Genomic DNA, 57,671 nt, shown 5'->3' on the forward strand with positions numbered 1-57,671 from the left:
GAACATGTCCTCGCCGATGGCGTTGGCGACGACGTCGTTGACCTCGGCCTCGGAGGGCCAGATGTCGGCCAGGTAGACCGGCTTGCCGTCCTGGTCGACGCCGAGGGCGTCCTTGGTGATGTCCACCTTCATGGAGCCCGCGAGGGCGTACGCGACGACCAGCGGCGGGGAGGCCAGGTAGTTCATCTTGACGTCGGGGTTGATCCGGCCCTCGAAGTTCCGGTTGCCGGAGAGGACCGAGGTGACCGCGAGGTCGTGGTCGTTGACGGCCTTGGAGACCTCCTCCGGCAGCGGGCCGGAGTTGCCGATGCAGGTGGTGCAGCCGTAACCGACCAGGTTGAAGCCGACCTTGTCGAGGTAGGGGGTGAGCCCCGCCTTGTCGAAGTAGTCGGTGACGACCTTGGAGCCCGGGGCGAGGGTGGTCTTGACCCACGGCTTGCGGGTCAGGCCCTTCTCCACGGCCTTCTTCGCGACGAGCGCGGCGGCGACCATGACGTACGGGTTCGAGGTGTTGGTGCAGGAGGTGATGGCCGCGACCGTCACCGCACCGTGGTCGATCTCGTACGTCGAACCGTCGGGGGCGGTCACGGTGACCGGGTTGGACGGGGCGCCGTTCGGGGCGACGGCCGGGGCGTCGGAGGCCGGGAAGGACTCCTGGCCCGCCTCGTCCACGCTGTCGACGTAGTTGCGCACGTCGACCTTGAACTGCTCGGCGGCGTTCGCGAGGACGATGCGGTCCTGCGGGCGCTTCGGGCCGGCGATGGACGGGACGACCGTGGAGAGGTCCAGCTCCAGCTTCTCGGAGAAGTCGGGCTCGGCGGCCGGGTCCAGCCAGAGGCCCTGCTCCTTGGCGTACGCCTCGACGAGCGCGACCTGCTCCGCGGAGCGGCCGGTGAGCTTGAGGTAGTTCAGGGTCTCGTCGTCGATCGGGAAGATCGCGGCGGTGGAACCGAACTCCGGCGACATGTTGCCGATCGTGGCGCGGTTGGCGAGCGAGGTGGCGGCGACGCCCTCGCCGTAGAACTCGACGAACTTGCCGACGACGCCGTGCTTGCGCAGCATCTCGGTGATGGTGAGGACGAGGTCCGTGGCGGTGGTGCCCGGGGTCAGCTCACCGGTCAGCTTGAAGCCGACGACGCGCGGGATGAGCATCGAGACGGGCTGGCCGAGCATCGCGGCCTCGGCCTCGATGCCGCCGACGCCCCAGCCGAGCACACCGAGGCCGTTGACCATGGTGGTGTGCGAGTCGGTGCCGACGAGGGTGTCGGGGTACGCCTGGCCGTTGCGGGTCATGACGGTGCGGGCCAGGTGCTCGATGTTGACCTGGTGGACGATGCCGGTGCCCGGGGGGACGACCTTGAAGTCGTCGAAGGCGGTCTGGCCCCAGCGCAGGAACTGGTAGCGCTCCTTGTTGCGGCCGTACTCCAGGTCGACGTTCTGCTTGAAGGCGTCGTTGGTGCCGAACTTGTCGGCGATGACGGAGTGGTCGATGACCATCTCGGCCGGGGAGAGCGGGTTGACCTTGGCCGGGTCGCCGCCGAGGGCCTTGACGGCCTCGCGCATGGTGGCGAGGTCGACGACACAGGGCACGCCGGTGAAGTCCTGCATGATCACGCGGGCGGGCGTGAACTGGATCTCCTGGGACGGCTGGGCCTGGGAGTCCCAGTTGCCGAGGGCACGGATGTGGTCGGCGGTGATGTTCGCGCCGTCCTCGGTGCGCAGGAGGTTCTCCAGCAGCACCTTCAGGCTGTACGGAAGGCGAGCCGAGCCTTCCACCTTGTCCAGCCGGAAGATCTCGTACGACGCGTCGCCCACGTTCAGCGTGGCACGGGCGTCGAAGCTGTTCGCCGACACGACAGTCTCCTTCATTGATGTGCGCGTACTCACCACGATCCTGCCGCCACGGCATCTTGGCCGATCCGCTAAGGTAAGGCTAAGTTAGGTAACCCTTACCGCCGGAGTGACGATGCGGGCGGCTGCGGTGCGCCTGGGCAGATATCTCGATGTCGAGATAACTCTAGTACACGGGGGCTGGATGGTCATGCCCGGCCTCCGTTTGTGACGTCCCACACGGCGGCATCACCCGGCGATTATCCGGCCGGACCCGCCCATCGGCACGGCACGAACCGGGCCGACCCGGACGAGACGCCCCCAAGAGCCCGTCGCGTTCGGCCATCAGTGCGCCAAGTCGGGGTAACCGACAGGTACGTTCCGCGACTCAGGCAGGAGGCACAGATGCCGCTCACGTTCCGCAAGAGTTTCCGGATCCTTCCGGGCGTGCGGTTGAACATCAACCGGCGCTCCTGGTCCATCACCACCGGTGGCGGCAGCCACGGGCCGAAGCACACCCACAGCAGCACCGGACGTCGTACGACATCGGTGGATTTGCCTGGACCTTTCGGATGGCGCCGTACCCGTAACGCCAGGCGGCATTGACGCACCATCAGGACCATCACCTGAACGGCCCCCTCGGAAGGCGCCATCTCATATCTGAGATAGCCTCAACCCCATGGCAGACGATTACCTCGTACGCATCGGCAAGCTCATCCGTGACGCCCGGCAACACCGTGGCTGGACACAGTCGCAACTCGCAGAGGCTCTCGGCACCAGCCAGAGCGCTGTGAACCGCATCGAGCGCGGCAACCAGAACATCAGCCTTGAGATGATCGCTCGAATCGGTGAAGCCCTGGAGAGCGAGATCGTCTCTCTGGGCTATGCGGGCCCGATGCATCTGCGAGTCGTCGGCGGGCGCCGGCTCTCCGGCGCCATCGACGTCAAGACCAGCAAGAACGCGTGCGTGGCACTGCTGTGCGCCTCACTGCTCAACAAGGGGCGCACGGTGCTGCGCCGGGTCGCCCGCATCGAGGAGGTCTACCGCCTACTGGAGGTGCTCAACTCCATCGGCGTACGCACCCGCTGGATCAACGAGGGCGTCGACCTGGAGATCGTGCCGCCGGCCGCGCTGGACATGGACGCCATCGACGCGGACGCGGCCCGCCGCACCCGCTCGATCATCATGTTCCTCGGCCCGCTGCTGCACCGCATGGACGCCTTCAAGCTGCCGTACGCCGGCGGCTGCGACCTCGGCACCCGCACCATCGAGCCGCACATGATCGCGCTACGGCGGTTCGGGCTCGACATCGCGGCGACCGAGGGGCTCTACCACGCACAGGTGGACCGCGCGATCTCCCCCGGCCGCCCGATCGTGCTGACCGAGCGCGGCGACACGGTGACCGAGAACGCGCTCCTGGCAGCCGCCCGGCACGACGGTGTGACCGTCATCCGCAACGCGTCCTCCAACTACATGGTCCAGGACCTCTGCTTCTTCCTGGAGGCGCTCGGCGTCGAGGTGGAGGGCATCGGCACCACGACCCTCACCGTGCACGGCGTGCCGACCATCGACGTCGACGTCGACTACTCCCCCTCCGAGGACCCGGTCGAGGCGATGAGCCTGCTGGCCGCCGCGGTGGTCACGGAGTCGGAGCTGACGGTCCGCCGGGTGCCCATCGAGTTCCTGGAGATCGAGCTCGCGGTCCTGGAGGAGATGGGCCTCGACCACGACCGTACGCCGGAGTACTTCGCCGACAACGGCCGCACCCGTCTGGTGGACCTCACCGTCCGCCCGAGCAAGCTCGAAGCCCCGATCGACAAGATCCACCCGATGCCGTTCCCGGGCCTCAACATCGACAACGTCCCGTTCTTCGCGGCCATCGCCGCCTCCGCGCAGGGCCAGACGCTGATCCACGACTGGGTCTACGACAACCGCGCGATCTACCTCACGGACCTCAACCGCCTCGGCGGCCGCCTCCAACTCCTGGACCCCCACCGCGTGTTGGTCGAGGGCCCGACCCGCTGGCGCGCCGCCGAGATGATGTGCCCGCCGGCCCTGCGCCCCGCGGTGGTCGTCCTGCTGGCGATGATGGCGGCGGAGGGCACGTCCGTGCTGCGCAACGTCTACGTCATCAACCGGGGTTACGAGGATCTGGCGGAGCGGCTGAACTCGGTGGGGGCGCAGATCGAGATCTTCCGGGACATCTGATCACCCCTCGAAGGAAAGCCGTGCACCCCTCCTGGCCTGCTCCGACGCAAGGCTGGAAGGGGTGCGGCGGCATCTCTGGGACTCTGAACCGGGAGCAAACCTCCGCCTGCACGGAAGTGCAGCGGATGACGTGTTGAGCTCATCCCGCTCTAGTCGGCACAGGGAGTGCGCCCTCAGGATTCGCCATCGAGACGATCCGGCAACCACCTTGACGCTTGTTCGCGGCTGACGCGGTTCGCGTCCACGTACCACTGGCGGCGTTGGTTGTCCCACCGCGCACCGAGCAACCTCTTGGCCTCGTCCTTTTCGGCAAAGGGAACGTTCAGGTAGAGCCGATTCCCATCCTGCATCGAAGCCTGGCCGTCCGACGGACGAGAGGCCCTTGGGTTCCACGCGGCACGCTCCTTGCGAGCGCGCTCAATCACCCGCCCGACACGTTCGCATGCGCCGGGGTCCGTGAGACGCATCATCAGATCCGTCGGGCCCGAGTTGGCCAGCAGGTTGAGCGAGCCGTGCCACAGCACAGTGCCATCCAGAACGAGCACCTTCTCGTGCATGCGGTCACGGAACTCCACCTGACATCCGGCTGCTCGCAGTTCCTGGACGAGTCCGCGGACGCGTTCCACGGCCGCGTCCGAGGACTGCTCCTCGGGCGGCCGGGTGCGGACGGTGACAGTGACATCGTCCGCCACTCGCTTGGCCAGTTGTGTGGACCACGCCCGCACAGGTCGTGGATCGAGGAAGGGACAGTAGACCTCGATGCTGCGCGTGGCCCGATCGATGTCCCAGCTCACTGCGCGAGGTACTTCGTCGGCCGGGAAGAACGCGGGCCGGGAGAGTTCCTCCTCGGAGAGCGAGGCGAGTTGTGCGGCCTCACGGACGGGGATGAGCTGGTCGACGGAGATGCACTGGGCGTGCGCTTCGAGATGGTCGAGCATGCGTCGCGCTTCACTGGTCGCGGAGAGGTGCTGCCGCAGATGTTCGACGTCGGCGATGACGATGAGGTGGTCCTGGGCGCGGCTGAGCGCGACGTTGAGCAGACGACAGGTGTTCGAGGACAGGCCGGTGCCCTGGAAGAAGTAGCCGGGCTGGGTTCCGGCCCCTGCCGTCGTGTCGAGGATGACGATGGGTCGCTGGCTGCCCTGGAAGCGGTGCACGGTGTCGACCAGGCCCTCGAACTGTTCCCCGAATCGGTGGCCGAGGCTGCCCTTGAGAGCCTGGACCTGCTTTCTGTACGGGGCGATCACGGCAAGGCGGTCGGTCGCCCGCTCCCCGACGGGTACGTCGTCCCACTTGCGGCCGGGCAGCACACCCTCGTACTGGAGTCCGCGGACGAGTTCGTGGACGGCGGCCTCGTGAACGGTATTGGTCTGGTGGTCGCGACCACGGATGCGTTGGCGCGAGGTGTCGACAAGGATCAGTGGCGCGTCGGCCAAGGCGTTGAAGGGGATCCGTGAATCGTTGTCGCGCCCTGTCTTCAGCGGTGCGTCCGGGTACGCGACGGTGTTGACGAGATCGCAGATCGCGCTGCGCATGCGGTACTGGGTCTCGAGTGCGACGAGCCGCGCATCCGGCATCACCGAACCGCCCGCACTCACCAGCCCGGCGCTGGAGAACACGTCCCGGGCAGTCCATTGCCGGGCGTGCTCCCGCTCGACCTCCGACGCTTTACGGTCGCTGTCGGCCTTCGTCACCGCCGGAAGCTGACGGAAGTCACCGGCGAATACGATCCGCTTCCCTGCCAGTCCGGCGGCGTACCAGGCGGCCGGCAGGTTGACCATCCCGGCCTCGTCGACGACGACCACGTCCACTCGGTCGAGGAGTTTACGCACCTGGACTCCCATGGTCACGGTCGCTCCGAGGACACGGCACTTCGAGCGTACGGTCTCCTTGATCTTCCGGCGCTGCGCTTCCAGTTCGCCGATCTGCTGCTGGATGTGCTCGGCCTGGGACAGCAAGGTCGCACGGGCGGGCAGCCCGAGGAGCTTCGACTGTTCGGCCGCGATCGCCTTGCCCAGTCCGTCGGCCGTGGCTACGGCCCGGCGGAGGTCGCGTTCCGCCGCCGCCAGCCCTGCCGACGCCTGCTGGACGTCGATGCGCGCTTGGTGGAGAGCGGCCTGCGCCTTGTCGAGCTGGGCCTGCTTGCGGCCGGCGAAGATGCCGCTCGGGGCGCCTGTCTTCCTGATCAGTTCCTCTTGGGCGGCGATCACGGATCGTGCGGTGTTCTGGGCCTGAAGGTGGTTCGTCCGCCTGGTGCCCGCATCGTTCTGACGCCGCCGAGCATCCGCGAGGTCCGTACGGAGACCGTCCACTCTGTCATGGGCGGCGATGCCCTCCTGGGCGTGCCGCAAGGCCGCACCCAGCTCTACGAGGGACTGGTCCAGGTGTGCGCTCAGCCGGGCGCCGATCCGTTCGGCATCGACCTGGTCGCCGTACCGGTCCCGCAGCGAGGCGCCTGCGATGGCCCCGGCACGCTGCACGAGCCCGCTGTCGAACCCGTCCTCGTTCGAGAGCAGCTCGCATATGCGTTCCAGAGCCTGGTCCACAGCGACGTTCGTGGGGGCCAGGAAAAGCACTGAGTGCCCTTGGCGATAGCTCCCTTCGACAATGTGCCCGACCACATCGGTCTTGCCCGTCCCGGGCGGGCCCCACAGGAACAGCACGTCACCGTCGAGGGCTTGTGCCACCGCCTGACGCTGACGAGGGTTGAGCTTGAGTGACGCCCAGTTCGCGACCCATTGGGCGGTGGTTCCGGCACCTTTCCCCGGCCGCGGGTCGCCCTGCCCGAGAGCCCAGGCCGCGTGATCCGTCCGGACGGGGTGATTCGGCTGCCCCACCGTCTCCAGCCGTTCCACGAGAACGCGCCAGGTGGCCGCGTCGTCCTCCCGGATCTGCACATGGGAGGGAGTCACTCCGAGGTCCGCACCGGTCACGACACGCACCTTGCCCTCGGGCATGCGCGACACCTCGGCAGGTGTCCACTCGCCCGTCGACCTCGACATGCGCACCAGCGCCGCCTTGCCGTCCAGAGCGTCCAGCCACCGCTTGCAGTCGAAGAGGTACTCATGGCTGCCGTCGGCAGTGGCCACCCTGCGCCCGGCCGACAGCGAGACCTTGCCGCCGTCCTTGCCGTGGCTGCGCAGCTCCGCTGCGATCTCCAATCGCGCGGCCGTGAGCAGTTCCTTGACCGGATACGGCAATCCCGCGACCTCGTTCAACCCCGCCCCCGTAGCCCCACAGTCCTGGCCCTCTCATGAGACCTGCGCCGAAAAGGATGACTGTAAGCACGGGGAACAGAGGAGCGAGCCTTTCCGGCCATGACATAACGAGAGATGCCCGTTGACAACGTCAACAGGTGAATGTGATGCTCGTCAACAGGGTGAAGGTATACGCTCCCTACGGAATGTACCCACCTTGTATGCGACGGGTGAGAACGGGGAGGGCCAGTGGGCCAGGAGACGGTCGCCGGACGGTTCCGGATCACGGGGATCCTGGGCCGCGGGAACATGGGCGAGGTACACCGTGCCGAAGACCTTCAGGCCGCCCCGGACTCCCCGCACCGTCAGGTCGCCGTGAAGACCGTGCTGCGGAGCCGGACCGGGATCGCCGTCGACGCGTCGGGGTCCGGTAAGGAGATCGACCGCTTCCGCCGTGAAGTGCGGATCATGCGCATGCTCTCCCAGGGGCACCCGAACCTCACCCTGCTGATCGACGGCGGTGTGGACGAGGCGCCGGGCGGCAGCGGACTGCCGTATCTGGCCATGGAGTTGCTGGACGGCCATCCGCTCGGCGACCTCATCGACGAAGAACCCCAGCTGCCGGTCTCCTGGGTCGCCGCCCTCGGGGCACAGCTCGCCGCCGGTCTGGCCGCCGCGCACACCGCAGGGGTCGTCCACCGCGATCTGAAGCCGGCCAATGCGATGCTGACCCGCGACGGCACCGTCAAGATCCTCGACTTCGGCATGGGTTCGGTCGTCGACGATCCCGACCAGACGCGGCTGACCAGTACGGGAGTCAGCGTCGGCACCGCTCGCTACATGGCGCCCGAGCAGTTCCGTGCCGAGCGGGTCTCCGCGTCGGCCGATCTCTATGCGCTCGGCTGCATCCTGTACGAACTGCTGATAGGACGGCCGCCGTTCTCCGCGAGAACCCCCTACGAGCTCTCCGAACAGCATCAGCACGAGCGGCCGCCGCGGCTGACCCTGGTGCGCCCGGATCTGCCCGCCGAGCTGGTCCGGCTGGTGGAGCGCCTCTTGGAGAAGGACGCCGAACTCCGGCCCGACAACGCCGCCTTGGTCCGTGAGACGCTGGTCCCACTCGCCTTCGCACCGGACGACACGGCCGCCCTGCTGGCTCCGCACTGGCAGGTCATGGACCCGGTGGCGCGACTGCGCGCTCTCCTTCCCCGGCCCACCCCGGCCGCGCCCCCGCCCGTGCCGCGCAGAGAGCCTCGTCTGCCCGAGGCGATGGACGTCTTCGGTATCCACTCCGATCTGATCAGCGAGTACGAGAGCTTCACCAGGAGCGCGACGGTGATCCGGGACGCCCGTATCGCCGGCTTCGTCGAGGACGATCTGGCGGCGAAGTCCCAGTGGCCCGACCCCTGGTTGTCGCTGAACCCGTTCTTCGCAGACGGCGGTCAGGTCACCGATCTCGTGCGGGACGGCGTGCTTCACCCGAGATGCGCGGAGATCTTCCAGGCCGACAAGAAGGAGAACTCGCTGCGCCCCGACGGGCGTCCGCTGACCTTCCACCTCCATCAGCGGCAGGCGATCGAGGCCGCACAGGCCGGCGACTCCTACGTGCTCACCACCGGCACCGGTTCCGGCAAGTCGCTGTCGTACATCGTCCCGATCGTGGACCGGGTGCTGAAGGAACGTCAGGCGGCCGGCCCCGATGCGGCTCGCCGGGTGCGTGCGATCGTCGTCTACCCGATGAACGCGCTGGCCAACTCGCAGTTGGGCGAGTTGAAGAAGTACCTGCGCCACGGCTTCGGAAAGGGCCGGGAGCCGGTCACCTTCGCTCGCTACACCGGTCAGGAGTCCAAGGAGGACCGTCGGGAACTGCGCAAGAACCCTCCGGACATCCTGCTGACCAACTACGTGATGCTGGAGCTGATGCTGACGCGGCCGGACGACCGCTCCAGCCTGATCCGCATGGCCGAGGGGCTGCAGTTCCTCGTCTTCGACGAGCTGCACACCTACCGCGGCCGGCAGGGCGCGGACGTGGCGTTCCTGATCCGCCGGGTGCGTGAGGCCTGCCGTGCGTCCGCGACCCTGCAGTGCATCGGCACCTCGGCGACCATGTCCACCGAGGGCTCCTGGGAGGACCAGCAGCGTGAGGTGGCGAGGGTCGCCGGCCGATTGTTCGGCACGACGGTGCTGCCGAAGCGGGTCATCGGCGAGACCCTGGTCCGGGCGACCGAGGAGGCCTCCGAGAGCGTGCCCGCCGAGCGGCTTCGGGTGCCGGCTGCGCCCCGCTCGTACGACGCTCTGACGAAGGACCCGCTGGCCCGCTGGGTGGAGTCCCGGTTCGGTCTGGAGCGCGAGGAAGGGACGGAACGGCTGCGGCGCTGTGCCCCGGGCACCGTCGAGGAGGCCGCGGCCGAGCTGGCCGCGGATTCCGGGGTGCCCGAGGAGACCGCCCGGGAGGCGATCCGGACGACCCTGGAGGCGGGCGCGCAGGCCAAGCATCCGGTGACCGAGCGGCCGCTGTTCGCGTTCCGGCTCCACCAGTTCCTCTCCAAGGGCGACACCGTCTTCACCACGCTCGAGGATCCGCTGACCAGGCCGCTGACCCGCACCTACCAGCTGGAACAGCCGGACAGCGACGGCAAGCCGTTGTTCCCGTTGGCGTTCTGCCGTGAGTGCGGCCAGGAGTACCTGACCGTCTGGCGGACGGAGAAGGACGGCGCGTTCCGGTACGAGCCGCGCCGCGACACCTCCGCTTCGGGCGGCCGCGAGGGCGAGGGCTACCTGTATCTGGGCATGCCCGGCGAGGACTACGAATGGCCGGCCGATCCGCAGAAGGCCGTGGACGACCGGCGGTTGCCGGAGTCCTGGCTGGAGTCGGACGCGCAGGGTGTGACAGTCGTCAAGAAGTCCTACCGGCCCCGGGTGCCCAAGCGGGTCGTCGTGGACGCCCACGGCCAGGAGTCGGGTGAGGGACTGGTGGCGGCGTTCGTCCCGGCGCCGTTCCTGTTCTGTGTGCACTGCCAGGTCTCCTACGAGCAGACCCGCGGCCGGGACTTCGCCAAACTGGCCACCCTGGACCAGGAGGGGCGTTCCTCGGCGACCTCGCTGATCTCCGCGTCGATCGTGAAGTCGCTGCGGGCGGTGCCGGAGGAGAGCCTGGGCAAGAAGGCGCGCAAGCTCCTGACCTTCGTGGACAACCGGCAGGACGCCTCATTGCAGGCCGGGCACTTCAACGACTTCGCCCAGGTGACCCAGTTGCGGGGCGCCCTGTACCAGGCCGCGGTGCGGGCCGGTGAGGAGGGACTCAGCCACGACGACCTCGCCGAGGCCGTCACCGAGGTGATGGGTCTGACGCCCGCCGAGTTCACGGACGTCGCGAACCTGACCCCGGCCATGGAGCGCCGGGCCGTCAAGGCCTTCCGGGACGTCGTCGGGTACCGCCTCTACCGCGACCTGGAACGCGGCTGGCGTATCACGATGCCGAACCTGGAGCAGACGGGGCTGCTCAGGATCGACTACGAGGATCTGGGCTGGCTCGCCGCCAACGACGAGCGCTGGCAGTCCGCGCACGCCGTGTTGCGGGACGCCGATCCGGCGCTGCGCGAGGAGATCGCCCGTACTCTGCTCGACTTCATGCGTCGGGCGCTCGCCATCGACGTCCAGTACTTCCGCGACGACTTCGACGTCCTTCAGCGGGCGAGCGAGGAGCGGCTGACCGGGGCATGGGTGCTGAGCGAGAGCGACCGCCCGACGGTCGGAACCGCCTACCCGTACGGCTCGCGGCCGGGGATGGAACGCTCCGCACTGTTCCTGTCGGCCCGCGGCAAGTTCGGGAAGTACCTGCGGCGGAACATGCCCGAGCTGCGCGAGGCCTCCGTCACCCTGGACGACGTCCAGGGCGTCATCGAGGACCTGTTGAAGGTACTGGTCGACGCCGACCTGGTGCGCGAGGTGGACGCGACCCCCGAGCTCTCCGGCCCGGCCTACCGGCGCCGCGCGGCGCAGAAGCGCACCGGTTACCGGGTGTCGGCCGCGGCGCTGATCTGGCGGGCCGGGAACGGTGAACGCGGCGCGGTCGACCCGCTCGCGCGCACCTACAGCAGCGGCGAAGGCCCGCGCGTCAACCCGTTCTTCCGCGACCTGTACCGCACCGCGGCCGCTGAACTGGCCGGTCTTTACGCACGCGAGCACACCGCCCAGGTTCTCCCGGAGGACCGGCTGGAGCGCGAGGAGCAGTTCAGAAAGGCTGAACTGCCGCTCCTGTACTGCTCGCCGACGATGGAGCTGGGCGTGGACATCTCCTCGCTCAACGCCGTGCTGATGCGCAATGTGCCGCCGACCCCGGCGAACTACGCGCAGCGCTCGGGCCGCGCGGGCCGTTCCGGTCAGCCCGCGCTGGTGACCACGTACTGCGCGACGGGCAACAGCCACGACCAGTACTACTTCCGCGACTCCCAGAAGATGGTGGCGGGCCAGGTGGCCCCGCCCCGCCTCGACCTGGCCAACGAGGATCTGGTCCGCTCGCATCTGCAGGGCATCTGGCTGGCGGAGACGGAGATGCAGCTCGGCATCGCCATTCCGGAGGTCGTCGATGTCGCCTACGACCCGGACGGGGACGACCGGCCCGATCCGCAGATGCAGCTCCCGCTCCGCTCCGACATCCTCAACCGGTCCCTGGACGAAGACGCCCGCAGACGCGCGGCCGCCACCGCCCGTACCGTCCTCGCCCCGCTGATCGCGGACTTCGAGTCGACCACCTGGTGGTACGACGAGTGGATCGAGGACCGGATCGAGCGCGCCCCGCAGGAGTTCGACGCCGCCTTCGACCGGTGGCGCCAGCTGTTCCGGGCCGCCGTCATCGACCAGTACGAGCAGAACAAGCGGGTCGTCGACCACACCCTCACACAGGGCGAGCAGAGCCGGGCGCGCAGCCGCCGCCGGGAGGCCGAGACCCAGACGAACCTGCTGCTGAACCGCTCCACCGACAGCAAGTCGGTGATGAGCGACTTCAACCCGTACCGCTATCTGGCCTCCGAGGGCTTCCTGCCGGGCTACAGCTTCCCGCGGCTTCCGCTGGCCGCGTACATCCCGCGCTCCGGCAACCGCCGCAACGCCGACGGCGACTATCTGCAGCGCCCCCGGTTCCTCGCGATCCGCGAGTTCGGCCCCGGTGCGCTCATCTACCACGAGGGTGCCCGCTACCAGGTCACGCGGGTGCAGCTGCCGCCGGACGCCTCGGGCGAGCTGGCGACGGCGGAGGCCCGGCGCTGCGACGGCTGCGGCTACCACTACGTCGTCAAACCCGGCCTCGACCAGTGCGACATGTGCAAGGAGGAGCTGCGCGGCAAGCGCACCGGTCTGCTCCACCTGCACACCGTGTACACCACGCCGCGCGAGCGGATCTCCTCCGACGAGGAGGAGCGTCGCCGGGCCGGTTTCCGGTTGGAGACCTCGTACGCCTTCCAGGACCACGGCGCCCGCAAGGGACGCCTCACCTCGCATGCCGCCGACGGCGACGGGGCGCCCGTTCTCGATCTGGACTACGGCGACTCCGCGACCGTGCGCATCACCAACCTCGGCCGCGTCCGCGACAAGGAGGGTGAGCCGGACGGCTACTGGCTGGACCTCGGCGACGGCCGCTGGCTCAACGACCGGGCCGCCGCCGACGCCATCGAGGGCACCGGTATGCCGGTGGTCGACGAGGACGGCAACGAGAAGCGCCGCAAGAAGCGGGTCCTGCCCTTCGTGGAGGACCGCCGCAACATTCTCGTCGTCACCCTGGAGGAGCCGCTGCCCGAGCCGGTGGCGTGGTCGTTCCTGTACGCGCTGGAGCGGGGCATCGAGGCCGCGTTCGAGCTGGAGGACTCCGAGCTGACCGCGGAGCTGCTCCCGCCGGACGAGGGTCCGCGCCGCCGCATGCTGTTCACGGAGGCCGCCGAGGGCGGCGCCGGTGTGCTGCGCCGGATCCAGCAGGAGCGGGGTGCCCTCGCCGAGGCCGCGAAGACCGCGCTGGAGATCTGCCACTTCGACCGGGACACCGGCGAGGACGAAGGCGGGCCGGCGGACGGCGAGAGGTGCGCCCGCGGCTGCTACGCCTGTCTGCTGACCTACGGCAACCAGACGCACCACCGCCAGCTGAGCCGGCACGCTGCCCAACCGCTGCTGCTGCGCCTGTCCGAGGCCCGCACCGAGCGGGAGGACCGCGGTGAGTCCCGCAGCGAACGGTTCCGCAGGCTGGCCTCCGCGAGCACCTCGCCGACCCCGGTGGAGGCGGATCTGGCGGCCCTGGTCGCGCAGGGCGATCTGCTCGGCTGGCTGAGGGCGAAGGGCTACCGGCTGCCGGACGAGGTGGAAGTCCTCGTCCCGGAGGCCGGGGCCTGCCCGGACCTCGTCTTCCGGCTGGACGGCGCCAACCTCGCCGTGTTCGTCGACCTCCCGGGCCGCGCCCCCGACTCCACCCGCGACATCGAGGCCGGGTATCGCCTGGAGGACGCCGGCTGGGACGTCGTGCGCTTCCCGACGGACGCCGACTGGGACACCATCGCGGACACCAACGCCCTCTACTTCCTCCTCCGTTGACCGCCACAACAGCGCTCACCCATACGACATTCAGGAACCGAGAGATCTCATGAGCCTCACGTACACAGCCGGCTCCCTGGTCGCCGCCCGGGGCCGGGAATGGGTGGTGCTGCCCGAGAGCGCCTCCGACATGCTGGTGCTGCGCCCGCTGGGCGGAAGCGAGGACGACATCGCGGCCGTCTTCCCGGCATTCGAGGACGTCCGCCATGCGGAGTTCGCGGAGCCGAGCCCGACCGACCTGGGCGACCAGCGAGCCGCAGGCCTGCTGCGCACGGCGCTGCGCATCGGGTTCCGTTCCGGTGCGGGCCCCTTCCGCTCGCTGGCGTCGATCGCGGTGGAGCCCAGGGCCTACCAGCTGGTTCCGCTGCTGATGGCGCTACGGCAGCGCACAGTGCGGCTACTGATCTCGGACGACGTCGGCATCGGCAAGACGGTCGAGGCCGGCCTGATCGCCAAGGAGCTGCTCGCGCAGGGCGAGGCGACCCGGCTGGCGGTGCTGTGCTCCCCCGCGCTGGCCGAGCAGTGGCAGGGCGAGCTGCGGGAGAAGTTCGGCATCGACGCCGAGCTGGTCCTGGCCTCCACGGTGACGCGACTCGAACGCGGTCTGGAGCTGGGCCAGTCCCTGTTCGACAAGCACCCGTACACGATCATCTCAACGGACTTCATCAAGTCGACCCGGCACCGCGAGGACTTCGTACGGAACTGCCCCGACCTGGTGATCGTCGACGAGGCCCACAGCTGCGTGGCCGCCGACGACGCCGGGCAGGGCACCGCCTCGTCCTCCTCCAACCAGCTGCGCTACGAGCTGCTGCGCCGGGTCTCCGCCGACGCCGACCGCCACCTGCTGCTGCTGACCGCGACCCCGCACTCCGGCAAGGAGTCCGCGTTCCGCAACCTGCTCGGCCTGGTGCGGCCGGAGCTCGCGACCGTGAATCTGGAGACCCCGGCGGGGCGGGCGAAGCTCGCCGAGTACTTCGTGGCCCGCAAGCGCGCCGACGTCCGCACTTACCTCACCAAGGAGGACGGCCTCAGCGACGACTCCCTGGCCGAGCGCACCGCGTTCCCGTCCGACCGCTGGACGAAGGACGAGCCGTACAAACTCAGCCCCGCCTACCGGGCGCTGCTCGACGACGCCATCGCCTACGCCAGGGACCGCGTCCAGGCCGCCGGCGAGCAGGGCAGGCGGGAGGCCCGTGTCGCCTGGTGGTCGGTGATCGCGCTGCTGCGCTCAATGGTCTCCTCGCCGGCCGCCGCCGCGCAGACCCTGAAGACCCGCTCGGAGTCCGCCGCCGCCCGCACCGCGCAGGAGGCGGACGTGCTGGGCGCGCCGGTCGCCGCCGACTCCGCCGAGAACGACCGCTTGGAGGGCATGGACGTCGCGCCGGGCGCCGCCGAGTCGGAAGAGGCGGGTGCAAGGCTGCTCGAACTCTCGCAGCGCGCTGCCGATTTGGTCGGCCCGGCGGAGGACGCGAAGCTCAAGGCGCTGACCAAGCACCTGAAGAGCCTGATCGCCGAGGGCTACCACCCCATCGTCTTCTGCCGCTACATCCCGACCGCCGAGTACCTCGCCACCCAACTCGAAGGCAAGCTCGGCAAGAAGACGAAGATCGCCGCGGTGACCGGCACCCTCTCCCCGCAGCAGCGGCTGGAGCGCATCGAGCAGCTCGCCGCCGAATCCGCCGAGGAAGAGGGCGATCCCGCTGTCCGCCGCGTGCTGATCGCCACCGACTGCCTCTCCGAGGGCGTCAACCTCCAGCACCACTTCGACGCCGTCGTCCACTACGACCTGGCCTGGAACCCGACCCGCCACGACCAGCGCGAGGGTCGCGTGGACCGGTACGGCCAGAAGCGCGACCAGGTCCGGGTCATCACCATGTTCGGCGAGGACAACGGCATCGACGGCAAGGTCCTGGAGGTGCTGTTCGCCAAGCACCGGCAGATCAAGAAGGACTTGGGCATCTCGGTCTCCGTCCCCGACGAGACGGCTTCCGGGGTGACGGACGCCGTGGTCGAGTGGCTGCTGCTGCACGGCCGTCAGGGCAGCCAGGAGAGCCTGTTCGAGCTCGACAGCCACCAGGAGTCCTTCGAGCGTATCGAGCGCGAGTGGTCCTCGGCCGCCGAGCGGGAGAAGACCTCCCAGTCCAAGTACGCCCAGCGCAGCATCCACCCGGAGGAGGTGGCCCGCGAGGTCGCCGCCGTCCGGGCCGCGCTCGGCGGCGCCGACGAGGTGCGCGACTTCGCCCTGGAGGCGCTGCGCGACCTGGACGCCGTGGTCCGCGACCCGCGTGACGGGAGCGGCGACTTCACCGCCCAGGCCGGTGGCGCCCCGGCCGGCTTGCGTGACGCGCTCGCCGCCACCCTCGGCGGGCGGCTGATCGAGGAGGACCGGGAGATCCCGTTCCGCACGACACCGGCCGTCGGCCGGGGCGAGGCCGCGCTGGTCCGCACCGACCCGGCGATCGGCGCGATCGCCTCGTACGTCCTCGATTCGGCGCTGGACGCGAACACCCCCGGCCCGCGCCCGGCGCGCCGCTGCGGTGTGGTGACGACGGACGCGGTGACGATCCGGACGACGCTCCTGCTCGTCCGCTACCGCTTCCACCTCACGCTGCCATCCCGCACCGGCGAACGGCAACTGGTCGCGGAGGACGCGCGGTTGCTCGCGTATGAGGGAATGCCGTCGCGTGCCCGCTGGCTGGACGACGAGGCGGCCGCCGCGCTGCTGGCCGCGCGGGCCAGTGCCAACACCCACGAGCAGCTCGCCCGCAACCAGATCGGCCGCGCGCTGGACGGTCTGCCGGATCTCGCCGGGCATCTCACGGAGTACGGCACGAGCCTCGCCGCCGAACTCGACGCCTCGCACCGCCGCGTACGCAAGGCCAACGAGGAGATCGTCCGCGGCCTGAAGGTCGTCCCGCAGGAGCCGGCCGACGTCCTCGGTGTGTACGTCTACCTGCCGCAGCAGCCCGCTTCTACTGTGTCCGGAGCCGAAGCCTGATGCCCGTCACCGCCACCCGCACCGCCCTGGTCTTCACCGCCGTCACCACGGTCGGCGGGCTGCTCCCCGCCGACATGCTGCTGCGCATCGCCGAGGCGCGGAACCTACCGGGCACCAAGTCCGCCGACTACGGCCTGCCCGCCTCGGTCCCGGTACGCGACGAGGCCGAGCGCGCCTGGGAGTACCTGAAGCCGCTCTGGCGTGACCTGCGCAAGGCCCTGCCCTCGGACCCGAACACCGGGGCCCCCGCTGCCGACCCGACGGGCCGGGCCGGTACCGACTGGCTCGCGCAGCTCTTCCGGAAGCTGGACTTCGGTGCGCTGACGGAGGTCGGGGAGGGGGGTATCCCTGCCGACTCGGATGCGGAGAAGCGGTTCCCGGTGTCGCACCGGCACGGTCCGGCGCTCGTCCATCTGATCCCCTGGAACCAGGAGTTGGACAAGCGCCCGGCGGCGGGGCAGGTTCCGGCGCAGTCGATGCTTCAGGACTGCCTGAACCGTACGGAGGCCCACCTGTGGGCGGTCCTCACCAATGGCCGGCGCCTGCGTCTGCTGCGCGACTCGTCGTCCTTCTCTACGGCCGCCTATGTCGAGTTCGACCTGGAGGCGCTGTTCGACGGTGAGCTGTTCAGCGAGTTCGTGCTGCTGTACAGCCTGCTGCACGCGTCGCGGTTCGCGGTGCCGGAGGGGGCGGCGGCTTCGGGGTGCTGGCTGGAGAAGTGGCGGACAGTCGCCATAGAGTCCGGCAGCCGAGCCCTCGACCACTTCCGCGACGGCGTGCAGGCGGCCCTCACCGTGCTCGGCACCGGGTTCCTGAGCCACCCGCACAACAACAAGCTCCGCGAGCAGCTGGACGTCCACGCCTTCCAGACCGCGCTGCTGCGGCTCGTCTACCGCATGATCTTCCTCTTCGTCGCCGAGGACCGAGGCGCCCTGCTGGACCCCGAGGCGGACGAATTGTCCCGCGAGCGTTTCACCCGCTACTTCTCGACCGCTCGCCTCCGCCGCCATGCCCTGCGTCGCCTGGGCACCGCCCACGACGACCAGTACCGCGCCCTAGAACTGCTGATCGAGGCTTTGGGCTCCGAGGAGGGCCGCCCCGAGCTGAGCCTGAAGGGACTCGGCGGCCTCTTCAACGACACCCCCGCCGACGAGCCCCTGCGCGGTGCGCGACTGGCCAACCGCCACCTGTTCGAGGCCGTCAAACACCTGGCCCGCGTGCGCGACGCGGGCTCCGCCCGCTGGCGTCCCGTCGACTACCAGCACATGGGTGCCGAGGAACTCGGTTCGGTGTACGAGGCTCTGCTGGAGCTGGTGCCCAAGCACAGCGCCGCGGACCGCACCTTCGAACTCGTCGACCGCATCGGCAACGACCGTAAGAAGACGGGAAGTTACTACACCCCGACCGCGCTCACCGAGGCCCTCCTCGACTCGACGCTCAACCCGGTGATAGACGACGCCGTGAAGCGCGGAGGGCATAACGCGAGCGCCAACGGTCACCCGGACCCGGCCGACACAATCGTCGAGGAACTGCTCTCCCTCACGGTCTGCGACCCCGCCTGTGGGTCGGGGCACTTCCTGGTGGCGGCGGCCCGCCGCATCGCCAAGCGTGTTGCCGCCGTCCGCGAGCGCAACCCGGAGCCCACGGCCGAGGCTGTGCGCCACGCCCTCCACGAGGTCGTCGCGCGCTGTGTATACGGCGTGGACCTCAATCCCATGGCGGTCGAGCTGGCCAAGGTGTCGCTGTGGCTGGAGGCGATGGAGCCGGGCAAACCGCTCAGCTTCCTGGACGCGCACATCAAGCACGGCAACGGTCTGATCGGCGCGACCCCGGCGCTGATGCGGGACGGCATCCCGGACAGGGCATTCAAGAAGACCGAGGGCGACGACGAGGCGTGGGCCCGGTCGCTGCTCAACCGCAACGCCCTCGAACGCGAGGGCCAGGGCGGCCTGTTCGAGATCGAGACGGAGACGAAGGTCGCCAACTCCTCCTTCGCGCGCGGCCTCCGCCGGATCACCGCGGCCCCGGACGACAACCTCGCGGACGTCCGTCGCAAGGAGACCGCCTACCGGGACTGGGCGACGTCGGCCGAGTATCTGCGGGCCCTGCACCTGGCGGACGCGTGGTGCGCAGCGTTCGTCTGGGTCAAGGATGAGGACGCGCCACCAGCCATCACGCACAAGGTATTTCGGGGACTGGAAGACTCCGAGGGTGACGCGGCGCCGCAGTCGACGCACGACGAGATCGTGCGTTTGCGGGACCAGTACACCTTCTTCCACTGGCACTTGGAGTTCCCTGAGATCTTCACGGTCCCGGAGGACGGTGACGCGTCTGCGGACGTCGGCACACTCGCCCCGGCGACAGGGTGGGCTGGCGGGTTCTCGTGTGTGGTGGGGAATCCACCGTGGGATCGTTCCGAATTCGAGGACAAGAAGTACTTCAGTGTCGTGGAACCATCGATCGCTGAGCTGGCAGGTGCCGCCATGCGCAAGCGGATCACCGAATGGCTCCAGGAAAATCCAGAGGAAGCAGAGCGATACCGAATTGCGCGCCGGACACTAAAATCCACATTTACGTTCGCGGCGAACTCTGACGTGTTCCCGCTCTGCGCACAAGGGCTCACTGCTGGGGGCGTCACCAAACTCCAGACAGACCAGCTGTTCACGGAGCTCTTTTCAACCGTGTGCAGCCCATCCGGTCGCTTCGGATCCATCATCCCGACCGCCATCGCAACGCATGCCGGCGGACAGTTTCTGTTCGGTGACTTCGTGCGTAGCGGGGCACTGGCATCGTTGTACGATTTCGAGAACCGTCGCCCCAAGTCGCCCGCCCTACCCAAGGGCGGCAAGTGGTTCGAGAGCGTGGACTCCCGCTACAAGTTCTGTCTGCTCTCACTCACCGGTCGGGACGTGCAGGGGGAGGCAACCCGGGTCGGCTTCTTCCTGTCTGACACCACGGACGTCAACGACCCGAACCGAGTTCTCGCGTTGGCCCCGGACGACCTGGCTCGCATGAGCCCGAACACAGGCACCCTCCCCGTTTTTCGCACCCAGCGGGAAGCGGATATCACATCAGCGATCTACCAGCGCTTCCCTGTACTGCAGAACGAGAAAGCACGAAGCGGAAACCCGTGGAACATCGATTTCAAGTACATCTTCCGCAGCGCCAATGACAGGGACATCATCCGAACGCGCGCCGAGCTCGAAGAGGAGGATTGGCAGCTTCGCGGAAATACTTTCGTACGCGGGGAGGACCGAATGCTGCCCCTCTACGAAGCCAAGATGGTCGACTTCTTCAACCATCGAGCCGCCGACGTCACCAAAAGCCTGACAGCAGTGAATCGGCAAAACCAACCCAGTTACCTGTCCGGCGACGAGCTACAGGACCCCACGCGACAGGCCCTGCCTCTCAATTGGGTTCAGGATGCTGGGAAGATCCCAACAGAGCGTAATGGTAAGAGGGTGGACGTTCCCGGAGTAGACATCCGTCTCCGAGAAGCACGTTGGAACCGAGACTGGCTTTGCGGCTGGTGCGATGTAACCGCCTCAACCAACGAACGCACCTCCATTCCAGCCTTCATCCCTCGCGTGGCCACACTGCACACGTACCCCCTCATGCTGCCCCATGTCGCGCCCCCACTGGTCGCCGCCCTGATCGCGACCCAGTCATCCCTGGTCTTCGACTTCGTGAGCCGTCAGAAGATCAGCGACGCCCACATGAAGCTGTTCATCTGGAAGCAGCTCCCCGTCCCCACGCCCACCAGCCTCGATCCCCACCTCCCCTTCCTCCTCCCCCGCGTCCAGGAACTCGTCTACACGGCCTACGACATGACCCCGCTCGCCCGCGACCTGGGCGACGAGGGCGAGCCCTTCCAGTGGGACGACGACCGCCGCGCTCAACTGCGCGCCGAGTTGGACGCCTACTTCTTCCACCTCTACGGAATCTCCCGTGAGGACACCGACTACATCCTGGAGTCCTTCCAGTCCGAGTCGGGCGGCCTCAAGAACAACGAGATCTCCGCGTTCGGCGAGTACCGGACCAAACGCCTCGTCCTCACCGAGTACGACCGCATGGCCACCGCCGGCCTGACCCTGGAATCCCCGCTCACCGAGGGCGAGTCCGGCACCTACCGCTCACTCCTCACCCCTCCCCCGGGCCACGGCCCCCGGCACCCCGCCTGACACTTCGAAAACGGAGTCACACGAACCCGCACCACGCCACCCGGCAACCACCGTCGAAACGGAGAACCTCAGTGAGCTCTGACGCCGACCACCTCCTCGATGGCATACCCGCGATGAGCAAGTACGACGAGCAGGTATGGGCCACGCTCAACGACCACTGGCAGCGCCGCAACAACCGCCGCGGCCTGCCGAACTGGGCGAGCACGGCGCTGAGTCGCACCGGCGAGGCCGCCGGAAAGGCCACCAGACGGGTCGCGGACGCGGTCCCGGACGCTGTCTCGGAACCCATGCGGCGCGCGGGCGACGCGGTCGCCGACAAGGCCCTGCGACCGGCGCTCGCGGGCGCTGCGGCGTTGCTTGACCTCGTCAACGAGTCGGCCAGGGAGCTCAACGACCCGAAAAACGTCGAGAAGCTCGCCCGCAAACAGGGTCTCGAACTCGAAAGCTTCACCGAACTGCGGAAGCAGGAACTCAAGTTCTGCGACCGGCTACTGACCCGCAACACCCTCAAGTGGCGCACCGCAGGCGCCTTCGAGGGCGGCGCCATGGGCGTGCTGGCGTTGGTCCCCGTCGCCGGGATCCCCGCCGCGATGACGGCGGACATCCTCGTCGTCCAGGTACTGAGCACGTCGATCGCCTCGCGGATCGCGTACTCCTACGGCTACGACGCCAAGGACCCCGACGAGCAGCTCTTCATCCAACGCCTGGTACGCCGGTCCTTCATGGCCCAGGCGGCCAAGGCCGAGCCCTTGCGCGACACAGCACGGGCAGCGCACGCCCTCAAGGGACGCGTCAACTGGTCGCAGAAGCTCCGCCAAGACCATCGCCTCGTGGCCGCCCTGGAGAAGCTGATGCAGCAGCTCGGCCCGGCCGGCTCCAGGGTGCCGGTGCAGAACGTCGCCAAGGTCGTGCCGTTCGTGGGGATTCTCGTCGGCGCGGGCATGAATGCCGCGGTCCTCGGCAGGGTGGCCGCCGACGCCCAGCGGTACTGCCAGACCCGTTTCCTGTGCGAGAAGTACGGCCTGCCGCTACCGGCCGCGCTGGCGACCGACGACGAGGACGACGACAGCCAGGCCGACGCCCCGTAAGTGCTGGGGTGGCGCCTGATCAAAGCGCCACCAACGCGTGCACCACTCCGCTCAGGCGTGGTCCACGAACCGCACGAACGACCGCCAGCCTTCACGGCCGACCACGAAAGCCGGGCGGCTCACATCCTTGGAGTCCCTTACGTGGACGGCCTGTTCGGCGATCGCGACCTCCACACAGTCGTCGCCCGAGCTACCGCTATAGCTTGACTTGAACCAGGCGAGTTCCGTCGTGCTCATACCTCTCCTCGCAGTCGCTCCAGCAAGGCCCGGGAATCTTTGGGGTGCAGGGCCTGCGACCGCAGTGTGTCATAGCGCTGCTGGAGAACTCTCACCTCTTTCGAGTCGCCAATCAGCCGCCCGCTCTCTTGGCCCTCCGAGTATGCGAGTCGACGCCCTTCGGGGGTCTCCAACAGACGCAAAGGCCCATCCATGCACGAGTGGTACTCGGCTTCCAGCGGCATGATCTGCAACGTCACGTTGCGAGGCAACGTGTGCTCCAGAACGTGGTTCAGTTGCTCGCGCCACACCTCGGCGCCGCCCAGCCTCCGCCGCAGGACCGCTTCCTCAACGATGAAGTGGAACGGAACTGTCGGACGCTCGTGCAGCATTCGCTGCCGCTCCATCCTGGCCCCGACTTGTGCCTCCAACTGCTCATCCGTCAGCAGCGGGATCCGATTCTCGAAGAGTGCCCGCGCATAGCGCTCCGACTGCAACAGCCCCGGCACCAGCCTGCACTCGTACGTACACAGACTCACCGCCTCCCGCTCCAACCGCGCCCACCGCCGGAACCAGGCAGCCAGTCCCGCCTCGCCCCGGGTGAGGAACCGGGCGGCCCTCCGCAGCGCGCCGGTGTTGCCGAGGGCCTCCTCCGCCCGCTCCACGAACCCCTCGTCCGGCATCCGGCGCCCCAACTCCACCGACTCAACGGTGTGTTTGGAGTACTGGACGATCGCGGCAAGCCCCTCCCGGCTCAGCCCCGCGTGTTCCCGCAACGCCTGGACGACCGCCCCGAACGTACGCAGACTGTCGGAGGGATGAGGTTCCCGCTCCCACTCCCCCGCCGGACTCGTCCGGGCGGCCCCAACCCCCGCAGCCGCCTCCGTCTCCACCTCGACGATGTCCATCCGCCGCCCCTCTCTCCAGCCCCTCGGGCCCGCACACGATCACCACTCAGCGTGATGTCTGAAGAGACGTACTGTCCACCCTGCGTGCCCGTACGCTGACTCCGCGTACGGGGTGCCACGCTCGCAACAGCCCCCGCACTCCCGCCACGCTGGCTCCATGAACCAACCCCCACACCAACTCACCACGCCCTCGCTCACCTTCACGCAGCTGCTCTCGTCGACCCCGCGCGGCGCTCGCCTCGCCCGGCTGCTCAGCGTGAGCCAGCTGCGGTCCTGGGACGCCCCGCACGACCTCACGGAGCGTGCCGAGATCGTCGTCGCGGAGCTCGCCGCGAACGCCGTACTCCACGGGCGCCTGCCCGGTCGTAGCTTCCGGCTGACTCTCGTGTTCGACGCCCTGGCCAGCCGCCTCCGCATCGACGTCACCGATGCACGCGGCGACAAAGGTCCGCAGCCCCGTCCCGCGACCGCCGCCGCCTTCTCCGACGCGGCACTCCACACCAACGGACGCGGCCTCGCCCTCGTCGCCGCGATCGCCGACCACTGGGAGACGCTGCCTCACCCACCCAGCGGCAAGACCGTGCGAGCCGAACTGGCCAGCCCGGCCTGAGAAGCACCCAACGCGAATCAGCCATCCCTCCCGATCACGCGTTGACGTTGCCAACATGCCTCCTTACGGTGGTCCCTTGTAGGACGGGGGATCATGGGGGACGACAGACCGTGCAGGTGAATGACACCGGCGAGCCCGACCGGACCGTCACGGCGCGCGGCCTCCTGCTCGATGCCGAACACGCGTTTCTGCGTGCGGAGTTCCGCCTCGTGCGGCCCCTTCTCCAGCGGTTCCAGAACGAGTTCGGCACGTCCGACACCGACGACGCCTCGATGCGTCACGCCATCCTCCGCGCCGCCCTGGCCGCTCGTGCGGGGAACTGGCCGGAGGCGGCCCGATGGTGCCCTGACCGAGACGACCTCGGCTGGGCCGACACCGACATCGTCCACTCCCTTGCGGTGAGTGCCCTGCGCAGGCTGAGCGAAGAGGGACGGCGCACCGAAGCCAGTACCGCCGCGCTCGCGATCGTCCTGTGGGCGCACCTCCTGGACGAGGAAGATCTGAGCGACTTCCACGGGCTCCTCAGCGAACGGCGCGACACCCCCGTACCCGAGGAGCTCTGGGAGGAGGCCCGCCGCCATCTGCACGAACGCATCACCGACCTGCTGCACGCCCTGGACGTCCGAGCAAGCCGCGACGCCCTCGCCGCTTGGCGGACGGCGTGGGAGGCCGAGTGCGACGGCATCGACCCTGTCGTCGTCCCCTCGGCCGCCGCCCCCGACGGTCTCATCCCCCTCGGGCTCGCCGCTGATCATCTCGTACGGCACGGCCGCCGTGTCGACCTCCTCGACGCCTACACCGCGCGCCATCCCGACACGACCGCGTGGACCGTGGACGCGCCCGACCACCTGGCTTGCTCCGACGCGCTGGCCCAGGCTCTGGCAGGCCGGGGTCGGGACCGGGTGCGGGCCGGTGAGTGGACCTCGGCACTCTCGGACTTCAGCACGGCGGCGCGGCTCGGACGCGCCCTCGGGGCCGAGGAGCAGCAGGCCGTACGGCTCGCGGCGGCGAACGTCGGGCGGACCAACACCGGTCGCGGCAACTCGCCCGTCACGCGGATCCAGGGCCTCGACCTGGCCCATGCCCTCCTGCCGCAGGACACCTCCCTAGCCGCCGAGTTGACCGCCGAGCTGGTGCGTCAGGGCCAGCGGGTCTTCAAGAGCGACCCGGCGCAGAGCCGTAGGCGTTTCGCGCGCGCCCTGGAGGTGACGCCCGAGGACCCGGACGCCCGGTCCGGCCTCGACGACCACCTGAGAGCGGACCTCGATCGGGGGGACAAGCTCTGTGTCGACGACGTGCGGGGTCTGCTCGAACGCGACCCGGAGTGCGTAGCGGCCCGGAAATGGCTCGGGGACCACTACGCGGAACTGGCGATGACCGCCACCGCCACCGCGCCCGACACCGACACCGACGACACCCGCACCACCCTGGAGCGCCGCGTCGAGTTGCTGAGCCTGGCCGTGGACATCGCGGACCCTCTCTGGGACAGCCGGGTCAGGGAAGAACTGCACACCGCCGTTCTCCTGCTCGCGGAGCACCTGGAAGCCACCGCGTCCCCGTCGGACGTCATCGACCTGTTCCTCCGGGATCTGATCCGGACCGGTGTGAGTGCCCGTTTCGATCAGACCGTGGAATCCGCCTACTTGAACCGCGCCCGGGAACGCGAGCGGGCCGGCGATCCGGGCGGGGCGCGGCGCGACCGCGCGTGCGCGGAGCGGATCGGGGCCGGACTGCCCGCCCAAGGCCTGCTCTTCGGCCCCAGCCCCGGACCCCATGCCCGCAGACACGGTCGTGACGACACCGGACAGGAAGCTCTCTTTTGACCACCGACGCATCCGCCGCCCCGGATCGCGGGGGCAGCGAACTCCCCCCGATCCCCTGGTTCGGCCCCACGCTTCACGAACTCGTGCCGGGCATCGCGCCGGGCACCCGCCCCCTGCCTCTGCGCAGGCAGGCGGCACAAGCGCTGGCCAAGGCCCGACAGGATCCCGTCAGGCACGGGCTCATCGAGCGCGCCGACCAAGCCTCTCGCAGTCCCGTCGCCGCGCTCGTCGCCGAAATGCTCACCCCGCCCTTGCCCCCGCAAGCCTCCGAGGAGCGTCCGTGACCGATCCCGCCCCGGTGGTGGCCACCGGCCCGCCGTCCGAACTCGACAAGCTGCGGCGCCGGGTCGAGGCGTTGTCCCGCAAGCGCGACGAGGCCGAGGCCCGATTGCGCGACCTGCTGACCGCGCTGCTGCCGCTGGACGACGTCCTCGCGGACACGAGTCGCCGGGCCGGTGCCCTGCACGAGGCACGGTCCCCGCGTGAGGCGGTCTCGGCCGCGATCGCGCTGAGCGAGCAGGTCGACGCGGCGCACCGGATGCTGCGCGGCGAGTTGGCCCGGCACGACGTCGTCCCGGTGGACGTGGTGGGCCGTGGCGTCGATCCGGCGGAGATGCGCGTCGTCGGTACGGAACCGCATCCGACCTGGCCGGAAGGCACGGTACTCAGGGAGAAGCTCACCGGCTTCCGCCTGGGCGGCGCCGTCCTGCGGGCCCCGCGGGTGGTCATCGCCGTGCCTGGACCGGCACCGGAGCCCGAACCCGAACCCTCGGTCACGATCGCCACTTCAGGTGGCAAGCGAACGCAGCCGCAGCGCACCACCCGTTCCCAACGGCTCCGCCTGCCACGCAAGCCCTCGGCCAGGCGCGGACGCCGCTCGCGCCGTACCTGACCCGAACCGCCAGTACCGCACCGCCCCGTTCGCCTCCGACGCTCCATGACGATCAGGAAGCACCCTGCCATGCACCGGACTCTCGGTATCGACCTCGGCACCACCAACTCCGTCACGGCCTGGCTGCACGACGGCGTCCCCACCGTCCTGCCCAACCGGCACGGCGATCCGGCCACCCCCTCCGCCATCGGAATCGACTCCCGAGGCGACTTGCTGGTGGGACAGGAGGCTCTCAACTGGCGTTCGGGGGATCCGAGTTCCGTCATCACCGAGGTCAAGCGGCTGATCGGGCGGCGCTGGGACGACGACCTCGTACAGCAGGCGCTCGCCACACGTCCGGACGACGCGCCGCCGGTGCGGGCCGGAGCCGACGGCTCGGTGGAGATCCGGCTCGGCGAGCACTACCTCTCCCCCGTGCAGGTCTCCGCCGTCCTGCTGCGACGGCTGAAGAAGGATGCCGAGGACACTGCGGGAGTGCCGTTCCGGCGTGCGGTGATCACGGTGCCGGCGTACTTCGCCGAGCCGCAGACCCATGCGGTGCGCGAAGCCGGACGGCTGGCCGGGTTCCATGTGGCGCGGATCGTGGAGGAACCGACCGCCGCCGCGCACGCCTTCGGTGTCAGGTCGGGTGAGAACGGCATCCCGGACTACGCCACCGTGCTCGTCTTCGACCTGGGCGGCGGCACCTTCGACGTGTCCCTGCTGACGATCGGACCCGGCTACTTCTCGGTGGACAAGCTGGGCGGGGACAACCTCCTCGGCGGTGCGGACTTCGACGCGCTGCTGGACCGCCATCTGCGCGAGCGGCTCGACGGACGTGATCACGGCGGCGAAGGGGACGCCTCCCGCATCCGGGCCGCCGCCGAGCGCGCGAAGATCGAGCTGTCCGCGCGGGACGCCTTCGACGTGACGCTCGCTCCACTCGGTCTCCAGGGCGGATCCTGGTCGGGGACGGTACGGCGTGCCGACTTCGAGAAGCTCCTCACCGAGCACCTCGGCCGGATGCGGGACACGGTCTCGTCGGTGCTGACGGAGAGCGGCTCGCTGCCCGAGGACATCCAGCGGGTTCTCCTGGTCGGCGGCTCCACTCGCATCCCCTCCGTCCGGCGTGATCTTCAGGGGCTCTTCGGCGAGGACACGGTGTCGGACGCGGTGGACCCCATGATGGCCGTCGCCCACGGTGCCGCCGTCGAAGCCGGTCTCCTCGACACTCTCGACTGCCCTGCCGAGAGCTGCACCATCGAGGGCATCCCCGTCACCGAGGACGCCTGCCCGTCCTGTGACACCCCGCTCCTCGGCGCCGCCACCGTGGACTGCCCGGGCTGCCACGTCCCTGCCCCCGAACTCACCGCCGTCTGCCCCGTGTGCACCACGGATCTGTCCGGACTGCGGGCTGCCGCCCCGGCGACGATCCGCACGGAGTGCCCCGAGTGCGGCCGTGACGACAACCCCGCCTCCGCGACCGCGTGCCTTGACTGCGACGCGCCGCTGGACCTGGGCGGGCTGAAGTGCCCCCGCTGTGGAATGATCAACGCCCCCGGTCTCAGCAACTGCTCACTCTGCGGCGGCGACTTCGGCACCGCGCTTCCGCAGCAGGTCACGGCACAGCACATCGGCCTTGAGCTGGACGACGGCACCCTCAAGGTCCTCTTCCCCGGCGGCACCCGCTACCCGACCGAATGGCACCGGGTCGACGACCTCACGGTACGCAGCGACAACGGCGCATCGGTGCGCTTCCAGCTCTGGGAAGGACCGCACCTGCGCTCGGCGCAGCGCAACGAGTTCTGCGGGAGCTTCGTCGACGAACGCACCGAGGGACTCCGCGGAGAGGTGCCGCTCACCGTTCAGGCGAAGCTCGACGGGGACCGGACCATCGCCTTGCAGTACCGCCTCGGCTCAGGCGACTGGCGAGGCGCGGAGCTCCGACGCAGCTTGGTCTCCACCGGTACGGGCAGGAAGGCGGCCGAACTCCACGACCGGTACGCCCGCTTCCTGGCCGACTTCCAGCACGGCCTGACCGCCGCCGAGCTCGACGCCCTCACCGAGGCCCAGGCCGACTTGGCGGCGCTCGCCAAGGGAGAGACCGTGGGCCGTTCCCTGGACGGGCTCCTGGAATCCGCCCGCACCACCCTGGACCTGTGCACGCGGGCCCGACGTGCCCACGCACAGGCGAGCATCGCCTCCCGGAGCGGGCGCGGACTGCTGCCGCCGCAGCTCCTGGAAGAACTGCGGGACGCCGCCGAGGCGGTCATGGACGCACGCAAGGCCATGGACCCGGGTGCCATGCGCGCGAACACCGAACGCGTCGAGGATCTCTGGACCGGAATCGATCCGGCGGTCCGGACCTCCCTCATGACCATCCAACTGGCCGAACAGGACGCCTATCCGGCGATCCTGCGGAAGGAGATCGTGGCCGCCCGCGACGAGCTGCGCAGCGCGGTGGAACGCGGCGATCAGGCGGCTCAGGACGCACAGCTCGTACGGCTCGTGGGCCTCGCCAAGGCGGGTCGCAGCCAGTTCGCGGACGTGACCAGCCCGCCGTCCGTGGGAAGCGTGCTGCCGACGGAGCGGTGACGGTTCTCCGGAACCGTTGTTCACCAACTCAGAGTCCATTGACAGTGTCAACAGGTAGTGTGGAGTCATGTCGCAGCCCGAGCTCCTCCCCGGCACTCCCGAGTTCCGCATCAAACTCCCCAAGGGCGGTGAGGCGCGCGGGCATCTGCTGGCCGAGTTCGGCGGCAACGGCACGCACAAGTTCCTGCTGCGGGAGGGTTCCCTGGTGGCCGCCGAGGCCTGGCCCGGGCTCGGCGACCATGCCCGCCGCAACCGCGCGGATCTGCGCGCGAGCGGCGGCCTCGTCGACGTGCCGGCCGACCCCGGCCTGCCGAAGGACCAGCAACGGTGGCGGGCGGCCCGGGACATCGAGTGCAACTCCTCCTCGGCCGCCGCCGCGCTCGTGTACGGCTACGACGCTTCCGGCCCCGAGTCGTGGCGCACCGCGGAGGGCCACCCGCTCGCCGACTATCTCTCCACCGGTTGGCGTGCCCCGCGCAAGGCATGGCTGGTGCGCGGCTCCAATGTCTCCGGGCACAACCTGGTGCGGCGGTTGTGGCTGGCGGAGGGCTTCGTCTCACTCGCGGGCGCGCACCTGCCGCCCATGGAGGAAACCGACCCGACCAAGAGCGCGCTGCGCCGCTTCGTCGAGGACGGATACGAGGGGGCGGCCTCGTACAACCAGAAGCGGGGACTGGTCGACGAGTTGCACGCCTTTCTGACGCAGATGCGCGTCGGCGACGTCGTGGCCACCATCAGCGACGGTCTCCTGCACACCGGGCACCTCACCGGCGAGGCCGTACAGACCGCGTCACCGGACGGGCTGTCCAATCTGCGACGGACGGTCGCCTGGCGGTCGGACAGCCACCCGTACGAGGAACTGCCGGAGGAGCTGCAACAGAAGCTGTCCGTCCAGCATGACGTGGTCGATCTGACCGCCGTTCTGGACGCGTTGGACGAGCTCATGGGGCTGACGGACCACACGGCCCCCGTGGCGAGCGGGGAACTGGCCTTGCCGGACATCACTGACGCCCTCGCCGCCGAACTCCTCGTCCATGACCGCGAGTGGCTGGACGAGATGCGGGAACTGCTCATCGACGAACGGCAGTTGGTGCTCTACGGCCCCCCAGGCACCGGCAAGACGTACCTGGCGATGAAGCTGGCCGAGTACCTCGGCGGCGGCCCGGAGCAGGTCAAGATCGTGCAGTTCCATCCCTCGTACGCCTATGAGGACTTCTTCGAGGGGTTCCGGCCCGTGGAGGACCCCGAGACGCGGGAGGTGGCCTTCCGGCTGACAGCCGGCCCGCTCCGGGAGCTCGCCGATGTCGCCTCCCGCGAGGGCAACCGGCACATCCCGCACTTCCTGATCATCGACGAGATCAACCGCGCCAATCTGGCGAAGGTCTTCGGCGAGCTGTACTTCCTCCTGGAGTACCGGACGAAGTCGGTCCGACTCACCTACTCGGGGGACGACTTCGCGCTGCCGCCCAACCTCTTCGTGATCGGCACGATGAACACCGCCGACCGGTCGATCGCCCTCGTGGACGCGGCGATGCGGCGCCGCTTCGCGTTCGTGGAGCTGTCCCCGCGCACCGAACCGACCGCTGGGCTGCTCGCCCGCTGGCTGAAGCGCGAGGGCAAGGACCTGGAGCCCGCCCGCCTGCTCGACGCGCTCAACGCCCGTATCGACGAGGCCGACTTCGCCATCGGACCGTCGTACCTGATGAAGCCGGGCGTGTACCGCGACGGCGGCCTGGAACGGACGTGGCGCACGAAGATCCTGCCGCTGCTGAAGGAGCACCACTACGGCGAGGGCCTCGACGTCGCCGCCCGCTACGGCCTCGACGCCCTGCGCGAGCAGCGCCCGTGACACTGCCCCTGCCCGAGGTGTCGCTGCGCGAGTACGGGCCCGCCGTCTCCGTCGCGCTGGACACCGAGGCCGGGCGCGCCCTGGCCGCCTCCGGGATCCTCCAGAGCGCGACTCCCGATCCCGGCCGTGCCGGGTACTGGCTGCTGCGGGCGGGCAGCCGCGTCGGCGCCGTGCGCACCGTCGGCGGTCAGGTCGTACGGATCATGCCCAAGACCCCGGTGAGCCGGTTGTTCTTCCTCCTCGGGTTCAGCCTCGACCCGGCCCGCGCCTGGCGGGACAGCGGGGAGGGCCAGGTCGACACCGGCGCGTACGACGACGTCGTCCCCGCCCTCGCGCACGCCGTGGAGCGGCAGATCGACGGAGCGCTGCGGCAGGGAGTCCTCCAGGGCTACCGGGAGGTGGAGGAGTCCGCGCTGGTCGTGCGCGGAAGGCTGCGGGAAGCCGAGCAGATGCGGCGGCACTTCGGCCGTACGCCGCCTGTGGAGATCGTCTACGACACGTACACCGCCGACACCGCCGAGAACCGTATCCTGCGCGCCGCGACCGAGCGGTTGCTGCGGCTGCCGGGTGTTCCCGGTGCCGTCCGGCGGCGCCTCGCTCATCAGCGGGTGCGGCTGGCCGACGCGCTGCCGCTGATACGGGGTCAAGAGCTGCCGCGTTGGCAGCCGTCCCGCCTCAACTCCCGTTACCAGCCCGCACTGCGGCTCGCCGAAGCCGTCCTGCGCGGCACCTCGCCGGAGCACCGACCGGCCGGGGCCGATCCGCTCGCCGTTGACGGATTCCTGCTGGACATGAACAAGCTGTTCGAGGACTTCGTCACCGTGGGCCTGCGTGAGGCTCTTCGGGAGCACGGTCTGACCGCGCGTCTCCAGGATCCGCATCACCTCGACGTCGCGGGCCGCGTGGGGATGCGCCCCGACCTGGTCGTCCGAAGCGGCGACGGTCGTGTTCCGGTCGCCGTCGTCGACGCCAAGTACAAGGTCGAGAAGGCCGACGGGCTCCTCAACGCAGACCTGTACCAGGCGCTCGCGTACGCCACGGTGCTCGGTCTGCGCGAGGCGCACCTGGTGTACGCGGCCGGCCGGCAGCCCTTGCGCTGCCACGAGGTGCGCGGAGCAGCCGTGCGGCTTTATCAGCACAGCCTCGATCTCTCCCGCGAGCCGGAACAACTCCTCAGAGCTTTCCGGGAGATCGCCGCACACCTGGCGTCCGGAAGAAGGGAAGTGACCTGATGCCTCGGCTCGCCTTCGCCCAGAGTTTCTGGGACGGCTACGACGCCCTGGAGAAGCCGGTCCGGGCCGGAGTACGCAAGGCCATGGCGAAGTTCCAGGCCATGAGCGCGGCCGAACTCAACGCGGACAAGGGGCTGCATCTGGAGTCCGTCCAGAACGCCCGCGACCCGCGGATGCGGACGATCCGCATCACCGACTTCTGGCGTGGTGTCGTCCTCGCCCCCGATGACGGCAGTGACATGTTCCTCCTGGTCAATGTCCTGCCGCACGACGACGCCTACACCTGGGCGGCGAAGCGCCTGTACAGCGCGAACTCCGCTACGCGCGCCCTGGAAGTGCGCAACGCCGTCGCCCTGGACGAGCTGACACCGCTGTACGAGACGGCCGCGCGCACTGCTCCCCGGTTGCTGTTCGCGGACGTATCCGACGGTACGCTGCGCGAGCTCGGCATCGACGACCAAGTCCTGCGCGCCGCACGGTCGTTGGTGGACAAGGCCCAACTGGAGGCTTTCGCCACGCTGTTGCCGGAGGACCAGCTGGAGGTGCTCCAGTACCTGGCCGAGGGCTTCAGCCCGGAGGAGGTCTACCGGGACGTCGTGGCCGTGCGTCGCCCCGCCGACGCGCCCGCCGAGCCGGTAGAGGACCTGGCCACGGTGATCACCAACACGTCCGCCCGCATCCGACTGGTCACCGGTCCGCGGGAGTTGGAGGAGATGCTGGCGAAGCCGTTCGCGGCCTGGCGCGTCTTCCTGCACCCCTCCCAGCGGCGCGTCGCCTACCGCACGTCGTACGGCGGCCCCGTCCAGGTCACCGGGGGCCCCGGCACGGGCAAGACGGTGGCCGCGCTGCACCGGGTCAAGCATCTGCTCGGCCGCTCCGAGGACGGCCGCATCCTGCTCACCACGTACACGAACGCGCTCGCCGCCGGACTGCGCGAGATGCTCGGTCTACTCCTCGACGGGGACGAGAAGCTGCTGGCACGGGTCGATGTGACGACGGTCGACGCCTGTGCCAACGGCGTCGTGCGCACCCACTCGGCGACCGCTCCGAAGCCGATCGGGGACCGGGAGCAGCGGCAGTTGTGGGAGAAGGTGGTCAAGCAGCTGGATCTGCCGTTCACCGCCCGGTTCCTGGCCCAGGAGTACCGACACGTCGTCCTCGGTCAGAACCTCCGCGTTGTCGACGCCTACCTCGGCGCGAGCCGCCGCGGCCGCGGCACCGGTCTCGGTGCCGCGCGCCGCCGGGAGGTGTGGAGGGGCGTGGAGCGGTTCGAGCAGTTCCTGCGCGACCGCGGCGAGACCACGCACCTGGGGATCTGCGCCCGTGCGGCGGAACTCCTCGCCGACGGGCCGGCGCCGTACGCCCATGTCGTCGTGGACGAGGCACAGGACCTGCACCCCGCGCAGTGGCGGGTGCTGCGTGCCGCCGTCTCCCCCGGCGCCGACGACCTGTTCATCACCGGTGACCCGCATCAGCGGATCTACGACTCCCGGGTGTCGCTGGGCTCGTTGGGCATCACCACGGCCGGTCGCAGTTTCCGGTTGCGCGTCAACTACCGCTCCACGGAAGAGATCCTGGCCTGGTCGGCCCGCCTCCTCGGGCCCGTCACCGTCGACGCGCTCGAGGGTGAGGGGACGGACTCGCTGGCCGGGTACCGCTCGCTGCTCCACGGCGGCCGCCCCCGGGTGCGGGGGTACGCCACCCGACAGGAGGAGACGGAGGCGCTGGTGGAGCGGGTGCGTGCCCTGGTCGCCGAGGGTTTCGCGCCGCACGAGATCGGTGTGTGCGCGCGCTTCAACCTCGCCCTGGACGCGGCCGAGGAGAAGCTGAAAGCCGCGGGGATTCCGGTGCTACGGGTCAAAGGGCAGGTCACGCAAGGGTCCGAGGGCGTGCGGCTGGCGACGATGCACGCGATGAAGGGACTGGAGTTCCGGGCGGTGTCGGTGCTCGGTGTCGCCGAGGGCACCGTCCCGTTCGCCCGTGAGATCACCCCGCGCGAGGCGGATCCACTCCAGCATGACGCCGATCTGCTCCGTGAGCGCTGTCTGCTCTTCGTCGCCTGCACACGCGCTCGCGAAACCCTGAAGGTGTCGTGGAGCGGGACCGCGAGCCCCTTTCTCCCGCCCGTCGACTGACCCTCGAACCGGCTCATTCCTTTGGTGCCAGCGCGCCGGTGGCCAGACCGTCACGGGCGACCTCGGCGAGCTGTCGGCTCAGTTCGTCGACCCTGCGCATCCCCTCCTCGAAAGCGGACAGGGCACGGAAGGCGGAGCCGTACCGACGCTGCTCGTCGATGCCCATACGGGGAATACGTGAGCCCTTGCCATCGAAACGGTAGGTCCCGCTCGCGCTCGTGGACCTGCGGGCGTTGGACGAGCTGCGCAGGAATCCTTGCAGATAGTCCGTGTCGAGCTGCTCGCTGGCCGAGACGGGCTCCGGACCCTCGTACGCCACGAGCCCGGCGCGGGCCAGATCCGCGACGCTGGTGGTGGCACCGTCCAGCGAGCCCGGCCCGCCGCCCGCCGCGAGTTCGGGCAGAAGGGCGGCGAGTCGACGGATCTGGTCCTCCAACTCCTTGCGCAGGGCGACGTATTCAGCGGGGTAGTCGCGGTGCCGGGAGCGGAGATGGCTCCCGGGCGTCAGGTCGACAGCGTCGTCGAGGAGTTCGATCAGCGGCACCTCGGCAACCTGCTCGGGGCCTGGCTCCAGATCCCCGTCGGGTGGATTGTCCGTCAGGTCGACCATGCTCACGGTGTGGTGCGTGTCCACCCCTTCCGAGTTCTCGGGACGCCGAAGGCACCACAGGTGCACCGGCAGGGCGTGCGAGGTCGCCGTCCCCGGCGGCAGAGCGATCACTTGGCGCACGATGCCCCGGCGGACGAGTTCCGACCGGATGCGGCGGCCGGCCTTGCGGTAGGCGACCGAGGCCGGCATGACCATGAGGACGTGACCGCCGGGTGCGGTGTGGGCGTAAGCGTGCTGGAGCCAGGCCAGCTCCCCCTCGGCTTTGGACGGGGTGCCGAGGTCCCAGCGGGAGTCGAGCAGCAACTCCTCCCGCCCCCACTCGGTCACACCGGCCGGTGGGTCACAGACGACCAGATCCGCCTTGAGGTCCGGCCATGCGTCCGCACGCAGTGAATCGCCTGCCACGATGCGCACGCCGGAGCGATCCAGGAGATCGGCGCGGAGCTGTGCGAAGCGAGCGCTGTCGCCATCCACCTCCTGGCCGCAGCAATGCGTCCCGGCGCCGGAGGCTACAGACAGGAGGAGCACCCCGATTCCGCAGGCGGGATCGAAGACCGTGGCACCGGCCGGTACTTCGGGGGCGAAGTGGCGGACGGCACGCACCACCCGCTCAGGGGTCACCTGGTCGGACCCTGCCCGCCGAGCGGAGTCCATAAACCGGTCAGTAAGTCCGTTTACAAGGTCGACGGACGATCCGGTTCGGACGAGCGCCTGCACACGGGTGGCTACGTCGCCAGGCAGCCGCGGCCCTGCCTGCCCGGCCAGGACCGCCGCGACCTGCGCCAGACCCGAGACCATCTGTTCCCCGTATGCAGCCCGCATCGCCTGCCACAACTCGACCTCGGGTGACACCTCCTGACCCTTGCGCTGTCGGTCCAGCCATTCCTGGACCTCGGTGAGCGCGTAGAGCGGACTGTTCGCGGCACCTCCGGCCGGCGCGGGGAAGTCGTCGTAGCGCCGACGCCAGTTGGAGACAGCGGCCCGGGTGACTCCGGCCAACCGGGCGATCTCGGCGCCGGTGACCAGTGGGCCGACCGATGGAACGGCGTTATCCGTCATACCTCCAGTGTACACGGATCGCCACCTGCATTCCAGAGGGTAATGCGTTGACAACGTACACAGATGGCTGCTTCTCTACTACGTGTACTTGATTCCCTCCTGGCACACGGAGCCACGCCATGCCCTCGCACACCGAAGTACGCACCGTTTACCGGCTGTCTGGCGTCGCCCCCACCACCGAAGCGATGCTGGACGCCCTTGACGTCGAACTTCTGGACAGCCTCGGTGCAGATCCCCATTTACCGGAGGCACTCGGGGTCCCGGCTGTGTACATCACCTGTGGGATGGAGCGCGCCGAGGCCCCGTGGTGCGAGCCCATGTCACGCACCACGGGCATCGCTGTCAGCGAGAGCGTCCGCCGCACCGCCGCCGTACTGCTGCTCGCCGTCGATGGCGTGGTGTACGCCATCGGCTGTGACCAGGGGTACCGGTTGATCCCCGAACACCTCAAGGACAAGCGTTTCGGTCTCTCGTTCGCCATCCGGCAGATGGACCCGAACTTGATCCGCGGAGCCGTTTCGAGATCACTCGGGCAAGCACGCACGGACATCTCCCTGGTTCCGGGCGGCGCCTCGGTCCCGTTGCTGGGTATCCGCGATCATTCGCGCATCGTGCGCAGCCTGGGCGGATACCTCGACAACCTGCCGCTCACCCGGTCGCGGTACAGCCTCGGCAAGGCCGTGAGCGCCCAGGGCGGTTGCGGGCTGCGGATCGCCCTCGGGATCGAACCCGAGGCCCTGCTCTCCGACCTGCGGACCATCGCCAGGATCTGCCGCGAGGACATCCCGCACCCGGAGTTGGAGTTCGTCGACCACATCGTCCCGATCAGCGACCCGACGACGCTCGACACCCTCCACGAAACCCTGGACGACCGTCTCGGTCGACCGGACGAGGGAAGCTTCTCCGTCTGTGTTCCCACCGAACATCACACGGCATACGCGGAGGCCACCACCTACATGACCCAGATCAACAGCGACAACGGAGCCCTGCTCTCCGAGGACTTCGACCTCGCATACGTGCTCACCCGGGCCCGGCTCGCGCCGTCCGGTAGACGCCTCAAGGCACTGCGCGAAGGGACGGTGACCCTGGCCAGGGGCCGCCGGAAAGGGATCGTCGACACGCTCGCCATCACCAGCGCGCTGACCTGGCTGGAGACCAGTGTGTCTCTCGGCTCCAGACGGTTCTTCCTGATGGACGGCGAGTGGTACGAGGCCGGGGCCGCCTATGTCGAAGAGTGCCGGGCCACGGTGCGGGAGCTGTTCTCTCCTTTGCCATCCTTCTCCCTCCCCGCCTGGGAGGACGGCGAGTCGGAGAACACCTACAACAACAGAGTGGCGGACGAGTACAACAGCAAGGCGGCTGACGGTCAGCCCCGCTGGCTCTGCCTCGACACCAAGAACGTCGCCAACCCTCTCCGCCCCAGGGACCAGGTCGAGATCTGCGACCTGCTCACGCCCGACGACACCCTGATCCTCGTCAAGCGGGCAGGCGGTTCCGGTCCGCTGAGCCACTTGTTCAGCCAGGCCAGGGTCGCGGTGGAACTGCTCCAGGAGTCCGCCCGGGTCCGCAGCGAGTTCACTGCCAAGGTGGCCCGGCTGAGTCGAGGCGCACGCCTGCTTCCTGATGACTACACGCCCAAGCGCATCGTCCTTGCGATGCTCCTCAAGAACCGCACGAGCCTGACCCCGGACTCCGTCTTCGGCTTCTCCCAGATCACCATCGCCCAGACCGCGAAGGCGCTGGCGGCACGAGGGGTGACTGTCGAGGTCATCGGCATCCCTGAAGGCGGCACCGGCGCACTCGCACGGCCTTAGCGCGAGGTGAACACCGTGGAGTACCGCATTCCACTGCTTGCGCCCTCTCCCCTGCCCAAAGCCGAAACAGTGGGCGTCGGAAGTGCCGGTTCCCTGGGAGTCTTCTGGGACTTCCGGCCCCGTCAAGGAGCGCGGATGTGAAGCAACCGAAAGGCGATCTGTGCAGGTCAACACCGCGAACCTGCCCAGCGCGCCAGGTCACAGGGCCACCTGTTCCCATCCGCGGCACCTGCGCCGCCGCCCCCGACTGCCCCGCCGGGCCGGCCTCGATGAAGACCGGAGGGGGAAGGGGCGCCGCCATTTCGGCACGCGCCCCGCTCCCGCCCCCTGACCCTTCGCCCGGCCTCAGCGCACCGCAGCCTCCCGCTCGGCCCGCTCCTCCGCCTCCGGCATCTCCCGTCCCGGCAGCTTCGCCCCCTCGATGTCGACGTCCGGTGTGACGCGGTCCAGCCAGCCCGGAAGTCCCCAGGCGCGGCGGCCCAGCAGGGCCATGACCGCCGGTACGAGGGTCATGCGGACCACGAACGCGTCGACGAACACGCCGAAGGCCAGGGCGAAGCCGATGGACTTGATGATCGGGTCGTGGTTGAAGACGAACCCTCCGAAGACCGCGACCATGATGAGCGCGGCGGCGCTGACGACCCGCCCACTGCGGGCGAAGCCCTGGGTCACGGCCTCGGCTGCGTCGCCCGTGTGCTCGTAGTGCTCGCGCATCCGGCTGACGAGGAACACCTCGTAGTCCATGGCCAGTCCGAACAGGACGCCGATGAGCAGCACCGGAAGGAAGCTGGTGACCGGGCCCGCGGAGGGGATGTCGAGGACGCCGCTCAGGTGGCCGTCCTGGAAGACCCAGACCGTGGCGCCGAGGGAGGCGGCGACGGACAGCAGGAAGCCGAGGGCCGCCTTGACCGGGACGAGCAGGGACCGGAAGGCGAGGGTGAGCAGGATCAGGGCGAGGATCACGATGATCGCGATGAACAGCGGCAGCGCGTCGGACAGTTTCCCGGCCACGTCGATCGCCGCGGCGGTCTGGCCGGCGATGTAGAGGGTGCCACCCGCCTTCTCGACCGTGGTCGCGTTCTCCCGCAGCCGGTGCACGAGGTCGGTGGTGGCCTGGGCATCGGGACCGGTCTTGGGGACCACGGCGATGACGGCGAGGGTGGAGTCCGCGTTGGCGACCGGCGCGGCGGCGACGGCCACGCCGCGGTCGCCCGCGAGGGCGGTGCGCAGATCGGTCACGGTCGCCGTACGGTCGGCGGCGGCCACGCGGTCGAGGTCGACCACGGCCGTGAGGGTGGCGTTGAAGCCGGGGCCGAAGCCGTCCGTCAGCAGGTCGTAGCTCTTGTGCTGGGTGCTGTCGACCGGCTGTGAGGCGTTGCTGGGCAGGCCGAGGCGCAGGTCGCGGGCCGGGAGGGCCAGCGCGAGCAGCCCGATGACACCGGCGAGGAGGACGAGCAGGGGCTTGCGGGTCACCGCACGTGCCCATGCCAACCCCCAGGCGCCGGGGGCGCGTCGGGTCGTACGGCCGCTGCGGTCGCGTGGGCGCAGCCGCTCGCCGAAGAAGCCCAGGGCTGCCGGTACGAGGCTGACCGCGATCAGCACCGCGAGGGCCACGGTGGCCGCGGCGGCCAGACCCATCACCGTCAGGAAGGGGATGCCGGTGACCGCGAGCGCGGCGAGCGCGATGATGACGGTCGCCCCGGCGAAGACGACCGCGCTTCCGGCGGTGGCGACCGCGCGGGCGATCGAGTCCTCCACGTCCTGGTCGGGGTCGGCGAGTTGCTCGCGGTGGCGGGAGATGATGAAGAGGGCGTAGTCGATGCCCACGGCCAGCCCGATCATCAGGGCGAGCACGGTGGCGGTGGACGTCATCTCGACGTACCGGCTGACGAACTCGACGCCCAGGACGCCGATCGCCACCCCGACCAGGGCGGTGAGCAGCGGCAGTCCGGCGGCCACCAGGGAGCCGAGGGCGAGGGCCAGGACGGCGAAGGCGACGACCACGCCGACGATCTCGGCGGGTCCGCCGACCTCGGTCTTGGGTTCCATCGCGGAGCCGCCGAACTCGACCTCCAGACCGGCGTCGCGGGCCTGGTCCATCGCCTTCGACAGGGCGTCCTTGGCCTCCTGCGAGACGTCACTGGCCTGTTGTCCGAAGCGGACGTCCGCGTAGCCGATCCGCTGGTCCGCGGAGACGGTCCTGGCCTTCAGCGGGTCGGAGACGTCCACGACGCCGGAGACCTGCGCGGCCTTCCTGAGGCTTGCCTCCAGGGCCGTCGAGGTCTTCGGCGCGCTGAGCTTCTCGCCCTCGGGCGCCGCGAGGACGACCCGCGCGACGCCGCCCGCCGCCTCCGGGAACTTCTCCTTGAGCAGGTCCTGTGCCTGCTGCGACTCGATCCCCGGCACCGAGAACTCGGTCGTCACCTTGCCGTGCAGTGTGATCCCGAGGCCACCGACGACAGTGAGCAGCAGCAACCAGACCGCGACGACCCGGCCGCGTCGGCGTACCGCCCAGCGCGCCCAGTCGTACAGGCGTGACGCCATGTTCGTTCTCCCTCTCGCTCGCTTCACACCGCCTTCGTTACACCGTACGGCATTTTTGCAGTGGGCTGTAAAATCACCGTCGATGGTAAAGTGCGGGTCATGATGAGCGAGGGTCTGCGGGAACGTTCCAAGGCGCGGCGCAGAGAAGCGATCCTCCGGGCGGCCTACGAGCTGTTCGCCGACCACGGCTTCGAGGCGACGACGATCGCCGACATCGCGGCGGCGGCGGAGGTCTCCCCGCGTACCGTGACGCTCTACTTCCCGTCGAAGCTGGAGCTGGCGACCTCCCACGTCGACGCCGCCGCGGACCGGCTGGCGACCGCGTTGCGCGAACGGCCGGACGGACAGACGACGGTGGACGCGCTGGAGCGGTGGCTGCGCGCGGAGGCCGCCGACCCCGACCCCCTCGAAGACCTCCACGACCGGATGCTCGACCTGAACCCGCAGCTCAGGGCCGTCACCAACCTCCGCCTCACCGAGGTCATCCAGGAGGGCGCCCGCATCCTCGCCGAGGAACGGGGCGACGACCCGGACGACTTCGGGCCCCGGATGGCGGCGGCAGCGGCGGCGGCCGTCGTCAGCGAGGTCTGCCACCACGCCGAGGAGGCCGAGATCGACCGCGCGATGGCCTTCCTGCGCGCGGGCCTCGCGACGCTGGACGCGGAGCCCGGACGGGGTTGACGCAGCGAGCGGGGAAACGCGGGCAGCGGCTCCAACGGGCTGAGGAGGCGTACCGGCGCGGTCTGCCCCGTCGGCGGGCCCGCGATCCGCGCGGCGGGTTCATGGGTGGGGGGCATCGCCTCGACACCGCGCGACGGGTTCGTGGGCGAGGGGGCGCCGCCGAACCTCTGCTCGCGACGCGTAGCGACCCGGCCGCCCCGGACCGCGGGATCGGCGCCGTCCCGGCTCAGGCCGTCGCCGCTGGTAGCCATGGACTGCGCCGCCGCCCCTTCGACCAGGTGGAGGCCCTGCCCGACCAGGAGTTCGCCGCCGCGCTGCTGCTCGGCGCCGACCGAGCTGCCCAGGGCGTTCCGATGACCGCCGTGCTGCGCGGGGTGCGGGCCGCACTCACCCGCGCGGTCGAGATCACCGTGGAGCGATGCCGGTCGGCCGGCGTCCCCGACGGCGTCCTGCTGTCCGTGGTCCTGCGGATGCAGGAGTACGGCGACGCGGTCGAGCGGCATGTCGTCGGCGGTTACCGCGCCGCCGAGCGGCAGCCGCCGCTCGAGTCCGGCGCTCTGCGCGCCCGGCTCCTTGGCCGCCTCCTGCGCGACGGACTCGTGCCACCGGAGGGCGAGTTGGCGCGGGCGGGGCTGCGCCCCGACTCCGGCGGTCTGCACCACTGTCTGGCCGCCGACCCGGCGGACCCGGCCGCGCATCCCGCGCGGCAACCGCCATGGTCGAGGGACGGCTGGCCGGGCTCTGCCCCCGGCCGCCCGCGCCGGAGGAGATCGGCCCCGGCACCCTGGTGGTGCTCGCGCCGGCCGCTCCCCCGGCGGAACTGCGCGCGCTGTACCGGCTGTGCGCCAGGGCGTTGGACGTCGGGCGGCACCAGGGCCGGGAGGGTCTGTAGGACCTCACGGACCTCACGGACCTCACGGACCTCGCCGCCGAGATCGCCCTGGCCGAACAGCCGCTCCTCGGTGCGCTGGTGAGCCGGCGGCTGCTGGCGGGCCTCGACCCGGCGGACGGCTTCCATCGGCAGCTCACGGTGACCGCGCTGACGTATCTGGACAGCGGGCGCCGCCTGGACCAGACGGCGTCGGCCCTGTTCACCCACCCCAACACCGTCCGCTAGCGGCTGGGCCGGCTCCAGCAGCTCACCGCCGGGTCGCTCACCGATCTGCCGCCGGTCGAGACGCCGCACCGGCGGTGGGCGCTCACCATCTGGCTGGAGGTCAGCCCTCGGGCGTCAACGTGACGTCCTGCTGCTGCGCCGCGTGGAACCGGGGCAGAGGCAGACCGCCGCCCTGCAGTTCCATCACGGTCGCCTCGACGTGCGCCGCGCCGGGCTCCAGCGCGCCGGTGTCGACCTTGCCGGTGTTCTCCCAGCGGTGCTCGGCGCCGTCGCACACGGCGCTGGTGCCGCCGATGCCGTGGCGGACGGACGCCGACTTCTGTCCCACGGAGGAACTCACGAAGGCGGGGCCGCTGTTGCCGAGGCAGCGGTAGGTGCCGGAGAGGGTGACGGTGCCGTCCGCGGCGAGGGTGCCGGTCGGGTCGACGGTCACGGTCTCATAGGGGTCGGCGGTGGCGACGGGGGCTGCGGCCAGGAGGAGGAGCGTGGCGGCGGCGAGGGCGGGGCGGAGGAACATGACGGTCTCCCGGGTGGGTGGAGTGGGGGACTCCACTGGTACCGGTCGGGCGCGTCGAGGAGCGTGATCGTCACTCCTTCGGTGGCGAGTCCGCGGCGGTCTTCGTGGATCGGTCCGGGTGTTGTCCGCGTGTTGTCACGGTTGGCGTCCGGCTGTTCCGGTGAGTTCGCGGCGGGAGCATGGTCTGTCCATAGGGACGGCCCGTACGGATCGTCCTCCCGATGTGGAGGTGCGTCATGTGTTCTCGTCAGCCTTCGTGCTCTGCCTCCGACGCCCACGTTGTTGCTGCGCATCCTGAGCAGGGGTGGAGCCTGCTGTGTGACGGGTCGATCGTGTTCGACGACTCGGGGGAGTTGCTGGCGGACGGGCGCGTTGTCGCGCCTCATCGGGTGGGGGTTGAGCTGGCTGTTGCGGCTTGAACGCCCGGTGAGGGCTGGTCGCGCCCACGCGGCGGAGCCGCAAATGGATACAGCCCCGCGCCCCTTCAGGGCATCACCGCGAAGCCGTCCAATTCCAGCAACGCCTGCTTGTCCCAGAGTCGGACTACCTCCACCACCGCCATCGCCGGGTAGTCCCTCCCCGCCAACTCCCGCCAAATGCGGCCCAGTTCACCGGCCCTTCGCCGATACTCGGCGACATCCGTGGCGTAGACCGTGACCCTGGCGAGGTCTGCCGGAGTGCCGCCCGCTGCTCGTAGGGCCGTCAGCAGGTTCGTCAGAGCCCGCTCGAACTGCTCGGGGAGTGTCTCCCCGACCACCTTTCCCTCCGCGTCCAGTGCCGTCTGGCCCGCCAGGAACACCACCCTCGAACCCGTCGCCACCACCGCATGCGAGAAGCCGGTGGGCGGAGACAGCCCGGGCGGGTTGATGCGCTCGGTGCTCACTGAACCGCCTCCGTCTCCTTGTACAACTCCTTCGCGATGATGCCCCGTTGCACCTCGCTGGCCCCCTCGTAGATCCGTGGCGCCCGCACCTCCCGGTACAGGTGCTCCAGCAGATGCCCGCGCCGCAGCGCCCGCGCGCCGTGCAGCTGGACGGCCTTGTCGACGACGTGCTGCGCGGTCTCCGTGGCGAGCAGCTTCGCCATCGCCGCGCGCTTGGGGACGTCCGGGGCGCCCTCGTCGTACGCCGTCGCCGCCGCGTACACCATGAGGCGGGCCGCGTCGGTGCGCAGGGCGAGTTCGGCGACCTCGTGGGCGACGGACTGGAGGTCCTTCAACTTGCCCCCGAACGCGTCCCGTTGAGCCGTGTGGGCGAGCGTCGCGTCCAGGGCCGCCTGGGCCATGCCCACCGCGAACGCGCCGACGCTCGGCCGGAACAGGTTCAGCGTGCCCATCGCGACCCAAAAGCCCCGGTCCACCTCGCCGAGCACGTCGTCCGCGGTGACGGGTACGGCGTCGAAGGCCAGGGTGCCGATGGGGTGCGGGGAGAGCATGTCGAGGGCGGCGCCGGTGAGGCCGGGACGATCGGCGGGGACGAGGAAGGCGGTCACACCGCGGGCGCCCGCCGCGCCGCCGGTCCGGGCGAAGAGGGTGTAGAAGTCGGCCTCGGGGGCGTTGGAGATCCAGCACTTCTCACCGGTGAGCCGCCAGCCGTCGGTACCGTCCGGCTCAGCCCTCAGCGACAGCGCCGCGGCGTCCGACCCCGCCCCCGGCTCGCTCAGCGCGAACGCCGCCACCGCGCTTCCCTCGCTCACCCGTGGCAGCCAGCGGGCCCGCTGGGCCGGGGTGCCGTGCGCGTGGACCGGATGGGCGCCGAGGCCCTGCAGGGCGAGGGCCGTCTCCGCCTCGGTGCAGGCGTAGGCGAGGGACTCCCGCATCAGACACAGGTCGAGCGCGCCGGAGCGGAACAGGCGCTCCAGCAGACCGAGCCGGCCGAGTTCGGCGACCAGGGGCCGGTTGACGTGCCCCGGCTCACCCTTCTCCGCGAGCGGGCGCAGCCGTTCCGCCGCCATCGCCCGCAGCTCCGCACACCAGGCGTTCTGTACCGGATCGAGCGAGAATGCGGGCATTGCCGGTCCCCTCTCTCCACTGGACCCCTCGACGATATCGCGTCCCATTGACTGTCGTCACCAACGCGATACGCTCCTTCAGCGAGCCCACCCACGACGCCCACAAGGCAGGCCACCAGGCAAGGGGGCGAACCGCCATGAACGTCTCGGCGCACGTCGACACCTTCGCGCGCGACCATCTCCCGCCGCCCGACCAATGGCCCGAGCTCCAGTTCGAACTCCCCGAACTGCGGTACCCCGATCGGCTGAACTGCGCGGCCGAGCTGCTGACGGGCCCGCCCGACGACCGCCCGGTGTTCCACACCCCGTCCGGCGCCCCCTGGACGTACGGCGCCCTGCGCGCCCGCGTCGACCGGCTCGCGCATCTCCTCACCGGCGACCTCGGCGTCGTACCCGGCAACCGTGTCCTTCTGCGGGGACCCACCACCCCGTGGCTCGCGGCCTGCTGGCTGGCCGTGCTGAAGGCGGGGGCGGTGGCCGTGACCGTGCTGGCGCAGCAGCGGCCGCACGAGCTGGCCACGATGTGCGAGATCGCCCGGATCAGCCACGCCCTGTGCGACATCCGCGCCGTGGACGACCTCGCCAAGGCCGAGATACCGGGGCTGCGGATCACGACGTACGGCGGTGACGCCCCCGACGACCTGCTGAACCGTACGGCGCCGGACGCCCCGTACCCGGCCGTGGCGACCGCGACCGACGACGTGGCGCTGATCGCCTTCACCTCCGGCACCACCGGGCGCCCCAAGGGGTGCATGCACTTCCACCGGGACGTGCTCGCCATAGCCGACACGTTCTCGCGGCAGGTACTGCGGCCCCGCGCGGACGACGTCTTCGCCGGCAGTCCGCCACTCGGGTTCACCTTCGGGCTCGGCGGGCTCGTGATCTTCCCGATGCGGGCCGGCGCCAGCGCCCTGCTCCTCGAACAGGCGGGCCCCAGGCAGCTGTTGCCCGCGATCGCGGAGCACCGGGTCTCGGTGCTGTTCACCGCGCCGACGGCGTACCGCGCGATGCTCGACGAGCTGTCCGCGTACGACATCTCCTCGCTGCGCCGCTGTGTCTCCGCCGGTGAGAACCTGCCCGCCGCCACCTGGGAGGCGTGGCACGAGCGGACCGGGCTGCGGATCATCAACGGCATCGGCGCGACCGAGCTGCTGCACATCTTCGTCTCGGCCGCCGACGAGCGGATCCGGCCGGGGACGACCGGGGTGCCGGTGCCCGGCTGGCACGCGCGCGTGGTCGACGAGGAGGGCCGGGACCGTCCCGACGGGGAGCCGGGGCTGCTCGCCGTGCGGGGGCCGGTCGGGTGCCGCTATCTCGCCGATCCGCGGCAGGGCGAGTACGTCCGCTTCGGCTGGAACATCACCGGTGACACCTACGTCCGCGAGAGCGACGGCTACTTCCGGTACGTCGCCCGCGCGGACGACATGATCATCTCGGCCGGGTACAACATCGCGGGCCCGGAGGTCGAGGACGCCCTGCTGCGCCACCCGGACGTGGTGGAGGCCGCGGTCGTGGGGCGGGCCGACGAGGCGCGAGGGCAGATCGTGGTGGCGTACGCCGTCGTCAAGGAAGGTGCCGAGCGGGACACCGAGGCGCTGCGGGCGTTTCTGAAGTCGGAGCTGGCGCCGTACAAGTGTCCGCGCGAGATCGTCCTCCTGGACGCGCTGCCGCGCACGGCGACCGGCAAACTCCAGCGGTTCAGACTGCGTACCGAGGGTGACCAGCAGTGATACCGACGACCTAAGATGATCAACGTGTCCGACCAGCATGCACCACGGTCTCTCATCGTCACGCTCTACGGCGCCTACGGCCGCTTCGTGCCCGGCCCGGTACCGGTCGCCGAGCTGATCCGGCTGCTCGCCGCGGCCGGCGTGGACGCGCCCTCCGTCAGATCCTCCGTGTCCCGGCTCAAACGCCGCGGACTGCTCGTGCCGGCCCGTACCGCACAGGGCGCGGCCGGGTACGAACTCTCCCCCGACGCCCGTCAGTTGCTGGAGGACGGCGACCGGCGCATCTACGCCGTCGCACCGCCCGAGGACGAGGGCTGGGTACTCGCCGTGTTCTCCGTCCCGGAGTCGGAGCGGCAGAAGCGGCACGTACTGCGCTCGCGTCTTGCCGGGCTGGGGTTCGGGACCGCGGCACCGGGTGTGTGGCTCGCGCCCGCGCGGCTGTACGAGGAGGCCCGGCACACCCTGGAGCGGCTGCGCCTCGATCCGTACGTCGACTTCTTCCGCGGCGACCACCTCGGCTTCGCCGCCACCGCCGACGCGGTCGCCCGCTGGTGGGACCTGGCGGCGATCGCCAAGGAGCACGACGCCTTCCTCGACCGGCACGCGCGCGTGCTGCACGCCTGGGAGGGCCGCGAGGACACCCCGCCCGAGGAGGCCTACCGGGACTACCTCCTCGCCCTGGACTCCTGGCGCCACCTGCCCTACGCCGACCCCGGTCTGCCCGCCCGGCTGCTCCCCGAGGACTGGCCGGGCAGCCGCTCGGCGGAGGTGTTCCGGGGGCTGCACGCGCGACTGCGGGACGCGGGAGCCGCCTTCGTCGGCGTGTGAGTCGGATGCAACCCGTGTGACCTCACCCACACCACAGGCAGCTAAGGGAACCCTCAGGTTCCTCTGTCCCTCTTCTCAAGTTTCTTACCTACCGTCCCTCGGGTCGTCTATAGGTAAGTGAAGAGGACTGTTGCGCATGACCACCACGGCAAGGGCCTGTCGTCCGGCTCGGGGAGCCACCGTCTGGCTCACGGGGCTGCCGAGCGCGGGCAAGACCACGATCGCCCGGCACCTCGGTGAGCGGCTGAAGGCCGAGGGACATCGCGTGGAGGTCCTCGACGGCGACGAGATACGTCGCTTCCTCTCCGCGGGCCTCGGCTTCTCCCGCGAGGACCGCAACACCAACGTGCAGCGCATCGGCCTGGTCTCGGAGGTCCTCGCCCGCAACGGCGTCCTGTCCGTGGTCCCGGTCATCGCGCCGTACGCCGACAGCCGCGACGCGGTCCGCAAACGGCACGAGGCGAGCGGTACGCCGTACATCGAGGTGCACGTCGCCACTCCGGTCGAGGTGTGCAGCGAGCGGGACGTGAAGGGCCTGTACGCCAGGCAGACCGCGGGCGAGCTGTCGGGGCTGACCGGCATCGACGACCCGTACGAGACGCCGGTGGACGCGGCGCTGGTCCTGGAGACCCAGTCGCAGACCCCGCAGGAGTCGGCCGACGCGGTGTACGCCGTGCTGGCGGAGCGGGGGATCGTATGAGCGACTTCGCTCTCTCGCACCTGGACGCGCTGGAGTCCGAGGCCGTGCACATCTTCCGTGAGGTGGCGGGTGAGTTCGAGCGGCCGGTGATTCTCTTCTCCGGCGGCAAGGACTCCATCGTCATGCTGCATCTGACGCTGAAGGCGTTCGCCCCGGCGGCGATTCCCTTCTCGCTCCTCCATGTGGACACCGGGCACAACTTCCCCGAGGTGCTCGAGTACCGCGACCGGACCGTGGCCCGGCACGGGCTGCGCCTCCATGTGGCCTCCGTACAGGACTACATCGACCGGGGTGTGTTGCGCGAACGTCCGGACGGGACCCGTAACCCCCTCCAGACGCTGCCGCTGACCGAGAAGATCCAGTCGGAGAAGTTCGACGCGGTCTTCGGCGGTGGCCGCCGGGACGAGGAGAAGGCCCGGGCGAAAGAGCGGGTGTTCTCGCTGCGGGACGAGTTCTCGCAGTGGGACCCGCGCCGCCAGCGCCCCGAGCTGTGGAACCTCTACAACGGGCGCCACGCTCCCGGCGAGCACGTCCGCGTGTTCCCGCTGTCCAACTGGACCGAACTGGACGTCTGGCAGTACATCGCCCGTGAGCGGATCGACCTCCCGGAGATCTACTACGCCCATCAGCGTGAGGTCTTCCGGCGCGGCGGGATGTGGCTGACCGCCGGTGAGTGGGGCGGGCCCAAGGCCGACGAGACCGTCGAGAAGCGGCAGGTCCGCTATCGCACGGTCGGCGACATGTCCTGCACCGGCGCGGTGGACTCCGACGCCGACACCATCGAGAAGGTGATCGCCGAGATCGCCGCGTCCCGGCTCACCGAGCGCGGCGCGACCCGCGCCGACGACAAGATGTCCGAGGCCGCGATGGAAGACCGCAAGCGCGAAGGGTATTTCTAGACATGACCGTCAACACGACCGTCGACACGCTTCGGTTCGCCACCGCCGGTTCCGTCGACGACGGCAAGTCGACCCTCGTCGGCCGGCTGCTGCACGACTCCAAGTCGGTCCTCACCGACCAACTGGAGGCCGTGGAGCGCGCGTCCGCCTCGCGCGGCCAGGAAGGCCCCGACCTCGCACTCCTCACGGACGGCCTGCGCGCCGAGCGCGAGCAGGGCATCACCATCGACGTGGCCTACCGCTACTTCGCCACCGCCAAGCGCCGGTTCATCCTCGCCGACACCCCCGGCCATGTGCAGTACACCCGCAACATGGTCACCGGCGCCTCCACCGCCGAACTGACGATCGTCCTGGTCGACGCCCGTAACGGCGTGGTGGAGCAGACCCTCCGCCACGCGGCCATCGCCGCGCTGCTGCGCGTCCCGCACGTGGTCCTCGCCGTCAACAAGATGGACCTCGTCGGGTACGAGGAGAAGGAGTTCGAGCGGATCGTCGAGGACTTCGCCGGTCACGCCGCCGAGTTGGGGCTGCCCTCCTTCACACCGATCCCCGTCTCGGCGCTCGTCGGCGACAACGTGGTGGACCGCTCGACGCAGATGGACTGGTACGAGGGACCGGCGTTGCTGGAGTTCCTGGAGAACGTGCCGGTGGGCGTCGAGGCCGCCGACGCGCCCGCCCGCTTTCCCGTCCAGTACGTCATCCGGGACGGCGAAGTCCGCTACTACGCGGGCCAGTTGGCGTCGGGTGCGCTGCGCGTCGGCGACCGGGTGACCGTCCACCCGTCCGGCGAGACCTCCGAGGTCACCGGCATCGACGTGCTCGGCGTCCCCACGGAGGTGGCGTACGCGCCGCAGTCCATCGGGGTGCGCCTCGCCGACCAGCGGGACGTGTCGCGCGGCGACATGATCACGGCCGGGGTCGACGTCCCGGCGCTCACCCGGGACGTCCGGGCGGCCGTCTGCCATCTGGCCGACCGTCCGCTGCGGGTCGGCGACCGCGTCCTGGTCCGGCACACCACACGGACCGTCAAGGCGATCGTCCAGGACCTGGGCGAGGTCCGCGAGTTGAACGCGAACGATCTCGGCCGCGTGGCGCTGCGCACGGCCGAGCCGCTGGCCCTGGACGACTACGCGGTCTCCCGGCGCACCGGCGCGTTCCTCCTGATCGACCCGGCGGACGGGGCGACGCTGACGGCCGGAATGGTAGATCTCTCCTGATCCCTTTTTATGTGAACGCCCTCAAGTCCCCAGCGTCAGGCGGGGCTTGGGGGCGTCCGTGCGTCCGGTCTGGGGGCGCCGGCTGCCCGCCCGGTACGGGGCCGGCCAGGTGACACCGGGTCCGTCGTAGCCCTGCTCGGCGGCGGCGTGCAGGGTCCAGTGCGGGTCGTAGAGGTGAGGGCGGGCGAGGGCGCACAGGTCGGTGCGCCCGGCCAGGATCAGGGAGTTGACGTCGTCCCAGGAGGAGATCGCGCCGACCGCGATCACCGGGATGCCGGTCTCATGGCGGATCCGGTCCGCGAAGGGCGTCTGGTACGACCGCCCGAACTCCGGTCGCTCCTCGGCCACGACCTGCCCGGTCGACACGTCGATCGCGTCGGCGCCGTGCGCGGCGAAGGCGCGAGCGATCTCGACGGCGTCCTCGGCCGAGGTGCCGCCGTCGGCCCAGTCGGTGGCGGAGATCCGCACGGTCATGGGCCGTTCGTCCGGCCAGACGCCCCTGATGGCGTCGAAGACCTCCAGGGGGAAGCGGAGGCGTTTGGCGAGCGTGCCGCCGTAGGCGTCCGTGCGGTGGTTGGTGAGCGGGGAGAGGAAACCGGAGAGCAGATAGCCGTGCGCGCAGTGAAGTTCGAGGAGGTCGAAGCCGGCGCGGGCGGCCCGCCAGGCGGCTGCCGTGAACTGTTCGCGGATGTCGGTGAGTTGGGCACGGGTGAGCTCACGCGGGGTCTGGTTGGCGGGCGCGTACGGGAGCGCGGACGCGGCCACGAGGGGCCAGTTGCCGTCGGGCAGCGGCTCGTCCATGCCGTCCCACATCAGCTTGGTCGAGCCCTTGCGGCCGGAGTGGCCCAGCTGCACGCCGATCGCGGTGCCCGGCGTCTGCGCGTGCACGAAGTCGGTGATCCGCTTCCACGCCTCGGCCTGCTTGCCGTTGTAGAGGCCGGTGCAGCCGGGGGTGATCCGTCCCTCCTCGCTCACGCACACCATCTCGGTCATCACCAGCGCCGCCCCGCCGAGCGCCCGCGCGCCCAGGTGGACGAGGTGGAAGTCGCCGGGGAGGCCGTCGGTGGCGGAGTACATGTCCATGGGTGACACCACGACCCGGTTGCGCAGGGTCAGTCCGCGCAGCCGGAACGGGGTGAACATCGGGGGCGTACCGGGCGGGCAGCCGAACTCGCGCTCCACCGCGCCGGTGAAGTGGGCGTCACGCAGGCGCAGGTTGTCGTGGGTGACACGGCGGCTGCGGGTGAGGAGGTTGAAGGCGAACTGGTGGGGCGGCTGGTCGAGATAGCGGCCGAGGTTCTCGAACCACTCCAGGCTGGCGCGGGCGGCGCGTTGAGTGGAGGCGACGACGGGTTTGCGTTCGTCCTCGTACGCCTGGAGTGCGGTGGGCAGGTCCGGTTGCTCCTCCAGGCAGGCGGCGAGGGCGAGGGCGTCCTCGACGGCGAGCTTGGTGCCGGAGCCGATGGAGAAGTGGGCGGTGTGGGCGGCGTCGCCGAGCAGGACGGTGTTGCCGTGGGACCAGTGTGCGTTGACGACCGTGCGGAAGGTCGTCCAGGCCGAGTTGTTGGAGCGCAGCGGCCTGCCGCCGAGGGCGTCCGTGAAGATCTTGGCGCAGCGGTCGAGGGACTCCTGGGCGTCGAGTTCCGCGAAACCGGCGGCCTGCCAGACCTCTTCGCGCATCTCGACGATCACGGTGGAGGCGTCGGGCGCGTACGGGTAGCCGTGCAGTTGCATCACGCCGTGTTCGGTCTCGGCGATCTCGAAGCGGAAGGCGTCGAAGGCGAAGTCGGCGGCGAGCCAGATGTAGCGGCAGCGGTGGGTGGTGACGTGGGGACGGAACAGCTGCCTGCGGGACTCGCGGGTGGTGCTGTTGACTCCGTCGGCGGCGATGACGAGGTCGTGGGTGTCGGCGAGGTCGGGCGGGGCCTCGGTGCGGAAGCGGAGGTGTACGCCGAGGTCGCGGCAGCGGGTGTGGAGGATCTCCAGGAGGCGTTTGCGGCCGAGGGCGGCGAAACCGTGTCCTCCGGAGGTGTGGTGGGTTCCCCGGTGGACGATGTCGATGTCGTCCCAGCGGATGAAGTCCTGTTGGAGGGCGGCGTAGACCACGGGGTCGGCGTGTTCTATGCCGCCGAGGGTTTCGTCGGAGAGGACCACTCCGAAGCCGAAGGTGGTGTCGGGGGCGTTGCGTTCCCAGACGGTGACCTCGCGGTCGGGGGCGAGGCGTTTTAGCAATGCGGCTGCGTAGAGGCCGCCGGGGCCGCCGCCGATGATCGCGATGCGTGGGGGGTGGCTGGGCGTCGTCGGCGGCTGCGGGTCGGTGGGGGCTTGTCGCGCAGTTCCCCGCGCCCCTGGCGGCGTCACCGTTACCGTCCCTGCCATTTTGGAGGGCGCTTTCCCTTGAACGACCTGTGGAACTCCGCGTAATCCTCGCCGTTCATCAGCAATGCCTGCGTTGACGCGTCCAGTTCCACCGACGCTGCCAACGGCATGTCCAGTTCTGCTGTGAGCAGGGCCTTTGTCTGGGCGTAGGCGAGGGCTGGGCCTTCGGACAGACGGCGGGCCAGGGTCTGGGCCGCCTCGTCCGCCCGGCCCTCGTCCGTGAGTTCGCTGATCAGGCCGATGCGTTCGGCCTCAGGTGCGCGGACCGGCTCCCCCAGCATCAGCAGGCGGGTCGCGTGGCCCAGGCCGACCACCCGTGGGAGCAGGTACGCGGCGCCCATGTCGCCGCCGGACAGACCCACGCGGGTGAACAGGAAAGCGAAGCGGGCCGTGGGGTCGGCCACCCGGAAGTCCGCGGCGAGGGCGAGGACCGCTCCCGCGCCCGCCGCCACGCCGTGCACCGCGGCGATCACCGGGAACGGGCATTCCCGTACCGCCCGCACGACCTGGCCCGTCATCCGGTTGAAGTCGAGGAGCTGGGCCGTGTCCATCGACAGGGTCGCGCCGATGATCTCGTCGACGTCGCCGCCGGAGCAGAAGCCGCGTCCCTCGCCGGCCAGGACCAGGGCCCGTACCGAGCGCTCCCGGGAGAGCTCGGCGAGGAGGTCGCGCAGGTCGGCGTAGGCGCCGAAGGTGAGCGCGTTGAGTTTGTCGGGGCGGGCGAGGGTGACGGTGGCGACGCCAGCCGTGAGGTCCACCCGCAGATGCTCCCAGTGGGCGGTTCGGGCGGCGGAGCCGGTGAAGGGACTCATGCGTGCGGCCTCCCCAGGTGAGGTGCGCTCTGTCCTTCGAAGTTATCACTCATCTTTGACTGTCGTCACGAGTGCGCGATAGCACGGCTCCGGTCTGACCTGAACACGTCCCGTCCGTCACGAGTCGTCGACAGCGCCGTAACGGCGGGAGCAGCCGTGCGAGGCGGGGCGTTGTGAGGGGTAAGCCGCCCGGTAGCGGGGTCGAAGGTCCCGCACGGTGCCCGTCGGACGCCTCGGCCGGGTGGCGCCGTACCATTCATAAGGTTGAAAGCAGGACAGCCTGCTCATGAACGGAACCGCCTTGCAAGAACGCCCCTCAGCCTCCGCCTCCTGGCGCATCGCGCTGCCGCACTCCGCCGCTGCGGTGCCTGTGGCGCGTGCCCTGGTGCGGACGGCGCTCGCCGATCTGGAGCACGGGGCCGACTGTGACACCGCTGAGCTGCTGACGGCCGAGCTGGTCGCGAACGCCGTCGAGCACACCGCCGGGGACTCCCCGATAGAGCTGGTCGTCGAGCTGCTGCCGAGCGGCTGTCAGGTGGAGGTGCACGACCCGGACCCGGCGCCGCCGGGTGATCTGACCCGCCCGCACGGCGGGGAGCCCGACCCCTGGCAGGAGCACGGGCGTGGCCTGCTGCTGATCCGCGCCCTGAGCTCGTCCTGCGGGCACCGCCCCACCGAGTCCGGCAAGGCGGTGTGGTTCAGGCTGCCGGTGGTGCCGGCGCAGTGGCGTCCGGCGTGACCCGCGGGGCCTGACCGAGGGGACAGGGCCTCTTCAGGCCAGCGTCGCCACCAGGACCGCCTTGATGGTGTGCAGCCGGTTCTCCGCCTCGTCGAAGACGACCGAGTGCGCGGACTCGAAGACCTCGTCGGTCACCTCCAGCGAGTCCAGACCGTGGCTGTCGTAGATCTCCTGCCCGACCTTGGTGCCCAGGTCGTGGAAGGCCGGCAGACAGTGCAAGAACTTCACGTCCGGGTTGCCGGTGGCACGCAGCACGTCCATCGTCACGGCGTACGGCTTCAGCGCGGCGATCCGGTCGTCCCAGACCGCCTTGGGCTCACCCATGGAGACCCAGACATCGGTGGCGACGAAGTCGGCGCCGCGCACCCCCTCCTCGACGGACTCGGTGAGCAGGATGGCGGCCCCGCTGTCCACGGCGAGCTGACGCGCCCGCTCCACGACGTCCTGGTCGGGCCAGTAGGACTTCGGGGCGACGATCCGGACGTCCATGCCGAGCAGGGCGCCGGTGATCAGGTAGGAGTTGCCCATGTTGAAGCGGGCGTCGCCGAGGTAGGCGAGGACGAACCCGTCGTTGACCAGGTCCTTGCTGCTGTGCTCGGTCATCGTCAGCACGTCGGCGAGCATCTGCGTGGGGTGCCAGTCGTCGGTAAGACCGTTGTAGACGGGGACACCGGCGTACGCGGCCAGCTCCTCGACCTTCTGCTGGCTGTCCCCGCGGTACTCGATGCCGTCGAACATCCGGCCGAGCACGCGCGCGGTGTCCCGTACGGACTCCTTGTGGCCGATCTGCGAGCCGGAGGGGTCGAGATACGTCGTCGAGGCGCCCTGGTCGGCGGCGGCGACCTCGAACGCGCAGCGGGTGCGCGTCGAGGTCTTCTCGAAGATCAGCGCGATGTTCTTGCCCTGGAGGTACCGCGTCTCGGTCCCGGCCTTCTTCGCGGCCTTCAGCTCCGCGGCCAGCTCGACCAGCCCGAGGAACTCCTCCTCGGTGAAGTCGAGCTCCTTGAGGAAGTGACGCCCGGCGAGGGCAGTGGGGACGATCGCCATGGGGGCGCTCCAGAGATACGGGGGACACGAACTCCTGGAAGTCTATACGACGCCCAGCATTTATATACAGCCCTGTGTACGACTATACGGTCGGCTATACGGCCGACCGTTCGACCGGGCAGCTCATACAGCGTGGCCCGCCCCTCCCCCGCCCCAGCTCGCTGCCCGGGATCTCGATGACCTCGACGCCCTGCTTGCGGAGGTGGGTGTTGGTGGTGGCGTTGCGTTCGTAGGCGACCACCACGCCCGGCTCGACGGCCAGCACGTTGCAGCCGTCGTCCCACTGCTCCCGCTCGGCCGCGTGCACGTCCTGCGTGGCGGTCAGCACCCGGATCTCGTTCAGCCCGAGCGCGGCGGCGATCGCGCGGTGCATATGCTCCGGCGGATGGTCGGTGACCTTCAACTCCTTGTCGCCGACGCCCGGTTCGATGGTGTACGAGCGGAGCATGCCGAGCCCGGCGTACTGGGTGAAGGTGTCGCCGTCGACCATCGTCATCACGGTGTCGAGATGCATGAAGGCACGCCGCTTGGGCATGTCGAGGGCCACGATCGTCTGCGCCGAGCCGGCCGCGAACAGCTTGTGCGCGAGCATCTCGACGGCCTGCGGGGTGGTGCGCTCGCTCATGCCGATGAGGACGGCGCCGTTGCCGATGACCAGGACGTCCCCGCCCTCGATGGTGGACGGGTAGTCGGCCTGACCCTCGCTCCAGATACGGAACGTCTCGTCGCGGAAGAGCGGGTGGTGGCGGTAGATCGCCTCGAAGTGGACCGTCTCGCGCTGCCGGGCCGGCCAGCGCATGGCGTTGACGGAGACACCGTCGTAGATCCAGGCGGAGGTGTCACGGGTGAAGAGGTGGTTGGGCAGGGGGGCGAGCAGGAAGTCGTCGAGGTCCATGACATGGAAGCGGACGGAGACCGGTTCCTCGTGCGCGTCGAGGAACTCCCGCTTGGTCATGCCGCCGACCAGCGCCTCGGCCAGCTCGGGCGCGGGGAGGGTCTCGAAGGCGGCGCGGAGATGGTCGGTGGCGAGGACGCCGTACTCCTTCTCGTCGAAGACCCGGTCCAGGACGAGGGTGCGGGCCGCCGGGATCGCCAGGGCCTCGGTGAGCAGGTCGCCGAACAGGTGGACGGTGACGCCCCGGTCGCGGAGCACGTCCGCGAACCCGTCGTGCTCGGCGCGCGCCCGGCGCACCCAGAGCACGTCGTCGAAGAGGAGCGCGTCCTTGTTGCTGGGGGTGAGCCTCTTGAGCTCGAGATCCGGCCGGTGCAGGATGACGCGGCGCAGCCGCCCGGCCTCGGAGTCGACATGGAATCCCATGACTCCATCCTGACCACCGACGACCGTATTCACCCCCCGCTTGACCACTTCCGTTTCTCGTCCTCTTGACGATAAACGCGCCCCCGGTTTATCGTCGCCCGGACGACAAGGGGGCTCTCGTGGCCGACATCACCCGGCGCCTGGGCTGGCGCCATCTCCGTGGCGCACCGACCGCGCACATCCGGCACCACCGCGGCGGAAAGCTGCTGCACGACGGGCCCGGGCTGAGCTTCTGGTTCCGCGCGCTGACCGCCGCACTCTCCGAAGTGCCGGTCGACGACCGCGAGTTGGCGATGACCTTCCATGCCCGTACGTCCGACTTCCAGGACGTGACGGTGCAGGCGACGGTCACCTACCGGATCAGCGACCCGTCCCTCGCCGCCGGCCGCCTGGACTTCTCGGTCGACCCGGACACGGGCGCCTGGCGCGGCACCCCGCTGGAACAGCTCGGCACCCTGCTCACCGAGACCGCTCAGCAGCACGCCCTTGACGTCCTCGCCCGTACGTCGTTGTCGGCGGCGCTGGTGGACGGGGTGACGGCGGTACGGGAACGGGTCGCGGCGGGGCTCGCGGCGGAGCCTCGACTGCCGGCCACCGGCATCGAGGTGGTCGCGGTGCGCGTGGTGGCCCTGCGCCCCGAGCCTGAGGTGGAACGGGCCCTGCGCACCCCCGCCCGGGAGCAGATCCAGCAGGAGGCCGACCGGGCGACGTACGAACGGCGGGCGGTCGCGGTCGAGCGGGAGCGGACGATCGCCGAGAACGAACTGGCCAGCCAGATCGAACTCGCCCGGCGCGAGGAGCAGTTGGTCGAGCAGCGCGGCACGAACGCCCGCCGCGAGGCCGAGGAACACGCGGCGGCCGACGCGGTACGGGCCGGGGCGGAGGCGGCCCGCTCGGTGAAGCTGGCGGAGGCCGAGGCCGCGCGGTCGGTGAAGTTGGGCGAGGCGGAAGCGGCGCGGTCCGTGAAGCTCGCGGAGGCCGAGGCGGAGCGGTCGCTCAAGCTGGGCGAGGCGGAGGCCGCCCGATCGCTCAAGCTGGCGGAGGCCGAGGCGGCGCGGTCGGTGCAGTTGGCCCGCGCCGAGGCCGAAGGTCTGCGTGAGGTGGGTGAGGCGCGGGCCCAGGCGCAGGCGGCGTGGCTGCGGGTGCACGCCGATGTCGACGTGGCGACGCTGCACGCCCTCACCGGCACCCGGCTGGCGGAGAACCTGCCGCAGATCGACAGCGTCACCATCTCGCCGGACGTCCTGACCGGTCTGCTCGCCCGGCTCGGCGCCCCGAGGGACCCGGCGTGAGCCTCGCGCCCCGGGTCGTGCTGGTCCACCGCACCACGGA

The 57,671-nt window shown here is 70.0% G+C and carries 40 protein-coding genes (2 of these 40 only partly in view); 27 read left to right on the plus strand and 13 right to left on the minus strand.

What is annotated here, in order from left to right; translation table 11 throughout:
• Nucleotides 1–1,854, minus strand: partial view of an aconitate hydratase AcnA gene (gene acnA, locus OG885_RS12080; protein WP_405730243.1) — the 5' portion only. 864 nt of this gene lie to the left of the window's left edge; 1,854 of the gene's 2,718 nt are visible here — the first part of the coding sequence; the start codon lies at nucleotides 1,852–1,854; its stop codon lies beyond the left edge, outside the window.
• Between the two features lie 381 nt (nucleotides 1,855–2,235).
• Between acnA and OG885_RS12085 the strand changes: the two genes are divergently transcribed.
• Together OG885_RS12085 and OG885_RS12090 are read left to right on the plus strand one after the other, a co-directional pair.
• Nucleotides 2,236–2,436, plus strand: coding sequence for a DUF4236 domain-containing protein (locus OG885_RS12085; protein ID WP_329333652.1), 201 nt, complete (start codon nucleotides 2,236–2,238; stop codon nucleotides 2,434–2,436).
• A 73-nt stretch (nucleotides 2,437–2,509) separates the two neighbouring features.
• Nucleotides 2,510–4,039, plus strand: a complete 1,530-nt coding sequence (locus OG885_RS12090) for a helix-turn-helix domain-containing protein (RefSeq protein ID WP_405730246.1) — start codon at nucleotides 2,510–2,512, stop codon at nucleotides 4,037–4,039.
• Nucleotides 4,040–4,212: 173 nt separating this feature from the next.
• On the opposite strand, the gene OG885_RS12095 is transcribed toward OG885_RS12090, so the two are convergent.
• The gene (locus OG885_RS12095; protein ID WP_405730248.1) at nucleotides 4,213–7,257 is read right to left on the minus strand and encodes an AAA domain-containing protein; all 3,045 of its coding nucleotides are present in this window, start codon (nucleotides 7,255–7,257) and stop codon (nucleotides 4,213–4,215) included.
• 228 nt (nucleotides 7,258–7,485) lie between these two features.
• Here OG885_RS12095 and OG885_RS12100 point away from each other — a divergent pair, with 228 nt between their 5' ends.
• The 4 genes from OG885_RS12100 (at nucleotide 7,486) to OG885_RS12115 (ending at nucleotide 22,079) form a co-directional block, all read left to right on the plus strand.
• A complete protein-coding gene (locus OG885_RS12100; protein ID WP_405730250.1) occupies nucleotides 7,486–13,812 on the plus strand; it encodes a protein kinase domain-containing protein in 6,327 nt (2,108 codons plus the stop codon).
• A gap of 49 nt (nucleotides 13,813–13,861) precedes the next feature.
• Nucleotides 13,862–16,810 carry a DEAD/DEAH box helicase gene (locus tag OG885_RS12105; protein ID WP_405730252.1) on the plus strand — a complete coding sequence of 983 codons (2,949 nt, stop codon included), beginning with the start codon at nucleotides 13,862–13,864 and terminating at the stop codon, nucleotides 16,808–16,810.
• Nucleotides 16,810–20,991, plus strand: coding sequence for an Eco57I restriction-modification methylase domain-containing protein (locus OG885_RS12110; protein ID WP_405730254.1), 4,182 nt, complete (start codon nucleotides 16,810–16,812; stop codon nucleotides 20,989–20,991). The genes OG885_RS12105 and OG885_RS12110 overlap by 1 nt, the downstream gene beginning before the upstream one ends.
• Before the next feature lie 71 nt (nucleotides 20,992–21,062).
• Entirely contained in the window at nucleotides 21,063–22,079 is a 1,017-nt protein-coding gene (locus OG885_RS12115; protein WP_405730256.1) for an EcsC family protein, read from the plus strand.
• Between the two features lie 51 nt (nucleotides 22,080–22,130).
• On the opposite strand, the gene OG885_RS12120 is transcribed toward OG885_RS12115, so the two are convergent.
• Both OG885_RS12120 and OG885_RS12125 read right to left on the minus strand, forming a co-directional pair.
• Complete coding sequence (locus OG885_RS12120; RefSeq protein WP_405730258.1) at nucleotides 22,131–22,316, minus strand: DUF397 domain-containing protein; 186 nt, start codon at nucleotides 22,314–22,316, stop codon at nucleotides 22,131–22,133.
• The gene (locus OG885_RS12125) at nucleotides 22,313–23,203 is read right to left on the minus strand and encodes a Scr1 family TA system antitoxin-like transcriptional regulator (RefSeq protein WP_405730260.1); all 891 of its coding nucleotides are present in this window, start codon (nucleotides 23,201–23,203) and stop codon (nucleotides 22,313–22,315) included. Before OG885_RS12125 ends, OG885_RS12120 begins: the two co-directional genes overlap by 4 nt.
• A 157-nt stretch (nucleotides 23,204–23,360) precedes the next feature.
• Here OG885_RS12125 and OG885_RS12130 point away from each other — a divergent pair, with 157 nt between their 5' ends.
• The 8 genes from OG885_RS12130 (at nucleotide 23,361) to OG885_RS12165 (ending at nucleotide 34,318) form a co-directional block, all read left to right on the plus strand.
• A complete protein-coding gene (locus OG885_RS12130) occupies nucleotides 23,361–23,813 on the plus strand; it encodes an ATP-binding protein (protein ID WP_405730262.1) in 453 nt (150 codons plus the stop codon).
• Between the two features lie 110 nt (nucleotides 23,814–23,923).
• A complete protein-coding gene (locus OG885_RS12135; protein WP_405730264.1) occupies nucleotides 23,924–25,636 on the plus strand; it encodes a hypothetical protein in 1,713 nt (570 codons plus the stop codon).
• Nucleotides 25,633–25,920, plus strand: coding sequence for a hypothetical protein (locus OG885_RS12140; RefSeq protein WP_405730266.1), 288 nt, complete (start codon nucleotides 25,633–25,635; stop codon nucleotides 25,918–25,920). The genes OG885_RS12135 and OG885_RS12140 overlap by 4 nt, the downstream gene beginning before the upstream one ends.
• Nucleotides 25,917–26,528 carry a nucleotide exchange factor GrpE gene (locus tag OG885_RS12145; RefSeq protein ID WP_405730268.1) on the plus strand — a complete coding sequence of 204 codons (612 nt, stop codon included), beginning with the start codon at nucleotides 25,917–25,919 and terminating at the stop codon, nucleotides 26,526–26,528. The genes OG885_RS12140 and OG885_RS12145 overlap by 4 nt, the downstream gene beginning before the upstream one ends.
• A 69-nt stretch (nucleotides 26,529–26,597) precedes the next feature.
• Entirely contained in the window at nucleotides 26,598–29,102 is a 2,505-nt protein-coding gene (locus tag OG885_RS12150) for an Hsp70 family protein (protein WP_405730270.1), read from the plus strand.
• A 67-nt stretch (nucleotides 29,103–29,169) separates the two neighbouring features.
• Nucleotides 29,170–30,951: an AAA family ATPase gene (locus OG885_RS12155; protein WP_405730272.1), complete on the plus strand. Its 1,782-nt coding sequence runs from the start codon at nucleotides 29,170–29,172 to the stop codon at nucleotides 30,949–30,951.
• Nucleotides 30,948–32,183 carry an McrC family protein gene (locus tag OG885_RS12160; RefSeq protein WP_405730274.1) on the plus strand — a complete coding sequence of 412 codons (1,236 nt, stop codon included), beginning with the start codon at nucleotides 30,948–30,950 and terminating at the stop codon, nucleotides 32,181–32,183. The genes OG885_RS12155 and OG885_RS12160 overlap by 4 nt, the downstream gene beginning before the upstream one ends.
• Nucleotides 32,183–34,318 (plus strand): UvrD-helicase domain-containing protein, encoded by a 2,136-nt coding sequence (locus tag OG885_RS12165; RefSeq protein ID WP_405730276.1) that lies wholly within the window; start codon nucleotides 32,183–32,185, stop codon nucleotides 34,316–34,318. Before OG885_RS12160 ends, OG885_RS12165 begins: the two co-directional genes overlap by 1 nt.
• A gap of 13 nt (nucleotides 34,319–34,331) precedes the next feature.
• Here OG885_RS12165 and OG885_RS12170 read toward each other — a convergent pair whose 3' ends face one another.
• Nucleotides 34,332–35,987 (minus strand): N-6 DNA methylase, encoded by a 1,656-nt coding sequence (locus OG885_RS12170; protein WP_405730278.1) that lies wholly within the window; start codon nucleotides 35,985–35,987, stop codon nucleotides 34,332–34,334.
• A gap of 119 nt (nucleotides 35,988–36,106) precedes the next feature.
• Here OG885_RS12170 and OG885_RS12175 point away from each other — a divergent pair, with 119 nt between their 5' ends.
• Nucleotides 36,107–37,801 carry a TIGR04141 family sporadically distributed protein gene (locus OG885_RS12175; RefSeq protein WP_405730280.1) on the plus strand — a complete coding sequence of 565 codons (1,695 nt, stop codon included), beginning with the start codon at nucleotides 36,107–36,109 and terminating at the stop codon, nucleotides 37,799–37,801.
• A gap of 345 nt (nucleotides 37,802–38,146) precedes the next feature.
• On the opposite strand, the gene OG885_RS12180 is transcribed toward OG885_RS12175, so the two are convergent.
• Entirely contained in the window at nucleotides 38,147–40,345 is a 2,199-nt protein-coding gene (locus OG885_RS12180) for an MMPL family transporter (protein WP_405730282.1), read from the minus strand.
• 99 nt (nucleotides 40,346–40,444) lie between these two features.
• Here OG885_RS12180 and OG885_RS12185 point away from each other — a divergent pair, with 99 nt between their 5' ends.
• The 3 genes from OG885_RS12185 to OG885_RS12195 all read left to right on the plus strand — a co-directional run bounded on the left by OG885_RS12185 (nucleotide 40,445) and on the right by OG885_RS12195 (nucleotide 42,143).
• Complete coding sequence (locus OG885_RS12185) at nucleotides 40,445–41,026, plus strand: TetR/AcrR family transcriptional regulator (RefSeq protein WP_405730284.1); 582 nt, start codon at nucleotides 40,445–40,447, stop codon at nucleotides 41,024–41,026.
• Between the two features lie 715 nt (nucleotides 41,027–41,741).
• A complete protein-coding gene (locus tag OG885_RS12190) occupies nucleotides 41,742–41,918 on the plus strand; it encodes a hypothetical protein (protein ID WP_405730286.1) in 177 nt (58 codons plus the stop codon).
• Between the two features lie 78 nt (nucleotides 41,919–41,996).
• Entirely contained in the window at nucleotides 41,997–42,143 is a 147-nt protein-coding gene (locus tag OG885_RS12195; RefSeq protein ID WP_405730288.1) for a helix-turn-helix domain-containing protein, read from the plus strand.
• Nucleotides 42,144–42,243: 100 nt separating this feature from the next.
• Here the strand turns inward: OG885_RS12195 and OG885_RS12200 are convergent, their stop codons facing one another.
• The gene (locus OG885_RS12200) at nucleotides 42,244–42,660 is read right to left on the minus strand and encodes a DUF6299 family protein (protein WP_405730290.1); all 417 of its coding nucleotides are present in this window, start codon (nucleotides 42,658–42,660) and stop codon (nucleotides 42,244–42,246) included.
• Nucleotides 42,661–42,896: 236 nt separating this feature from the next.
• On the opposite strand from OG885_RS12200, the gene OG885_RS12205 reads away from it, so the two are divergent.
• Nucleotides 42,897–43,079 carry a DUF5999 family protein gene (locus tag OG885_RS12205; RefSeq protein ID WP_399950521.1) on the plus strand — a complete coding sequence of 61 codons (183 nt, stop codon included), beginning with the start codon at nucleotides 42,897–42,899 and terminating at the stop codon, nucleotides 43,077–43,079.
• Nucleotides 43,080–43,144: 65 nt separating this feature from the next.
• On the opposite strand, the gene OG885_RS12210 is transcribed toward OG885_RS12205, so the two are convergent.
• Nucleotides 43,145–43,543, minus strand: a complete 399-nt coding sequence (locus tag OG885_RS12210) for a RidA family protein (protein WP_405730293.1) — start codon at nucleotides 43,541–43,543, stop codon at nucleotides 43,145–43,147.
• Complete coding sequence (locus OG885_RS12215; protein WP_405730295.1) at nucleotides 43,540–44,670, minus strand: acyl-CoA dehydrogenase family protein; 1,131 nt, start codon at nucleotides 44,668–44,670, stop codon at nucleotides 43,540–43,542. The genes OG885_RS12210 and OG885_RS12215 overlap by 4 nt, the downstream gene beginning before the upstream one ends.
• A 137-nt stretch (nucleotides 44,671–44,807) precedes the next feature.
• On the opposite strand from OG885_RS12215, the gene OG885_RS12220 reads away from it, so the two are divergent.
• The 5 genes from OG885_RS12220 (at nucleotide 44,808) to OG885_RS12240 (ending at nucleotide 50,044) form a co-directional block, all read left to right on the plus strand.
• A complete protein-coding gene (locus tag OG885_RS12220; protein WP_405730297.1) occupies nucleotides 44,808–46,400 on the plus strand; it encodes an AMP-binding protein in 1,593 nt (530 codons plus the stop codon).
• Nucleotides 46,401–46,415: 15 nt separating this feature from the next.
• On the plus strand, nucleotides 46,416–47,228 hold the full coding sequence (locus OG885_RS12225; RefSeq protein ID WP_405730299.1) for a PaaX family transcriptional regulator C-terminal domain-containing protein: 813 nt from the start codon (nucleotides 46,416–46,418) through the stop codon (nucleotides 47,226–47,228).
• A 136-nt stretch (nucleotides 47,229–47,364) separates the two neighbouring features.
• A complete protein-coding gene (gene cysC, locus OG885_RS12230; RefSeq protein ID WP_405730301.1) occupies nucleotides 47,365–47,928 on the plus strand; it encodes an adenylyl-sulfate kinase in 564 nt (187 codons plus the stop codon).
• Complete coding sequence (cysD, locus tag OG885_RS12235) at nucleotides 47,925–48,827, plus strand: sulfate adenylyltransferase subunit CysD (RefSeq protein WP_405730303.1); 903 nt, start codon at nucleotides 47,925–47,927, stop codon at nucleotides 48,825–48,827. Before cysC ends, cysD begins: the two co-directional genes overlap by 4 nt.
• Before the next feature lie 2 nt (nucleotides 48,828–48,829).
• A complete protein-coding gene (locus OG885_RS12240) occupies nucleotides 48,830–50,044 on the plus strand; it encodes a sulfate adenylyltransferase subunit 1 (protein ID WP_405730305.1) in 1,215 nt (404 codons plus the stop codon).
• A 21-nt stretch (nucleotides 50,045–50,065) separates the two neighbouring features.
• On the opposite strand, the gene OG885_RS12245 is transcribed toward OG885_RS12240, so the two are convergent.
• Together OG885_RS12245 and OG885_RS12250 are read right to left on the minus strand one after the other, a co-directional pair.
• Nucleotides 50,066–52,423 (minus strand): bifunctional salicylyl-CoA 5-hydroxylase/oxidoreductase, encoded by a 2,358-nt coding sequence (locus tag OG885_RS12245; protein ID WP_405730307.1) that lies wholly within the window; start codon nucleotides 52,421–52,423, stop codon nucleotides 50,066–50,068.
• Complete coding sequence (locus OG885_RS12250; RefSeq protein WP_405730309.1) at nucleotides 52,408–53,235, minus strand: enoyl-CoA hydratase family protein; 828 nt, start codon at nucleotides 53,233–53,235, stop codon at nucleotides 52,408–52,410. Before OG885_RS12250 ends, OG885_RS12245 begins: the two co-directional genes overlap by 16 nt.
• Nucleotides 53,236–53,521: 286 nt before the next feature.
• Here OG885_RS12250 and OG885_RS12255 point away from each other — a divergent pair, with 286 nt between their 5' ends.
• The gene (locus OG885_RS12255) at nucleotides 53,522–53,974 is read left to right on the plus strand and encodes an ATP-binding protein (protein ID WP_405730311.1); all 453 of its coding nucleotides are present in this window, start codon (nucleotides 53,522–53,524) and stop codon (nucleotides 53,972–53,974) included.
• Nucleotides 53,975–54,007: 33 nt separating this feature from the next.
• Here OG885_RS12255 and argF read toward each other — a convergent pair whose 3' ends face one another.
• Entirely contained in the window at nucleotides 54,008–55,021 is a 1,014-nt protein-coding gene (argF, locus tag OG885_RS12260) for an ornithine carbamoyltransferase (RefSeq protein WP_405730313.1), read from the minus strand.
• 94 nt (nucleotides 55,022–55,115) lie between these two features.
• A complete protein-coding gene (locus OG885_RS12265; protein WP_405730315.1) occupies nucleotides 55,116–56,339 on the minus strand; it encodes an arginine deiminase in 1,224 nt (407 codons plus the stop codon).
• Nucleotides 56,340–56,458: 119 nt separating this feature from the next.
• Here OG885_RS12265 and OG885_RS12270 point away from each other — a divergent pair, with 119 nt between their 5' ends.
• On the plus strand, nucleotides 56,459–57,631 hold the full coding sequence (locus OG885_RS12270; protein ID WP_405730317.1) for an SPFH domain-containing protein: 1,173 nt from the start codon (nucleotides 56,459–56,461) through the stop codon (nucleotides 57,629–57,631).
• A protein-coding gene (locus OG885_RS12275) for a hypothetical protein (RefSeq protein WP_405730319.1) crosses the window boundary here: on the plus strand, nucleotides 57,628–57,671 show its 5' end (the start). It continues 847 nt past the right edge of the window; the window shows 44 of its 891 coding nt (coding positions 1–44); its start codon is at nucleotides 57,628–57,630; its stop codon lies off the right edge, out of view. Before OG885_RS12270 ends, OG885_RS12275 begins: the two co-directional genes overlap by 4 nt.

This window comes from Streptomyces sp. NBC_00028 (assembly GCF_045041065.1).
GTDB lineage: Bacteria > Actinomycetota > Actinomycetes > Streptomycetales > Streptomycetaceae > Streptomyces.

Bases quoted from the DNA above. Each gene is read 5' to 3' on its own strand.
- OG885_RS12085 (WP_329333652.1), top strand. From the start codon at position 2,236: ATGCCGCTCACGTTCCGCAAGAGTTTCCGGATCCTTCCGGGCGTGCGG.
- OG885_RS12090 (WP_405730246.1), top strand. From the start codon at position 2,510: ATGGCAGACGATTACCTCGTACGCATCGGCAAGCTCATCCGTGACGCC.
- OG885_RS12105 (WP_405730252.1), top strand. From the start codon at position 13,862: ATGAGCCTCACGTACACAGCCGGCTCCCTGGTCGCCGCCCGGGGCCGG.
- OG885_RS12110 (WP_405730254.1), top strand. From the start codon at position 16,810: ATGCCCGTCACCGCCACCCGCACCGCCCTGGTCTTCACCGCCGTCACC.
- OG885_RS12120 (WP_405730258.1), bottom strand. From the start codon at position 22,316: ATGAGCACGACGGAACTCGCCTGGTTCAAGTCAAGCTATAGCGGTAGC.
- OG885_RS12125 (WP_405730260.1), bottom strand. From the start codon at position 23,203: ATGGACATCGTCGAGGTGGAGACGGAGGCGGCTGCGGGGGTTGGGGCC.
- OG885_RS12130 (WP_405730262.1), top strand. From the start codon at position 23,361: ATGAACCAACCCCCACACCAACTCACCACGCCCTCGCTCACCTTCACG.
- OG885_RS12150 (WP_405730270.1), top strand. From the start codon at position 26,598: ATGCACCGGACTCTCGGTATCGACCTCGGCACCACCAACTCCGTCACG.
- OG885_RS12155 (WP_405730272.1), top strand. From the start codon at position 29,170: ATGTCGCAGCCCGAGCTCCTCCCCGGCACTCCCGAGTTCCGCATCAAA.
- OG885_RS12165 (WP_405730276.1), top strand. From the start codon at position 32,183: ATGCCTCGGCTCGCCTTCGCCCAGAGTTTCTGGGACGGCTACGACGCC.
- OG885_RS12170 (WP_405730278.1), bottom strand. From the start codon at position 35,987: ATGACGGATAACGCCGTTCCATCGGTCGGCCCACTGGTCACCGGCGCC.
- OG885_RS12175 (WP_405730280.1), top strand. From the start codon at position 36,107: ATGCCCTCGCACACCGAAGTACGCACCGTTTACCGGCTGTCTGGCGTC.
- OG885_RS12180 (WP_405730282.1), bottom strand. From the start codon at position 40,345: ATGGCGTCACGCCTGTACGACTGGGCGCGCTGGGCGGTACGCCGACGC.
- OG885_RS12185 (WP_405730284.1), top strand. From the start codon at position 40,445: ATGATGAGCGAGGGTCTGCGGGAACGTTCCAAGGCGCGGCGCAGAGAA.
- OG885_RS12190 (WP_405730286.1), top strand. From the start codon at position 41,742: ATGGTCGAGGGACGGCTGGCCGGGCTCTGCCCCCGGCCGCCCGCGCCG.
- OG885_RS12200 (WP_405730290.1), bottom strand. From the start codon at position 42,660: ATGTTCCTCCGCCCCGCCCTCGCCGCCGCCACGCTCCTCCTCCTGGCC.
- OG885_RS12205 (WP_399950521.1), top strand. From the start codon at position 42,897: ATGTGTTCTCGTCAGCCTTCGTGCTCTGCCTCCGACGCCCACGTTGTT.
- OG885_RS12215 (WP_405730295.1), bottom strand. From the start codon at position 44,670: ATGCCCGCATTCTCGCTCGATCCGGTACAGAACGCCTGGTGTGCGGAG.
- OG885_RS12220 (WP_405730297.1), top strand. From the start codon at position 44,808: ATGAACGTCTCGGCGCACGTCGACACCTTCGCGCGCGACCATCTCCCG.
- OG885_RS12225 (WP_405730299.1), top strand. From the start codon at position 46,416: ATGATCAACGTGTCCGACCAGCATGCACCACGGTCTCTCATCGTCACG.
- cysC (WP_405730301.1), top strand. From the start codon at position 47,365: ATGACCACCACGGCAAGGGCCTGTCGTCCGGCTCGGGGAGCCACCGTC.
- cysD (WP_405730303.1), top strand. From the start codon at position 47,925: ATGAGCGACTTCGCTCTCTCGCACCTGGACGCGCTGGAGTCCGAGGCC.
- OG885_RS12240 (WP_405730305.1), top strand. From the start codon at position 48,830: ATGACCGTCAACACGACCGTCGACACGCTTCGGTTCGCCACCGCCGGT.
- OG885_RS12245 (WP_405730307.1), bottom strand. From the start codon at position 52,423: ATGGCAGGGACGGTAACGGTGACGCCGCCAGGGGCGCGGGGAACTGCG.
- OG885_RS12250 (WP_405730309.1), bottom strand. From the start codon at position 53,235: ATGAGTCCCTTCACCGGCTCCGCCGCCCGAACCGCCCACTGGGAGCAT.
- OG885_RS12255 (WP_405730311.1), top strand. From the start codon at position 53,522: ATGAACGGAACCGCCTTGCAAGAACGCCCCTCAGCCTCCGCCTCCTGG.
- argF (WP_405730313.1), bottom strand. From the start codon at position 55,021: ATGGCGATCGTCCCCACTGCCCTCGCCGGGCGTCACTTCCTCAAGGAG.
- OG885_RS12265 (WP_405730315.1), bottom strand. From the start codon at position 56,339: ATGGGATTCCATGTCGACTCCGAGGCCGGGCGGCTGCGCCGCGTCATC.